Source organism: Aquamicrobium sp. LC103, from assembly GCF_001014615.2.
Lineage (GTDB): Bacteria > Pseudomonadota > Alphaproteobacteria > Rhizobiales > Rhizobiaceae > LBCQ02.
In genome coordinates this window covers 228,101-284,107 of the sequence record NZ_LBCQ02000002.1, presented here as the reverse complement: position 1 = coordinate 284,107, position 56,007 = coordinate 228,101, and the positions used below count along the sequence as shown (strand labels likewise).

General features: G+C 63.7%; 53 protein-coding genes and 1 tRNA gene (2 of these 54 only partly in view). 23 read left to right on the top strand and 31 right to left on the bottom strand.

Annotated features, from left to right (window positions below):
* Window positions 1-96, top strand: partial view of a carbohydrate kinase gene (locus XW59_RS04755; protein WP_047143605.1) — the 3' end only. Its footprint begins 828 nt before the window's first position; the window shows 96 of its 924 coding nt (coding positions 829-924); its start codon lies beyond the left edge, outside the window; it ends in the stop codon at window positions 94-96.
* Window positions 97-105: 9 nt separating this feature from the next.
* Here the strand turns inward: XW59_RS04755 and cysQ are convergent, their stop codons facing one another.
* The 3 genes from cysQ to cysD are packed head-to-tail and all read right to left on the bottom strand — an operon-like array spanning window position 106 to window position 3,763.
* The gene (gene cysQ / locus XW59_RS04750) at window positions 106-948 is read right to left on the bottom strand and encodes a 3'(2'),5'-bisphosphate nucleotidase CysQ (protein WP_246665999.1); all 843 of its coding nucleotides are present in this window, start codon (window positions 946-948) and stop codon (window positions 106-108) included.
* A 2-nt stretch (window positions 949-950) separates the two neighbouring features.
* On the bottom strand, window positions 951-2,858 hold the full coding sequence (cysN, locus tag XW59_RS04745) for a sulfate adenylyltransferase subunit CysN (RefSeq protein ID WP_047143604.1): 1,908 nt from the start codon (window positions 2,856-2,858) through the stop codon (window positions 951-953).
* The gene (gene cysD / locus XW59_RS04740; protein ID WP_047143603.1) at window positions 2,858-3,763 is read right to left on the bottom strand and encodes a sulfate adenylyltransferase subunit CysD; all 906 of its coding nucleotides are present in this window, start codon (window positions 3,761-3,763) and stop codon (window positions 2,858-2,860) included. The genes cysN and cysD overlap by 1 nt, the downstream gene beginning before the upstream one ends.
* A 262-nt stretch (window positions 3,764-4,025) precedes the next feature.
* Between cysD and XW59_RS04735 the strand changes: the two genes are divergently transcribed.
* The 3 genes from XW59_RS04735 (at window position 4,026) to XW59_RS04725 (ending at window position 6,422) form a co-directional block, all read left to right on the top strand.
* Window positions 4,026-4,100 (top strand) — tRNA-Gln (locus XW59_RS04735).
* Between the two features lie 123 nt (window positions 4,101-4,223).
* The gene (locus XW59_RS04730; protein ID WP_047143602.1) at window positions 4,224-5,342 is read left to right on the top strand and encodes a DegT/DnrJ/EryC1/StrS aminotransferase family protein; all 1,119 of its coding nucleotides are present in this window, start codon (window positions 4,224-4,226) and stop codon (window positions 5,340-5,342) included.
* A gap of 84 nt (window positions 5,343-5,426) precedes the next feature.
* The gene (locus tag XW59_RS04725; RefSeq protein WP_052957979.1) at window positions 5,427-6,422 is read left to right on the top strand and encodes a hypothetical protein; all 996 of its coding nucleotides are present in this window, start codon (window positions 5,427-5,429) and stop codon (window positions 6,420-6,422) included.
* 16 nt (window positions 6,423-6,438) lie between these two features.
* On the opposite strand, the gene XW59_RS04720 is transcribed toward XW59_RS04725, so the two are convergent.
* From XW59_RS04720 to XW59_RS04705, 4 genes are all read right to left on the bottom strand, one after another.
* On the bottom strand, window positions 6,439-8,316 hold the full coding sequence (locus XW59_RS04720) for a nucleoside-diphosphate sugar epimerase/dehydratase (RefSeq protein WP_047143888.1): 1,878 nt from the start codon (window positions 8,314-8,316) through the stop codon (window positions 6,439-6,441).
* A 345-nt stretch (window positions 8,317-8,661) separates the two neighbouring features.
* Window positions 8,662-9,996 (bottom strand): UDP-N-acetyl-D-mannosamine dehydrogenase, encoded by a 1,335-nt coding sequence (gene wecC, locus XW59_RS04715; protein WP_281406219.1) that lies wholly within the window; start codon window positions 9,994-9,996, stop codon window positions 8,662-8,664.
* A gap of 316 nt (window positions 9,997-10,312) precedes the next feature.
* Window positions 10,313-11,644 carry a UDP-glucose/GDP-mannose dehydrogenase family protein gene (locus tag XW59_RS04710; protein ID WP_047143886.1) on the bottom strand — a complete coding sequence of 444 codons (1,332 nt, stop codon included), beginning with the start codon at window positions 11,642-11,644 and terminating at the stop codon, window positions 10,313-10,315.
* Window positions 11,645-11,851: 207 nt separating this feature from the next.
* Entirely contained in the window at window positions 11,852-12,442 is a 591-nt protein-coding gene (locus XW59_RS04705; RefSeq protein WP_047143601.1) for a biotin transporter BioY, read from the bottom strand.
* 123 nt (window positions 12,443-12,565) lie between these two features.
* Here XW59_RS04705 and XW59_RS04700 point away from each other — a divergent pair, with 123 nt between their 5' ends.
* Window positions 12,566-13,471 (top strand): MBL fold metallo-hydrolase, encoded by a 906-nt coding sequence (locus tag XW59_RS04700; RefSeq protein ID WP_047143600.1) that lies wholly within the window; start codon window positions 12,566-12,568, stop codon window positions 13,469-13,471.
* On the opposite strand, the gene XW59_RS04695 is transcribed toward XW59_RS04700, so the two are convergent.
* Together XW59_RS04695 and XW59_RS04690 are read right to left on the bottom strand one after the other, a co-directional pair.
* Window positions 13,442-14,281 (bottom strand): DUF1499 domain-containing protein, encoded by an 840-nt coding sequence (locus XW59_RS04695; RefSeq protein ID WP_137326983.1) that lies wholly within the window; start codon window positions 14,279-14,281, stop codon window positions 13,442-13,444. The two genes, XW59_RS04700 and XW59_RS04695, sit on opposite strands and share 30 nt — an antisense overlap.
* 82 nt (window positions 14,282-14,363) lie before the next feature.
* A complete protein-coding gene (locus XW59_RS04690; RefSeq protein WP_047143598.1) occupies window positions 14,364-15,992 on the bottom strand; it encodes a fatty-acid--CoA ligase in 1,629 nt (542 codons plus the stop codon).
* Window positions 15,993-16,152: 160 nt separating this feature from the next.
* On the opposite strand from XW59_RS04690, the gene XW59_RS04685 reads away from it, so the two are divergent.
* The 4 genes from XW59_RS04685 to XW59_RS04670 all read left to right on the top strand — a co-directional run bounded on the left by XW59_RS04685 (window position 16,153) and on the right by XW59_RS04670 (window position 19,570).
* Window positions 16,153-16,527, top strand: coding sequence for a hypothetical protein (locus XW59_RS04685; protein WP_052957978.1), 375 nt, complete (start codon window positions 16,153-16,155; stop codon window positions 16,525-16,527).
* A 111-nt stretch (window positions 16,528-16,638) separates the two neighbouring features.
* Window positions 16,639-18,033 (top strand): aminotransferase, encoded by a 1,395-nt coding sequence (locus XW59_RS04680; protein ID WP_047143597.1) that lies wholly within the window; start codon window positions 16,639-16,641, stop codon window positions 18,031-18,033.
* Between the two features lie 70 nt (window positions 18,034-18,103).
* Window positions 18,104-18,478 carry a DUF427 domain-containing protein gene (locus tag XW59_RS04675; RefSeq protein ID WP_047143596.1) on the top strand — a complete coding sequence of 125 codons (375 nt, stop codon included), beginning with the start codon at window positions 18,104-18,106 and terminating at the stop codon, window positions 18,476-18,478.
* A 123-nt stretch (window positions 18,479-18,601) separates the two neighbouring features.
* Complete coding sequence (locus tag XW59_RS04670) at window positions 18,602-19,570, top strand: GSU2403 family nucleotidyltransferase fold protein (RefSeq protein ID WP_246665998.1); 969 nt, start codon at window positions 18,602-18,604, stop codon at window positions 19,568-19,570.
* A 125-nt stretch (window positions 19,571-19,695) separates the two neighbouring features.
* On the opposite strand, the gene ppdK is transcribed toward XW59_RS04670, so the two are convergent.
* Entirely contained in the window at window positions 19,696-22,359 is a 2,664-nt protein-coding gene (gene ppdK / locus XW59_RS04665; protein WP_137326982.1) for a pyruvate, phosphate dikinase, read from the bottom strand.
* 200 nt (window positions 22,360-22,559) lie between these two features.
* On the opposite strand from ppdK, the gene XW59_RS04660 reads away from it, so the two are divergent.
* The gene (locus XW59_RS04660; protein ID WP_047143594.1) at window positions 22,560-22,901 is read left to right on the top strand and encodes a VOC family protein; all 342 of its coding nucleotides are present in this window, start codon (window positions 22,560-22,562) and stop codon (window positions 22,899-22,901) included.
* Here the strand turns inward: XW59_RS04660 and XW59_RS04655 are convergent, their stop codons facing one another.
* The 4 genes from XW59_RS04655 to XW59_RS04640 all read right to left on the bottom strand — a co-directional run bounded on the left by XW59_RS04655 (window position 22,902) and on the right by XW59_RS04640 (window position 28,177).
* Entirely contained in the window at window positions 22,902-23,303 is a 402-nt protein-coding gene (locus XW59_RS04655; RefSeq protein ID WP_047143593.1) for a hypothetical protein, read from the bottom strand.
* Between the two features lie 37 nt (window positions 23,304-23,340).
* Complete coding sequence (gene smc / locus XW59_RS04650) at window positions 23,341-26,799, bottom strand: chromosome segregation protein SMC (RefSeq protein ID WP_047143592.1); 3,459 nt, start codon at window positions 26,797-26,799, stop codon at window positions 23,341-23,343.
* Between the two features lie 57 nt (window positions 26,800-26,856).
* Window positions 26,857-27,540, bottom strand: a complete 684-nt coding sequence (locus XW59_RS04645; protein ID WP_136067942.1) for a DsbA family protein — start codon at window positions 27,538-27,540, stop codon at window positions 26,857-26,859.
* Window positions 27,541-27,682: 142 nt separating this feature from the next.
* Entirely contained in the window at window positions 27,683-28,177 is a 495-nt protein-coding gene (locus tag XW59_RS04640; protein WP_047143590.1) for a DUF721 domain-containing protein, read from the bottom strand.
* A gap of 53 nt (window positions 28,178-28,230) precedes the next feature.
* Here XW59_RS04640 and mutY point away from each other — a divergent pair, with 53 nt between their 5' ends.
* Window positions 28,231-29,361 carry an A/G-specific adenine glycosylase gene (gene mutY / locus XW59_RS04635; RefSeq protein ID WP_047143589.1) on the top strand — a complete coding sequence of 377 codons (1,131 nt, stop codon included), beginning with the start codon at window positions 28,231-28,233 and terminating at the stop codon, window positions 29,359-29,361.
* Complete coding sequence (locus tag XW59_RS04630; RefSeq protein WP_047143588.1) at window positions 29,358-29,969, top strand: HAD family phosphatase; 612 nt, start codon at window positions 29,358-29,360, stop codon at window positions 29,967-29,969. The genes mutY and XW59_RS04630 overlap by 4 nt, the downstream gene beginning before the upstream one ends.
* 28 nt (window positions 29,970-29,997) lie before the next feature.
* On the opposite strand, the gene XW59_RS04625 is transcribed toward XW59_RS04630, so the two are convergent.
* Window positions 29,998-31,131 carry a site-specific DNA-methyltransferase gene (locus XW59_RS04625; protein ID WP_047143587.1) on the bottom strand — a complete coding sequence of 378 codons (1,134 nt, stop codon included), beginning with the start codon at window positions 31,129-31,131 and terminating at the stop codon, window positions 29,998-30,000.
* Window positions 31,132-31,305: 174 nt separating this feature from the next.
* On the opposite strand from XW59_RS04625, the gene XW59_RS04620 reads away from it, so the two are divergent.
* The gene (locus tag XW59_RS04620; RefSeq protein WP_047143586.1) at window positions 31,306-31,995 is read left to right on the top strand and encodes an HAD family hydrolase; all 690 of its coding nucleotides are present in this window, start codon (window positions 31,306-31,308) and stop codon (window positions 31,993-31,995) included.
* Window positions 31,996-31,997: 2 nt separating this feature from the next.
* Here XW59_RS04620 and XW59_RS04615 read toward each other — a convergent pair whose 3' ends face one another.
* Window positions 31,998-32,567 carry a hypothetical protein gene (locus tag XW59_RS04615; protein ID WP_047143585.1) on the bottom strand — a complete coding sequence of 190 codons (570 nt, stop codon included), beginning with the start codon at window positions 32,565-32,567 and terminating at the stop codon, window positions 31,998-32,000.
* Between the two features lie 119 nt (window positions 32,568-32,686).
* Here XW59_RS04615 and thrC point away from each other — a divergent pair, with 119 nt between their 5' ends.
* From thrC to XW59_RS04595, 4 genes are read left to right on the top strand one after another with little or no spacing between them, the layout of a single operon-like run.
* The gene (gene thrC / locus XW59_RS04610) at window positions 32,687-34,099 is read left to right on the top strand and encodes a threonine synthase (RefSeq protein ID WP_047143884.1); all 1,413 of its coding nucleotides are present in this window, start codon (window positions 32,687-32,689) and stop codon (window positions 34,097-34,099) included.
* A 6-nt stretch (window positions 34,100-34,105) separates the two neighbouring features.
* Window positions 34,106-35,398 (top strand): pitrilysin family protein, encoded by a 1,293-nt coding sequence (locus XW59_RS04605; protein WP_047143584.1) that lies wholly within the window; start codon window positions 34,106-34,108, stop codon window positions 35,396-35,398.
* 19 nt (window positions 35,399-35,417) lie between these two features.
* A complete protein-coding gene (locus XW59_RS04600; protein ID WP_047143583.1) occupies window positions 35,418-36,011 on the top strand; it encodes a GNAT family protein in 594 nt (197 codons plus the stop codon).
* Window positions 35,980-38,901 carry an EAL domain-containing protein gene (locus XW59_RS04595; protein WP_082137401.1) on the top strand — a complete coding sequence of 974 codons (2,922 nt, stop codon included), beginning with the start codon at window positions 35,980-35,982 and terminating at the stop codon, window positions 38,899-38,901. The genes XW59_RS04600 and XW59_RS04595 overlap by 32 nt, the downstream gene beginning before the upstream one ends.
* On the opposite strand, the gene XW59_RS04590 is transcribed toward XW59_RS04595, so the two are convergent.
* Window positions 38,892-39,500 carry a YqgE/AlgH family protein gene (locus XW59_RS04590; RefSeq protein ID WP_047143582.1) on the bottom strand — a complete coding sequence of 203 codons (609 nt, stop codon included), beginning with the start codon at window positions 39,498-39,500 and terminating at the stop codon, window positions 38,892-38,894. The genes XW59_RS04595 and XW59_RS04590 overlap by 10 nt on opposite strands.
* Before the next feature lie 144 nt (window positions 39,501-39,644).
* Between XW59_RS04590 and XW59_RS04585 the strand changes: the two genes are divergently transcribed.
* Together XW59_RS04585 and XW59_RS04580 are read left to right on the top strand one after the other, a co-directional pair.
* Window positions 39,645-40,442 carry a protein-disulfide reductase DsbD domain-containing protein gene (locus XW59_RS04585; protein WP_047143882.1) on the top strand — a complete coding sequence of 266 codons (798 nt, stop codon included), beginning with the start codon at window positions 39,645-39,647 and terminating at the stop codon, window positions 40,440-40,442.
* A gap of 81 nt (window positions 40,443-40,523) precedes the next feature.
* Complete coding sequence (locus XW59_RS04580; RefSeq protein WP_047143581.1) at window positions 40,524-41,009, top strand: peroxiredoxin; 486 nt, start codon at window positions 40,524-40,526, stop codon at window positions 41,007-41,009.
* Between the two features lie 7 nt (window positions 41,010-41,016).
* Here the strand turns inward: XW59_RS04580 and rnhA are convergent, their stop codons facing one another.
* The 12 genes from rnhA to coxB form a co-directional block, all read right to left on the bottom strand.
* Window positions 41,017-41,490, bottom strand: a complete 474-nt coding sequence (gene rnhA, locus XW59_RS04575) for a ribonuclease HI (RefSeq protein ID WP_047143580.1) — start codon at window positions 41,488-41,490, stop codon at window positions 41,017-41,019.
* Window positions 41,487-42,455, bottom strand: coding sequence for a homoserine kinase (locus XW59_RS04570; RefSeq protein ID WP_047143579.1), 969 nt, complete (start codon window positions 42,453-42,455; stop codon window positions 41,487-41,489). The genes rnhA and XW59_RS04570 overlap by 4 nt, the downstream gene beginning before the upstream one ends.
* Window positions 42,456-42,459: 4 nt before the next feature.
* Entirely contained in the window at window positions 42,460-43,455 is a 996-nt protein-coding gene (gene ispH / locus XW59_RS04565; protein ID WP_047143881.1) for a 4-hydroxy-3-methylbut-2-enyl diphosphate reductase, read from the bottom strand.
* 83 nt (window positions 43,456-43,538) lie between these two features.
* Window positions 43,539-44,288 carry an SURF1 family protein gene (locus XW59_RS04560; RefSeq protein WP_047143578.1) on the bottom strand — a complete coding sequence of 250 codons (750 nt, stop codon included), beginning with the start codon at window positions 44,286-44,288 and terminating at the stop codon, window positions 43,539-43,541.
* Window positions 44,285-44,686 (bottom strand): DUF983 domain-containing protein, encoded by a 402-nt coding sequence (locus XW59_RS04555; RefSeq protein WP_047143577.1) that lies wholly within the window; start codon window positions 44,684-44,686, stop codon window positions 44,285-44,287. Before XW59_RS04555 ends, XW59_RS04560 begins: the two co-directional genes overlap by 4 nt.
* Complete coding sequence (locus XW59_RS04550) at window positions 44,683-45,177, bottom strand: L,D-transpeptidase family protein (RefSeq protein ID WP_047143576.1); 495 nt, start codon at window positions 45,175-45,177, stop codon at window positions 44,683-44,685. The genes XW59_RS04555 and XW59_RS04550 overlap by 4 nt, the downstream gene beginning before the upstream one ends.
* An 88-nt stretch (window positions 45,178-45,265) precedes the next feature.
* Complete coding sequence (locus tag XW59_RS04545; RefSeq protein ID WP_047143575.1) at window positions 45,266-46,141, bottom strand: cytochrome c oxidase subunit 3; 876 nt, start codon at window positions 46,139-46,141, stop codon at window positions 45,266-45,268.
* Window position 46,142: 1 nt separating this feature from the next.
* Complete coding sequence (locus tag XW59_RS04540) at window positions 46,143-46,772, bottom strand: cytochrome c oxidase assembly protein (RefSeq protein ID WP_047143574.1); 630 nt, start codon at window positions 46,770-46,772, stop codon at window positions 46,143-46,145.
* Between the two features lie 6 nt (window positions 46,773-46,778).
* The gene (locus XW59_RS29260) at window positions 46,779-46,934 is read right to left on the bottom strand and encodes a hypothetical protein (protein ID WP_047143880.1); all 156 of its coding nucleotides are present in this window, start codon (window positions 46,932-46,934) and stop codon (window positions 46,779-46,781) included.
* Window positions 46,935-46,939: 5 nt separating this feature from the next.
* Window positions 46,940-47,878, bottom strand: a complete 939-nt coding sequence (locus XW59_RS04535) for a heme o synthase (protein ID WP_047143573.1) — start codon at window positions 47,876-47,878, stop codon at window positions 46,940-46,942.
* Window positions 47,879-47,954: 76 nt separating this feature from the next.
* On the bottom strand, window positions 47,955-49,604 hold the full coding sequence (gene ctaD / locus XW59_RS04530) for a cytochrome c oxidase subunit I (RefSeq protein ID WP_047143572.1): 1,650 nt from the start codon (window positions 49,602-49,604) through the stop codon (window positions 47,955-47,957).
* A 37-nt stretch (window positions 49,605-49,641) separates the two neighbouring features.
* Window positions 49,642-50,505 (bottom strand): cytochrome c oxidase subunit II, encoded by an 864-nt coding sequence (coxB, locus tag XW59_RS04525; protein WP_137326981.1) that lies wholly within the window; start codon window positions 50,503-50,505, stop codon window positions 49,642-49,644.
* A gap of 361 nt (window positions 50,506-50,866) precedes the next feature.
* Here coxB and XW59_RS04520 point away from each other — a divergent pair, with 361 nt between their 5' ends.
* The 3 genes from XW59_RS04520 to XW59_RS04510 all read left to right on the top strand — a co-directional run bounded on the left by XW59_RS04520 (window position 50,867) and on the right by XW59_RS04510 (window position 53,770).
* Window positions 50,867-51,388, top strand: coding sequence for an invasion associated locus B family protein (locus tag XW59_RS04520; RefSeq protein WP_082137398.1), 522 nt, complete (start codon window positions 50,867-50,869; stop codon window positions 51,386-51,388).
* A gap of 247 nt (window positions 51,389-51,635) precedes the next feature.
* Window positions 51,636-53,048, top strand: coding sequence for a metalloprotease TldD (tldD, locus tag XW59_RS04515; RefSeq protein WP_047143571.1), 1,413 nt, complete (start codon window positions 51,636-51,638; stop codon window positions 53,046-53,048).
* A 5-nt stretch (window positions 53,049-53,053) separates the two neighbouring features.
* Complete coding sequence (locus XW59_RS04510; RefSeq protein ID WP_047143877.1) at window positions 53,054-53,770, top strand: NAD-dependent deacylase; 717 nt, start codon at window positions 53,054-53,056, stop codon at window positions 53,768-53,770.
* 1 nt (window position 53,771) lies between these two features.
* On the opposite strand, the gene XW59_RS04505 is transcribed toward XW59_RS04510, so the two are convergent.
* Together XW59_RS04505 and XW59_RS04500 are read right to left on the bottom strand one after the other, a co-directional pair.
* Window positions 53,772-55,013, bottom strand: a complete 1,242-nt coding sequence (locus tag XW59_RS04505; protein WP_047143570.1) for a class I SAM-dependent RNA methyltransferase — start codon at window positions 55,011-55,013, stop codon at window positions 53,772-53,774.
* Entirely contained in the window at window positions 55,010-55,774 is a 765-nt protein-coding gene (locus XW59_RS04500) for a TlyA family RNA methyltransferase (RefSeq protein ID WP_047143569.1), read from the bottom strand. The genes XW59_RS04505 and XW59_RS04500 overlap by 4 nt, the downstream gene beginning before the upstream one ends.
* 141 nt (window positions 55,775-55,915) lie before the next feature.
* On the opposite strand from XW59_RS04500, the gene XW59_RS04495 reads away from it, so the two are divergent.
* A protein-coding gene (locus XW59_RS04495; protein ID WP_246666014.1) for a DUF1772 domain-containing protein crosses the window boundary here: on the top strand, window positions 55,916-56,007 show its start. Its footprint extends 313 nt past the window's final position; only the first 92 of its 405 coding nucleotides appear in the window; its start codon is at window positions 55,916-55,918; its stop codon lies beyond the right edge, outside the window.

Sequence of the window (56,007 nt, the reverse complement as noted above, 5' to 3'; positions counted from 1 at the left end):
GATCTGCGCACGGCGCTGGAATTCGCGGTGAGGGTCGCCGCCGTCACCGTCTCGCGCGCCGGCGCCAATCCTCCTTGGAAGCACGAGCTCGGCTGAGCGGCGCAACTATCTGCCGCCGAGCCTGCCCTCCGCGATGAAATTCGGATTGGCGAAGGGGGCGTCGCCCTCCACCACGCCGCTGCCGTAGCGGAAGATTTCGCCGTCGACCGTGCGCATCGCGCCGCCGGCCGCACGCAGCACCGCGTCGCCCGCCGCCGTATCCCACTGCATGGTGCGCCCGAACCTCGGATAGAGATCGGCGGCGCCCGCGGCCAGCATGCAGAATTTGAGCGACGAGCCCACGGAAACGATATCGGCGGCGCCGTAGCGCGCGATGTAGTCGTCGGTCTCCGGCGTCCGGTGCGAGCGACTCGCAACGATCGTCAGCGTCTCGCCGCACTCGCGTACGGCGATGCGGCGGCGCGCGGACGCCTCGTGCGATGCAGTGGTCGCGATTTCCTCGGCAAAGCCCGGCCGTCCGGCATAGAGAAGATTTCGTGCCGGCGCATAAACGATGCCGACCACCGGAACACAGTCTCGCACCAGTGCGATATTCACGGTGAAATCGCTGTTCCCCCTCACGAATTCGCGGGTGCCGTCGAGCGGATCGACAAGGAAGAAGCTGCGCCCGACATCGGTCGGAAGCCGCCCTTCCGCCGCCTCTTCCTCGGCGATGATCGGAATGTCCGGAAAATTCTCCCTCAGGCCTTTCAGGATGATCGCTTCAGCATCGCGATCGGCTTGCGTCACCGGCGAGAAGTCAGGCTTCGCCTCCACGACGACGCCTGCGTTGAAAATCTCCATGATGCGCCGACCGGCCGCGAGCGCGAGCGGCTCCAGCACCGCGAGCATCGCGGCGTCCCGGGCTTGCGTCTCTTCTGCGATCGGCGGCGTTTCGCCGTCAGTCATTCTCAGATATAGCCTCGCTCGTGCAGCCAGCCTTCCAGGAGGTCCGCCAATTCCTCGGCCGATCTGCCGGCAGTCTCCAGGTGCACGTCGGCATTCTCGGGCGCTTCATAGGGCGAGTCGACCCCGGTGAAGTTCCTTATCTCGCCCTTGAGCGCGCGTTCGTAAAGCCCTTTCGGGTCGCGCCGCGCACATTCCTCGAAAGGCGTGTCGACGAAGATCTCGACGAATTCGCCCTCGCCCAGAAGCTCGCGGGCCATCTGCCGCTCGGCCCGGAACGGCGAGATGAATGAGACGAGCACGATCAGGCCGGCATCGACCATCAGACGCGCCACCTCGCCGACGCGGCGGATGTTCTCCACGCGATCCTCTTCGGTGAAGCCGAGATCGCGATTGAGGCCGTGACGCACGTTGTCGCCATCGAGGATATAGGTGTGGCGGCCTACCGCGTGCAGCTTCCTTTCGAGAAGATTCGCGATGGTGGATTTGCCCGATCCCGACAGCCCGGTGAACCAGAGCACCGCCGGCTTCTGATGCTTCAGCTCGGCGCGCGCGCCCTTGTTCACGTCGAGCGCCTGCCAGTGGATGTTGGCGGCGCGGCGCAGCGGATGAAGGATCATGCCCGCGCCAACGGTCGCGTTGGTCACCCGGTCGATGAGGACGAAGGCGCCGGTCTGGCGATTGTCGGCGAAATTGTCGAAGGCGACGGGCGATTGCACCGAGATGTTGCAGACGCCGACCTCGTTGAGCTCCAGCGACTTGGCGGCCTCATGCGCGAAATTGTTGATGTTGACGCGGTGCTTCAGTTCCGTGACCCTCGCGTGCGCCTGGTCCGTTTCGGTGCGCAGGATGTAGGAGCGCCCAGGCATCAACGGATGCTCGTCGAACCACACGAGATTGGCGGCGAACTGATCGGCGACCTGCGGGCGGGCATCCGGCGCTACCAGAATATTGCCGCGCGATACCTCGATCTCATCCTCCAGCACCACGGTGACGGCTTGTCCTTCGCGAGCGGACGGGATGTCGCCATTGGCCGTGACGATGCGCTTGACCCGCGACGACCTTCCCGATTTCGCCGCCACCACCTCGTCGCCGACCGCGACGCGGCCGGCCGCGATCGTGCCGGCGAAGCCGCGAAAGTCGAGATTGGGGCGGTTCACATACTGCACCGGAAGCCGAAAGGGTTTGTGAAGAACGTCCGTATCGACCGGCACCGTCTCCAGATGCTCGATCATCGTCGGGCCCGCATACCATGGCATGTTTTCCGACAGCGTGATCACATTCTCGCCGTAGCGCGCCGAAACCGGGATCGGAACCACCGTGGCGAAGCCGAGAGAACCGGCGAAGGAAAGGAAATCCCGCGCGATGCTCTCGAATACCGTCTGATCGTAGTCCACCAGGTCGATCTTGTTGACGGCCAGCAGGATGTGCCTGATGCCGAGCAGCGAGGCGATGAAGGAATGCCGGCGCGTCTGCGGCAGAATCCCCTTGCGCGCGTCGACCAGCACGATCGCGAGATCGGCGGTGGAAGCCCCGGTCGCCATGTTGCGCGTGTATTGCTCGTGGCCCGGCGTGTCGGCGACGATGAACTTGCGCTTCGGCGTGGCGAAGAAGCGGTAGGCGACGTCGATGGTGATGCCCTGCTCGCGTTCCGCCTCGAGCCCGTCCACCAGCAGCGCGAAGTCGATGTCGCTGCCGTTCGTGCCGTGCTTTCGCGAATCGCGCTCCAAAGCGGCGAGTTGATCCTCGAAGATCAGCTTGGTGTCGTAGAGGAGCCGGCCGATTAACGTGGATTTCCCGTCGTCCACGGAGCCGCACGTCAGAAAGCGGAGCATCGATTTCTGCTCCTGTTCCAGAAGGTAGCTGCTGATGTCGGTCGAGGAGGCGCGGACCGCCTTCAAATCGTGCAGCATCAGAAATACCCTTCCCGCTTCTTCTTCTCCATCGATCCGGACTCGTCCTTGTCGATGAGGCGACCCTGTCGTTCGGAGGTCCTCGCGGTCAGCATTTCGGCGACGATCGCCTCCAGCGTGTCCGCGCCGGATTCGATGGCGCCGGTGAGCGGATAGCAGCCGAGCGTGCGGAAACGGACGAGGCGATCCTCGATCTCCTCGTCCTCTCGAAGCTGCATGCGCTCGTCATCGACCATGATGAGCATGCCGTCGCGCTCCACCACAGGACGGCGCTTGGCAAAGTAAAGCGGCACGATGGGTATGTTTTCCTGCATGATGTATTGCCAGATGTCGAGCTCGGTCCAGTTCGACAGCGGAAACACGCGGATCGATTCACCCTGGCTGACCCTCGTATTGTAGATCTTCCACATCTCCGGGCGCTGGTTCTTCGGATCCCAGGCATGTCGCGCGTTGCGGAAGGAGAAAATGCGTTCCTTGGCCCGCGACTTCTCCTCGTCGCGCCGCGCGCCGCCGAAGGCTGCGTCGAAGCCATATTTGTCGAGCGCCTGACGCAGCGCTTCCGTCTTCATGATGCTGGTATGGACGTTCGAGCCGTGGTCGAACGGATTGATGTCGCGTTCCACGCCGTCCTGATTGACGTGAACGAGCAGGTCGAAACCGAGCTTCGCGGCCATGCGATCGCGAAATTCGATCATCTCGCGGAACTTCCAGGTCGTGTCGACGTGCAGGAACGGAAAAGGCGGCTTGGCCGGATAGAAGGCCTTCATCGCCAGGTGCATCAGGACGGATGAATCCTTGCCGACCGAATAGAGCATGGCCGGTCTGGAGAAAGTCGCCGCCACTTCCCGGAAGATGTGGATAGCCTCAGCCTCGAGACGATCGAGGTGAGAGAGCTTCGCAAGCATTGAAGTTTACCTTCGAATTCGACGGACAGCCGGTCCGGCGGTTGGAAACGGCCCCTGCGCAAGCATGAATCCCATATGGAGCGATGCATCGCGAGTTGAGGAAAACCAAATATCTCCCCGCGGGCGGACCGGCTTTTCGCCTCGACAAGGCTGGAGCGAATTTTGTTCCACGCCGCGCATTTTCCGTCGCCCGGCAGCAATTGCAGGCAAGTTGGCTCTGGACGGCAGCGACGTCACGTTATATGCACTGCACCGCTCATATTGGGGCGTAGCCAAGCGGTAAGGCAGCGGTTTTTGGTACCGCCATTCCCTGGTTCGAATCCAGGCGCCCCAGCCAGACCCATGGAAAAGTTGCGCCAGTCGATGGACTGTCCTAGGACCTAGCCGCTTTCGATCCGCAAGCGTATCTGCTACAGCGTGACCCACACGCGCAGCCTCTGGCCAACGACAAAAGGTAACCATGCAATTCATCGATCTGGGCGCACAACGCGAGCGCATTCGTGACCGGCTGAAGGCCGCGATGGACAAGGTCTTCGAGGAAGGCCGCTACATTCTCGGGCCCGAGGTCGGGGAATTCGAGCAGGCGCTCGCCCGCTATGTCGGCGTCAAGCATGTCATCGGCTGCGCAAACGGCACCGACGCGCTGCTGCTGCCGCTGATGGCTCACGGCATCGGCCCCGGAGACGCCGTCTTCTGCCCGAGCTTCACCTTCGCCGCGACAGCCGAAGTGGTCGCCCTCACCAAGGCGGAGCCCGTGTTCATCGACGTCGATGCCGACACCTACAATATCGACATCGCCCAGCTCGAAGCCGCGATCGAGATGGTCAAGCGCGAAGGCAGGCTGACGCCGAAGGCGATCATCCCGGTCGACCTGTTCGGTCTCGCAGCCGACTATCCGAAGGTCATGGAGATCGCCGAGCGTCACGGCCTGATCGTGATCGAGGACGCCGCTCAGGCGATCGGCGGCACGCTTGGCAACCGCATGTGCGGCGCGCTCGGCCATATCGGCTCGACCAGCTTCTACCCGGCGAAGCCGCTCGGATGCTACGGCGACGGCGGCGCGATGTTCACCAATGACGACGAACTGGCCGAGAAGCTGCGCTCCTTCGCCTTCCACGGCAAGGGCGAGACCCAGTACGACAACATCCATGTCGGCCTGAACTCCAGGCTCGACACGCTGCAGGCAGCAATCCTGATCGAGAAGCTCGCCATCCTCGAAGACGAGATGGAGAAGCGGCAGGCGGTGGCCAAGCGCTACAGCGAAGGGCTTCGCGAATGGGTCAAGGTCCCGCAGATCCCCGCCGGCAGCCGTTCGGCCTGGGCGCAATACGCGATCGAGACGCCGCGTCGCGACGAGTTGAAGGCCCATCTGCAGGCGGCCGGCATTCCGACGGTGATCTACTATGTGAAGCCGCTGCATCAGCAGGTCGCCTATCGCGACTACCAGGTCGCGCCCGGCGGGTTGCCGGTGTCCGAAACCCTGCCGTCGCGAATCCTCTGCCTGCCGATGCATCCCTATCTGTCGAACGAGGACCAGGACCGCATCATTGCAACGATAGGCGCCTTCTTCTCGTCCTGAGCGGCACGTCGTTTCAGGGCGTCCGCAGGAACGATCCGGCAAGGGATGTCGCGCAGGGAACCGTAAGCATGCGGAGCTTCTACAGTGCTGTCGGCTCTTTCCTTTCTTAGCGCGTTCGTCGGCGGGCTTGCGGCGCTCCATGCAGCGCTCAGGCTGCTTTCGGGCTTCGGCGCAGCGGCGCCGGACGCCCGTTCCAATCACGCACGGCCGACACCGCAGCTCGGCGGCATCGCGCTCGTGCCGGTCTGGCTGGCGGTGGTGCTCGCGGCTTCCGCCCTCGCCGGGTCGATTCCGGTCTTCTCCGACCCCTTTTTCATCGTTGCCGTGCTGGTGCTTTTCCTCACCGGCATCATGGACGACCGCAATTCACTCGGACCGGTCGGCAAGCTCGTCGCGCAATTCCTTGCCTGCGGGCTGGCGACCGTCGCACTCGTCGGAGTGCTGGAGGAGTGGCCGGTGCCGATGCTGCTTCTCGCGCCCGCCACCCTGCTTGCCCTCGTCGCGGTCGTCAACCTGACCAATTTCATCGACGGCCTCGACCTGATGGCCGTATCGACGGTCGGCGTTCCCTCGCTGGTCTTCGTCGCTCTCGCGGCGGCGATACCGGCGCTGGCCGGGTTCGGGCCCGCAGCGGCGGCATGCGCCGGCGCCTTCGCGGCTTTCGCAACCATCAATCGCCCACCCGCCCGCGCCTTTCTCGGCGACAGCGGGAGCCTGCCGTTCGGCCTGATATTGGGAACGTTGGCGGTCGTCCTGGCGATACGCTGCGGGCCGTTCGCGGCTGCCCTGCTGCCCGCCTACATCCTGCTCGACGGCTTCTATACGTTCTTCAAGCGCGCGAGGAACGGAGAAAGCCTGATGACGGCGCATTCGAGCCATGTCTATCAGCGCGCCTATCGTGGGGGGCGAAGCGCGCTCGAGGTCACCGGCACGGTCGCCGGCTTCGGAATGGTCGCCGGCCTCGTCTGCCTCGCGATCGCGCAAATCGCGTGGCCGTTTCAGCTTTTGGCCGTGATGGCGATCGTGGCGCTTTGGTGCTTCGCCGCCAAATGGCTAACCGGCATGGGCAAGGCCCCATAGGGCAACCCTTTTCGGCTCAATGCTGCCGAATGTATTCGAACAGAAAGGCGCGCACGGCCGCCTCGTCCTGAGCATCCAGAAGCGCGGTGAGCTTTTCCAGTGCCTGGGGAACGCCGTTCCCCTTGCCGTTCTGACGCTTGCCACGCAGGATCTTCGGATGGGAGGTCTTGGCCACGCCGTCCGGGTCATAGAAAAGCTCCTCGAAAAGCTTCTCGCCATCGCGCGTGCCGATGGTGACGATCTCGATATCGCCGTCCGGATTGAGGCCGTCCCGTACGCTCAGCCCCGCCAGCAGGACCATGTCCTCGGCGAGATCGCGGATGTTCACCGGCTCGCCCATTTCAAGCAGGAGTATGTCTCCGGTTTCCGAAAGACCGCCGGCCTGGATGATAAGCTCCGTCGCCTCACGGATCGACATGAAATAGCGCTTCATGTCGGGATGGGTCACGGTCACCGGGCCGCCATTGGCGATCTGCTCCTTGAAGAGCGGAACCACGGAGCCGCTCGAGCCGAGTACGTTGCCGAAGCGGACCGACGCGAAGTTGCAGCTCGCAGGGGCATCCGCCGCCAGCAGGCCGTAATAGCGCACGATCAGCTCCGACCAGCGCTTCGTGGCGCCCATGACGCTCGTCGGGCGCACCGCCTTGTCGGAGGAGATCATGATGAAGTTATCCACCCCGTGCTGGACGGCAGCCTCCACCAGGACCCAGGTTCCCAGCACGTTGTTGCGCACGCCTTCCAGCGCGTTTTCCTCGACCAGGGGCACGTGCTTGTAGGCGGCGCAGTGATAGACCGTTCGGACCTGATGCTCCTCCAGCACGCGATTGACAAATTTGCTGTCGGTGATGGAGCCGAGCGCGGCCACGATCTTCACGTTGCAGTTCTTCTTCAGCTCGCGGTGGATTTCGTAGAGGCCGCGCTCGTCGAAATCCAGAAGAACCAGCTTCGCCGGCGAGAGCCCGACGATCGTGCGGCACAGCTCGGAGCCTATCGACCCCGCTGCGCCCGTCACCAGGATCGTGTTGTCCTTGACCATGGCATGCAAAAGAGCCGTGTCGGCCGGCACCGGCGAACGTCCCAGCAGATCGTCGATATCGATGTCGCGAACCAGGCTGACCAGATATTTTCCGGCGGCGAGATCGGCGATCGACGGCAGGATGCGGAAACGGGCAGCGGTCGAGCTCAGCTTGGCGATGAGTTCGCGCCTCTTCGCGTCGCTGGCGGTGGAGCCCGTGACGATGACCTCGTCCACGCCGAAATCCTTGACCAGACGTTCCAGATCGCCGGCGTCGAAGACCCGCGCGCCGAGAAGCTCCATGCCCTGCAGCCCCGGATCGTCGCTGACGAAGCCCGCCACATAGTGGTAATCGCTTGCCCTCAGCGCATGCGCAAGCTGCAGCGCGGCCTCGTCGGTGCCATAGATCAGCGCCTGCGTCGTCGACTTCCTCGGGCGGCGAAAGCGCCGCATCAACAACCACTTTGCCCCGAAGCGGCTGCCTGTGATGATCAGTATCGCCAGAACCCAGAACACGACCGGGATGGAGCGCGGAACGCCGCTCGAGCCGGTCATGCGCGTCAGGAAGGCCACCGCCACCCAGACCAGCGTCGCGATGGTCACCGCCTGGAAGATCGTCCATATGGCGCGCTCGGGGAGATATCTAATGACGGCTCGATAAAGCCCCATCCGAATGAAGATCGGAATGGCAATGACCGGCAACGTCAGCATTACCAGCATTTGTCCTCTCGACGGTTCGAACAACCGGTCGAACCGCAAAGAATAACTGATCCATACTGCCGCAAGCAGCGCCATCGTGTCGAAGGCAATAAGCAGAAACTGCTTGCCGTATCTGGGTATACCCCCTTCGAGTCGCCGAGCGATACTGAAAGCTTTCATACTGCGCATATGCACATTATTCTACATTGATCCCATTAGGGAAAGAAGAAAGCATTCCAGATTCATGGACGTCCATTAAATCAACATTATATTTTATTCTTCTAAATAACACTTCGAAGATCGCGCTATTAGATTTGTCTACGTTTATTTCCTCTCGCACGTGAATGCAGAGGCTGCGTCGACATGAGGATCGGCCTTCCCAATTCCGATTCATAGATCAGGCAGATACCGTCTATCTCGTCAAAATACAAACCTAATGATATGTCCGCTATTCCCGGACCGTCGGCACTGGCTTGGCAGCGACATCGGGAGGGGTTTTTCCGCTAACCGGGAAAAATCGAGGCTCTACGTCGCGACGGCTGCGACGAGACGCTGCCGCGGCCGCAGGCGAGACGCGATTCCCTCGAATTGCCTGTGAGCGACGGCAAGGACGAACACGTCTCCCACCGCAAGCGCCTCGTCGAGCGGCGCCAGGCGGACGCCCGGAAGGGATGGCGGGAGCTTGCCAATGTTCGGTTCCGCGGCGATCATCGTGCCACCGAAGCTTCGGCGGAGGCGATCGGCGATTTCCAGCGCCGGGCTCCCGCGCAAATCGTCGATATTGGCCTTGAAGGTCAGGCCCAGCATGACGACCGTCTGTTCCCGCTCCGGCTTTCCCCTGTCGGCGAGAGCGGCGATTTCCCGCCGCGCCTTGTCGACGATCCATTTCGGCTTGGAATCGTTGACCTCCCGGGCAGTCCGGATCATCCGCGCCTCGCGCGGCCACTGGCTGGCAATGAACCACGGATCGACCGCGATGCAGTGCCCGCCCACGCCGGGACCCGGTTGGAGAATGTTGACGCGTGGATGCCGGTTCGCGAGCGATATCAGCTCCCAGACGTCGACGCCCGCCTCATCGCAGATGGTGGAAAGCTCGTTGGCGAAGGCGATATTCACATCGCGGAACGAATTCTCGGTCAACTTGCACATCTCGGCGGTGCGCGCATTCGTCACGACGCAGGCTCCCTGCACGAATGTCCGGTAGAGCGCGACCGCGGCTTCAGCGCATTTTGGCGTCATGCCGCCGATCACGCGGTCGTTCTCCACGAGCTCGCGTATGACCTGCCCGGGCAGCACGCGCTCGGGGCAATGCGCCACGCGGATGTCGGACGCCTCGCCGTGCGTGTGCGGAAAGGTCAGGTCGGGCCGCGCCCCGGCAAGCCATTCGGCTACCTTTTCCGTTGCGCCGACGGGCGAGGTGGATTCGAGCACGACCAGATTCCCGGGCCTCAGCATCGGCGCGATGGTTTTGGCCGCGCATTCCACATAGCTGAGATCCGGCTGATGGTCCCTGCCCTTGAAGGGCGTGGGAACGGCGATCAGGAAGGCGTCGGCCGGTTCGGGCGTCGATGTCGCGTGAAGGTAACCCTGCTGCACCGCCGCCCGCACGATCATGTCCAGCGCCGGTTCGACGATATGTATCTCGCCGCGGTTGATCGTATCGATCACCCGCGGCGTGACGTCAACGCCGATGACGGTCTTCCTGCGCGAGGCGAACATTGCCGCCGTCGGCAGACCGATATAACCGAGCCCGACAATCGAGATACGCTCGAACCGGGCGCCGGCGGGGCTCGGCTCGGCCACCGGGCGCGACGTCGCCGGATTCTCATAGGGGTTCACCGCGACCCCCATGGTCCTCATGGCGTGCTCGCTCCCGAGCTCGCCTGTCGGTACGGAAGCGGCCGTTGTCCCCGCTCCGTCCAAGTCGAGCGTATCAAGCCGGAGCGCTTCGATGCGGGTTTCGTCTGTATGGAGTGTTCTCATCGCCAGCCACCAAATAACGGAACTGTATTCGGTGACGGCGGCGGACCGGCATATGCCTCTTCGACTGTGTTCGAGGCATGGCGCCTACCTCCCCTAGACCCTTTCGGCTAGGGGATGGTGCGGCTGGATAGCTCTATGGATGGGCGACGTACCCACGCACGCCGCGCTGCACCGGACAAGTTCCCGGTCTTTTTCAGACAGCCGGCCGGCCGATGCTGCGATATTGCACGCCGTAGCGGGCGACAACGTCGGGCTCGTAGAGATTGCGGCCGTCGAAGATGATGGGGGTCGCGAGCGTTTCGCGGATAAGCTCGAACGGGGGAGCGCGGAAGCTCTTCCATTCGGTGGCGATGAGGAGCGCGTCGGCGCCCTTCAACGCGGCCTCCTTGGTGCCGCACAGCATCAGATCGTCACGCTGGCCATAGGCGTTCTGGCACTCCTGCATGGCCTCGGGGTCGAAGGCCTGCACCTTCGCGCCGGCCGCCCACAGCGCCTCCATGAGAACGCGCGCCGGCGCCTCGCGCATATCGTCGGTGTTGGGCTTGAATGCCAGGCCCCACAGCGCGAACACCTTGCCCGCGACATCGCCGCCGAAATAGTCGAGCACCTTCTCGAACAGCACCGACTTCTGGGCGTTGTTGCGCTCGTCGACCGCCTTCAGCACCGCCGGCTCGAAGCCTACTTCCTCCGCCGTGTGGATCAGCGCCCGCACGTCCTTCGGGAAGCACGAACCGCCATAGCCCAGGCCCGGATAGATGAAATGGTAGCCGATGCGTGGATCGCTGCCGATGCCGAGACGAACGCGTTCGATATCAGCGCCAAGGCGATCGGCCAGGTTCGCCATCTCGTTCATGAAGCTGATCTTGGTGGCGAGCAGGCAGTTGGCCGCGTATTTCGTCAGCTCGGCGCTGCGCACGTCCATCACGATCATCTTCTCGTGATTTCGATTGAAGGGGTCGTAGAGTTCGCGCATCACCCGTTCCGCGGTCGCGCTGTCGGTACCGACGACGATGCGGTCCGGCTTCATGCAGTCCGAGACCGCCGCGCCCTCCTTCAGGAATTCGGGATTGGAGACCACGTGGAAGGGCATGTCGCCGCGACCACGCTCGGCAAGCGTCGCCGCGATCGTGGCCCGCACCTTGTCGCACGTGCCCACCGGCACGGTCGATTTGCTGACGACGATCTTCTCGTTCTCCATCTCGCCGCCGATCGTTGCGGCAACGGCGAGCACATATTTGAGATCGGCCGAACCATCCTCGTTAGGCGGCGTGCCGACCGCGATGATCAGAACCGAGCCGTGCTTGACGGCCGCCGCGGCGTCGGTGGTGAACTGCAGCCTGCCGGCTGCGTGGTTCTCCTTCACGAGCGTTTCCAGCCCGGGCTCGTATATCGGAATAATCCCGTCGTTCAGGCGCTCCACCTTCTGCCGGTCGACGTCGACGCAGACCACGTCATGGCCCACCTCAGCCAACACGGCTGCCTGAACCAGGCCAACATAGCCGATGCCGAATACTGTGATCTTCATGTTCTCTTCGACCTTTGATTGCCGGAACGGGGCCAGCGCCAAAAACGAAAGGCAACGCAGGTTTCATGCTGCGTTGCCGAAGACTAATGAGCGATCTTACTTAACAACTCGGCCAATAGGGCGGCGTCAAGGAAAACCATCGAGGAAGCTTGCGGATATTTCCGCAGGTAAGGTGAACGCCACCTAACCGGCGGAAAAACCGTTCGATCAACGCCGGGAAATCAGTGCCCAAACGGCGGGCACGATCGACGCGGCCAGCGCAGCCTTGATGAGATCGGGAAGCACGAACGGAACGACGCCGAACTGCCAGGCCTGCTGGCTGCCGATCAGGAGGGCGAGCCAGGCGAAGCCCATGGCGAGCATCACCGCATCGGCAATCAGCATCGTGCCGAACAGCTTGAACGGATTGCGGCCCCAGCCACGGTCGGCCGCCCAACCGACGATCGCCGTCATGACGACGAAGCCTGCAAGATATCCGCCCGTCGTGCCGAGCATGTAGGCAAGGCCGATGCCCTTTTCCGGCGAGCTCTGAAAGACAGGCAGACCCATCGCGCCCTGAGCCAGGTAGAAGAGCAGCGTCGCGAGACCGAGACGCATGCCGAAGGTGGCGGCGATGCCGAGAACGGCCAGTGTCTGGAGCGACATGTCGACCGGACCGAAAACGACCTTCGTCTTGGCGGAAAGCGTAAGCAGCAGGCTGCCCGCGATCACCAGGAAGAGCTGCGCGGCCAGGCGCGCGGCGCCCTTTTGCGGCAATGCCAGGGATACGAGCGGGCGGGAAGCGATAGCGGTGGACATTCAGGTCTCCCTTGAATTCTGTCTCGGCGGCCAAGCCGAATGCGATGGTTTCCCCTATATGATCTTCCGTGCTAAGCGGCAACTCGTTTCGCCGAACGCTGTCCACACATCCGGGATTTCCTCATGGCCCTCGATTTCGATACAAGCTTCGATCCAAGGCATGGCGAGGCGATCGAAGTCGCGCCCGGCGTGCTGCGCGTCACCGTCAACAATCCCAGTGCCTTCACATTCCACGGCACCAACAGCTATATCGTCGGCAAAGACACGCTGGCGGTGATAGATCCCGGCCCCCAGGACGAAACGCATCTCGAGGCGCTGCTCCAGGCCATAGCCGGCCGGCCCGTCAGCCATATCTTCGTCAGCCACACCCATTCCGACCATTCGCCGCTGACCGCCGCCCTGAAACAGGCCACGGGCGCGCTCGTATTGGCCGAGGGGCCTCATCGTTCGGCAAGGCCGCTGCGAATCGGCGAGACGAACCCGCTGGATGCCAGCGCCGACACCTCCTTTTCGCCCGACCGGAGGCTCGCCGATGGCGAACTCGTCGCGGGCGATGGCTGGGCGATCCGCGCGATCCACACGCCGGGTCACGCCGCAAACCACATGGCCTTCGCGCTGGAAGACACCGGGACGCTCTTCTCGGCCGATCACGTAATGGCCTGGGCAACCTCGATCGTCGCGCCGCCGGATGGGGCGATGTCGGACTACATGGCCTCGCTCGACAAGCTCCTGCGGCGCGACGACCGTATTTTCCTGCCCGGCCATGGCGGCCCGGTGACCAGCCCCGCCGCTTTCATGCGCGGGCTCAAGGCACATCGCAAGATGCGCGAACGGGCGATAGTCGAGAGGCTGAAGGCCGGCGACCGGACGGTCGCCGATCTCGTGGCCACGATCTACCGCGATACCGATCCACGCCTTCACGGCGCGGCCGGGCTCTCGGTCCTGGCGCATCTGGAGGATCTTACCGCGCGCGGCGTCGTCCGCTCCGAAACAGCGCCCTCAATCGACGCCGTCTTCTTCCCCGCCTGACGACGGCGGGATATCTACGATCGCCTTGGCCTGGCGTGTCACCTCGGCGTCGAGGTCGGACATGAAGCGGGCAACCCGACGAGCTCCGTCACCGAGATCGTGCCTGCCATAGCGCGAGTTCATGCGCATATCGACGAATGTCGTTCCGCCCTCGTCCGTCACGCGAAAAACGGCGTCGACCGGAAAACCGAGCACGAGCGTCGGCGCATAGGCTTCGATCACGAATTCCGGCATGCCGGCCTGGTAGAGCGAACCGGAAAGCGCCCAGCCTCGGCTTCGGATCACGGTTTCCAACGCCTGGACGATCTGGTCCGCCGATATGTCGTAGCGGCGGCCACGCACTTCCGGATAGCGCTCCATCTGCAGCCTGGCGTTTTCCGGAGTGATCGGCACGATCGGGTTCATCCGAGCGGTGCGCAGCGAGGCGGCGCGCTCGAACTGCGGAGGATCGACCGGGTCGGTGGCGACGTCGTAGAACATCGGATAGCGCAGCGCGCAGAACGCACCGATCAGGAAAGGCGCGAGCACGGCCGCCGACATCAGGCTTGCCGCCAGCGACGCCTTGCCGGCCTTGTCTCCGTAGCGCCAGAGCCGGCTGAACCCGCTGATAGCGAGCAGCAAGCCCAGAAGCGCCAGCATGCCGACAATGCCGAGCACGCTCAGAAAGGCGAGCGTGTCGACCACGCCGAAGCGATGGCCGAACCCGGCGACGACGAACAGCACGCCCGCAAAAAAGGAAAGCCTCTTCGCCCATTGGGCGCGCCGCGATGTCCGCCGTTCAGGAAATACCGCCATATCCGATGCCGTCACGCGCCCGCTCGAAAACCAACAGCGTCTTAATCGTTGTTCTTCGGGCGGTCAAAGGCCGGGCCTCACCGGCCGGCGACGATGGTCACGCCGTCGGCAGCTTGTAGTCCTTGAATTGCTGACGCAGCGTCGTCTTCTGGATCTTGCCGGTCGCGGTATGGGGAATGGCATCGACGAAGGCGACGTCGTCCGGCATCCACCATTTGGCGACCTTGCCTTCCATGAAGCCGAGCAGGTCGGTCTTGGTCGGTTCCTTGCCGGCCTTTCTCACCACCACGAGCAAGGGCCTCTCGTCCCATTTGGGGTGGGCGATGCCGATCACGGCGGCTTCGGCGACGTCGGGGTGGCCGACGGCGAGATTCTCCAGATCGATCGTGGAAATCCACTCGCCGCCCGATTTGATCACGTCCTTGGCGCGATCGGTGATCTGCATGTAACCGTTGGGATCGATATGCGCGACGTCGCCCGTATCGAACCAGCCTTCCTCGTCGAACTGCTCCACGCCGGCGCCGCCATAGTAGGCCCCCGCGACGGCCGGGCCACGGACCTTGAGCCGCCCGAAGGTCTTGCCGTCCCACGGATGTTCCCTGTTCTCGTCGTCGGTGACCTTCATTTCGACACCGAAGGGCGGGTGACCCTGCGTCTGCTTCACGTTCAAGAGCGCATCGCCGGTCAAGCCGGCATATTCGGGCTTGATGGTTGCCAGGGTTCCCAACGGCGACATTTCCGTCATGCCCCAGGCGTGGATGACCTCGACGTCGTAGTTGCGCTCGAATTTCTCGGTCATGGCGCGCGGGCAGGCCGAGCCGCCGATCACCACCTTATTCAGATATGGCAGTTTCTTGCCCGTTTCCTCCAGATATTGGAGCAGCATCAGCCATACGGTGGGAACGGCCGCGGTAAAGGATACCTTTTCCGAATCGAGCAGGTGGTAGATGGATTCGCCGTCCATCTTCCCGCCCGGCATGACGAGCTTCGCGCCCACCATCGGCACGCTCTGCGCGAGCCCCCATGCATTTGCGTGGAACATCGGCACGACCGGCATGATCACGTCTCGGGAGGAGATGCCCATCGCGTCCGGCATGCAGGCGATCATCGCATGGAGCACATTGGAGCGGTGGCTGTAGACGACGCCTTTCGGGTCGCCGGTGGTGCCGGAAGTGTAGCACATGCCGCAGGCGGTATGCTCGTCGACCTCCCTCCATTGGAAGTCGCCGTCGGCCTGCGCGAGCCATTCCTCATAGGTCACCACGTTGGGAAGCGCGGTCTGCGGCATATGCGCGGCATCGGTGAACACGATCACCTTCTGCAGCGACGGCACCAGCGGCGCGATCTTCTCGACCAGGGGCATGAAGGTGAGGTCGACGAACAGGCATTTGTCCTCGGCATGGTTCATGATCCACACCAATTGCTCGGGGAAGAGCCTGGGATTGAGCGTGTGGTAGACGGCGCCGATCCCCATGATGCCATACCAGGCCTCGAGGTGGCGGGCCGTGTTCCAGGCAAGCGTCGCGATACGGTCGCCGAGCTTGTATCCGTCCCGCTCGAGCAGTTGCGCGACCTTCAATGCCCGCACGCGCGCGTCGGCATAAGTGGTTCGCACGATCGGCCCCTCGACTGTGCGCGACACGATCTCCCGATTGCCGTGCTGCCGCGCGGCATGGTCGAGAATCTTGTGGCACAGCAGCGGCCATTCCTGCATCAATCCCAGCATGTTGCTCCTCCCTGAAAGTTCTGGTGGCTTAATCTTGGGCGGATCGCTGGACTTGTCCAGAGGCTAGCTGACGTCCTCGCTGCCGCCAACGCTTGACCCCGATGTCACAAAGCCGCCATCTTCGCCTGAAATTGGCATTCTGGGCGGTCGGGGCGACAGTATGAGGCGCAGTATCGACATGCCGGTTCTCGAAAACGAAGAACTTCAGCAGATTTCAGCGGAAAATCCGCAATCCGAAAACAATGAGAAAATCGAGGATTTCTCGAACGACGAGTTCGAGACGATCATCCGCGAGACCGCGAAGGCGATGGGCGGACAGGTCCTGTTCCAGATGAAGCTCGACGAGGAAGAGAAGAGCCATTGGGTCGCCGCGGTCATGGTGGCTTCCGACGATGCGCGCAAGATCTCGATCATAGACCTGCCGTGCGACGGTGGAGAGGCGAGCATCAAGCCTGCGGAAGAGAGCACGCTTCCCATCGCGACCATCGCATCGGCCTATGCCGGGCTCGTCGATCAGTGGAAACGCGCTGCCTGAGCGATACGTCTGCTGGTCCAATCGCGAGCGAGGTGTGAACCAGCGCCGGTCGGGTCTTACGTCGGCGGCCGCTAGCGGTTAGATTCCAGGCTTCCCAATCGGAGGCCACAGATGCTCGACAAACCCCCGCTCTCGAATCTGCAGGCACGCGACGTCGCATCCGTTCTGCATCCCTATACGCCGCTCCACAAGCTGGAAACGATGGGCCCGCTCGTCATCGAGCGCGGCGAAGGCGTCTATGTCTACGACACCCAGGGCAAGGCCTATATCGAAGGCATGTCCGGTCTCTGGTGCGCAGGCCTCGGCTTCGGCGACGAGGAGATGATCGATGCGGCGACCGAGCAGCTACGCACCCTGCCCTATTACCATCTCTTCGGAGCCAAGGGCACCGAGTCGGCCATCGAACTGGCCGAGAAGCTGAAGGAGATAGCGCCCGTACCCATCTCCAAGGTCTTCTTCACCTCCTCCGGCTCGGAAGCGAACGACACGCAGGTCAAGCTCGCCTGGTATCTGAACAACGCGCTCGGCCGGCCGAACAAGAAGAAGATCATATCGCGCCAGAAGGCCTATCACGGCGTGACGATCATGTCGGCCTCGCTCACCGGCCTGCCCTACAACCACATCGGCTGGGACCTGCCGGTCGACCGCGTGCTCCACACCGACTGCCCGCACTACTATCGTTTCGGCCAGGAAGGGGAAAGCGAGGCCGAGTTCGTGAACCGGATGGTGAAGTCGCTGCGTGATCTGATCGAGCGCGAGGGTCCGGACACGATCGCGGCGATGATCGCCGAGCCGGTCATGGGCGCCGGCGGGGTGATCGTCCCACCCGAAGGCTACTATCCGGCCATCCAGGCCGTGCTCGACGAGCACGACATCATCATGATCAGCGACGAGGTCATCAACGGCTTCGGCCGCACCGGCAACTGGTGGGGCAGCCAGACGCTCGGCATGACGCCGAAGACGATCTCGGCGGCCAAGCAGATGACCTCGGCTTACGCCCCTCTCGGCGCGGTGATGGTGCCGGAAGACATCTACCAGGCCTATGTCTCGCATTCGGAGAAGATCGGCACCTTTGGCCACGGCTTCACCTATGGCGGCCACCCGCTCGGCTGCGCGCTCGGCGTCAAGGCGATCGAGATCTACCAGAAACGCGACATCCTCGGCCATGTCCGCTCGCTTTCGCCGCAGTTCGAAAGGCGCATGAGGAAGCTCACCGAACATCCGCTGGTCGGCGAGGCGCGCTATTGCGGCCTCGTCGGCGGCGTCGAGATCGTCGCCGACAAGAAGACGAAGCGGCCCTTCGATCCGAAGGTGGGGGTCGGCCCGCAATGCGCGAAGTTCGTCGAGGAGCGCGGCGCGATCCTCCGCGCGATCGGCGACACGATCGCTCTCTGCCCGCCGATGATCATCAAGGAAGACGAGCTGGACGAGCTGTTCGACCGGCTCGAAAAGGCGCTGGACGACACCGAGGCATGGGTGGCCAAGGAAGGTTTGCGCGCGCTCTAGCAGGGTTGCAGTGGTCGACCGATTTCCTAAGTGAGGGAAGAACCGGAACCGATCTCGAAGGAGGATCGCCATGGCAAATCCCTCGCCCGGCTTTCGCAGCAACCCGACCCACAAGATCACGGTCGAGCCTTATCCCGGCAAGGTCACGGTGCGCCTCGGCGATGCCGTGATCGCCTCTTCGAGCGAAGCGCTCGAGCTGCGCGAGGCCGATTACCCGCCCGTCCTCTACATTCCCTTCAAGGATATCCGTTTCGATCAATTGACGAAGACGGAGACGTCCACGACCTGCCCCTTCAAGGGCAAGGCGTCATATTGGAGCGCGGAGGCCGACGGCAAGGCCGCGAAAGACGCCATGTGGGCTTATGAAGCGCCCTATGACGAGATGATCCGGATCAAGGATCACGGCGCGTTCTATCTGAACAAGGTGGTTATCCGGAGCGAGTGACGGTCAGGAGGAATTACCCCACAAGAATTGCTTGTGTGGGGTAAATGATTTATCCTACAAAAGTAACTCTTGTGGGGTAACATGAACCGCTTAACGCTCGCCGCTCACACCGCCTATCAGGATTTGCTCGAAGCCCATGGGAATCGTGCAGTGTCGGACCTGCGCGGCAAGCCATTCACCAAGAAAATCTCCGGCAAGACCTATTGGTACAGTCGGCGGCGCGTTGGCGCGGAGAAAGTCGAGCGTTACATCGGACCGGACAGCGACGAGCTGCGCAACCGGATCGAGAAGATGCGGGACGACCTCGAAGAAGAAAAAGATTTCGAACGCCGCTGCGCCGTTCTCGTCGCGCAGCTTCGAGCCGCCGGAATGCCTACCCTTGATCGCCAGACCGGCAGCATTCTCAACGCCATGGCCCGCGTCGGTGTCTTCCGCCTCGGCGGAACCCTGATCGGCACCCACGCTTTCCGGCTCTACGGCGCGGAGTTGGGCTGCAAGTTCCCAGGCTTTGTGGCCGTGACCGAAGACGTCGACGTGGCCGCATTCGAGAATTTGAAGCTGGCGATACACGATCAGGTCGACCCGTCGCTGGCCGAGACCTTCGGGGAATTGTCCCTTCAACCCGCTCCAGGCCTCGACCCCAAGGGACGGCCGACCCGCTGGACCATGAAAGGCGGTGGGACGATGGTCGAGTTTCTCGCGCCTCGCATGCAAAGCAAGCGCGATATCGTCAAGCTGGAACCGCTGAGCGTCTATGCACAGACGCTGCCTTTTCTGAATTTCCTTATCGCCGACCCCATTCCTGCGGTCGCGCTCTACCGGAGCGGCGTGCTCGTCCAGATACCGAGACCCGAGCGATATGCCATCCACAAGCTCATCGTGGCTCAACGCCGATCGGGAAGCGGGCTTGCAAAGGTAGCCAAGGATCTCGCACAGGCGGAAGCATTGATTGAAATCCTCTTGCAAGACAGGCCGGGCGAGCTCGCGCTGGCCTATGAAGCGGCACGTGACAATGGTGCCAAGTGGCGCGAGGCCGTCGCCGCGTCGATGAAGCAGCGGCCCGGGATCGCGAAGCTTCTGGACCAGCTCTGATCCCGGCGAACGAGGGAGCCGGTCCCCCCCGGCCGGGTTAGTCCTGCCGTTATGCCCAATTTGCAAGATGGGCATAACTTCACCGAAGCACCCGCAACGGCCGCGGGAAACCGACGAAAGACCGGCTAGCCTTTCTTCACCGCCGCCTGGGCGGCGGCGAGCCGGGCGATCGGCACGCGGAAGGGCGAGCAGGAGACGTAGTCGAGCCCCACCTCCTCGCAAAAGCGGATCGAGGCCGGATCGCCGCCATGCTCGCCGCAGATGCCGAGCTTGATCTCAGGGCGGGTGTGCCGTCCCTTCTTCGCGGCAATGCGCACCAGCTCGCCCACGCCTTCGATGTCGAGTGAAACGAACGGGTCCTGCTCGATGATGCCCTTCTGCCGATAGGCCTCGAGAAACGAAGAGGCGTCGTCGCGGGAGATGCCGAACGTGGTCTGGGTCAGGTCGTTGGTGCCGAAGGAGAAGAACTCGGCGGCTTCCGCGATCACATGGGCGCGGATCGCCGCGCGCGGAAGCTCGATCATCGTGCCGACGAGATAGTCGATCTTCGTGCCGCTCTCCTCGATCACGTTCCTGGCCACCTCGTCTATGCGCGCCTTGACGAAATCGAGCTCCTTGGCAACGCCGACGAGGGGCACCATCACTTCCGGCACCACCGGGCTGCCGGTCTTCTTGCCAGCTTCCACGGCCGCCTCGAAGATGGCGCGCGCCTGCATCTCGGCGATCTCCGGATAGGAGACGGCAAGCCGGCAGCCGCGATGACCGAGCATCGGATTGAATTCGTGCAGGCTCTCGGTGCGCTGCCTCAGCTTGTCGGCCGACACGTTCATCGCCTTGGCGACCTCGGCGATCTCCTCCTCGGTCTTCGGCAGGAATTCGTGCAGCGGCGGGTCGAGCAGGCGGATCGTCACCGGCAGGCCGGCCATGATCTCGAAGAGCTCGGCAAAGTCGGAGCGCTGCATCGGCAGGAGCTTGGCGAGCGCGGCGCGGCGATCCTTCTCCGTGTCGGAAAGGATCATCTCGCGCATCGCGACGATGCGGTCGTCGTCGAAGAACATGTGCTCGGTGCGGCAGAGGCCGATGCCCTCCGCGCCGAAAGAGCGCGCCATGCGCGCGTCGGCCGGCGTTTCCGCATTGGTGCGCACCTTCATGCGGCGGATACGGTCGGCCCATTCCATGATCGAGGCGAAATCACCCGACAGTTCCGGCTGCAGCATCGGCACCGCGCCGTCGAGCACCTGGCCGGTCGACCCGTCGATGGTGACGACGTCGCCCTTCTTGAAAGTCCTGCCCATGGCGAGCAGATGACCGGCCCGGTAGTCCACCCGCAGCGTTCCCGCCCCCGAAACGCAGGGCTTGCCCATGCCGCGCGCCACCACCGCCGCGTGGCTGGTCATGCCGCCGCGCGTGGTAAGAATGCCTTCGGCCGCGTGCATGCCGTGGATGTCCTCGGGACTGGTCTCGACGCGCACCAGAATGACCTTGCGGCCCTGCGTCTTCAACTCCTCCGCGTCGTCGGAGGAAAATACGATCTCGCCCGTCGCCGCGCCCGGCGAGGCCGGCAGGCCGAGGCCGATTACCTTGCGCTCCGCCTTCGGGTCGATCGTCGGATGCAGGAGCTGGTCGAGCGAGGCCGGGTCGATGCGCGACACCGCCTCCTCCTGGGTGATCAGCCCCTCGCCCGCCATCTCGACGGCGATGCGCAGCGCGGCCTTCGCCGTGCGCTTGCCGGAGCGCGTCTGCAGCATCCACAACTTGCCGCGCTCGATGGTGAATTCGAGATCCTGCATGTCGCGATAGTGCTTCTCGAGCTTGTCGGAAATCTCGACGAAGGCCTTGAACGCCTCGGGCATCACCTTTTCCAGCGACGGCTTGTCGGAACCGGCATCGAGGCGCGCAGCCTCGGTGATGTTCTGCGGCGTGCGGATGCCGGCAACGACATCTTCGCCCTGCGCGTTCACCAGGAACTCGCCATAGAGCTTGTTCTCACCGGTCGAGGGATTGCGGGTGAAGGCGACGCCCGTGGCCGAGGTGTCGCCCATATTGCCGAACACCATCGCCTGCACGTTCACCGCCGTGCCCCAGCTTTCCGGGATATCGTGCAGCCGGCGATAGGTGATCGCGCGATGGTTCATCCAGCTCGAAAACACCGCGCCGATCGCGCCCCAGAGCTGTTCCTGGGGATCCTGCGGAAAGGGCTTGCCCAGCTCCTCCTCCACCTTGGCCTTGTAAAGCCCGATGACGTGCTGCCAGTCCTTGGCCGAAAGCTCGGTATCCAGTTCGACGCCGCGACTGGCCTTCTCGTCCTCCAGGATTTCCTCGAACATTTCATGGTCGAGGTCCAGCACGACGTTCGAATACATCTGGATAAAGCGGCGGTAGCTGTCATAGGCGAAACGTTCGTCGCCGGATTCACGCGCCAGCGCCTCGACCGTCCCATCGTTGAGGCCGAGATTGAGCACCGTGTCCATCATGCCCGGCATGGAGGCGCGGGCCCCCGATCGTACCGACACCAGCAACAGATTCGCCGGGTCGCCAAACCGCTTGCCGGCGATCTTGCCGATCTCCTCGAGTGCCGCCAGCACCTGTTCCGTAAGGTCGGCGGGATAGGTATTGCCGTTGGCGTAGTACCAGTTGCAGGCCTCGGTGGTGATGGTGAATCCCGGCGGTACCGGCAGCCCGAGGCTGCACATCTCCGCCAGGTTCGCGCCCTTGCCGCCGAGCAGGTTCCTGTCGCCTGCCCGCCCCTCGGCCTTGCCGTCGCCAAAGCCGTAGACCCACTTCGCCATGCTGCTTTCCCTCGGTTCAAAGCCCTTGCGCGCCAATGTGTGCGACGCAGCAACAATTCGAGCGATACGACCCGATCGTGTCAAAGGCAAGCACAGGCAACCACCTCCGACCATCTGAATCGATTAAGGCCGAACACGGTTTCTTCTTGCGCGTGCGTTTCGCGTGATTTAGAACATAATGAGAACGAGGAGACCGAACCATGAAACAGGATGGAAAGCTCGATTACCTCGAGATGCAGGCTGGCGGCGGCACCCTCGACACCGTCAAATCCTTCTACAGCGCTGCTTTTGGCTGGACCTTCACCGATTACGGACCGAGCTACGCAGCCTATGCGGAAGGGCTCGACGGCGGCTTCGACGCTTCGGCCAATCGGGAGACGAAGCCTCTCCCCGTTCTCTATTCGGAGGATATTGAACGCTCGCTCGCGGCCGTGACCGATGCCGGCGGCGAGATCGTCAAGCCGATCTTCTCCTTTCCCGGAGGCCGCAGATTCCACTTCCGCGACCCGGCCGGCAACGAGCTGGCGGTCTGGAGCGAATAGTCAGCGCTTCGCCGAAGGAAGCTTCGAAACGGCTCTCCGCAGGGCGCCCGCCGCGAGCCCGACCTGCGGATCACGCTGCACCGCGATCAGGTAACGCAGCCTGAATTCCGCATGCCCGTCGGCGCCTTCGCCGAGGAATTGCGCCGCCGCCTCGCCGAAGGGCACCAGACTTTCCACGGTCGAAAGCCCGCCTTCCGCCTTCACTTCGTCCATGCGCACGATAAGCTGCGAAAGCGGCCCGAGCCACGAGAAGCGCGGATCGTTTATGACCGCGAACAGCAGCGTATAAGGATTTTGCAAATCCGGATCGTCGCCCGCCTCTGCGCGGATCAGCGCGCGATGGAATTCGGTGAGCGCCGAATGAAGCTCGGATGCGAGTTGCCCGACATCGTTCTCGGCCATGGCTAATCCTTTCACGCGAAGCAGTTCGCCTCGATCGTCAGCTCGCCTCGCGAAGCTGCTCGGCGGTCTGCAGATCGACGGAAACGAGCTGGCTCACTCCTTGTTCCGCCATCGTCACGCCGAAGAGGCGGTTCATGCGCGCCATGGTGATCGGATTGTGCGTGATGATGACGAAACGCGTCTCCGTGCTTGTCGCCATCTCGTCCATGAGATTGCAGAAGCGCTCGACATTGTGATCATCCAAAGGCGCATCCACCTCGTCGAGAACGCAGATCGGCGCCGGATTGGTCAGGAACACGGCGAAGATGAGCGCCATGGCCGTCAACGCCTGCTCGCCGCCCGAAAGCAGCGTCATCGTCTGCGGCTTCTTGCCCGGCGGGCGCGCGAGGATTTCGAGGCCGGCTTCGAGCGGATCCTCCGACTCGATCAGCTGCAATTCGGCGGTACCGCCGCCAAAAAGATGCGTGAACAGGCGCTGGAATTGCACATTCACCACATCGAACGCCGCAAGCAGCCTTTCGCGTCCCTCCCTGTTGAGATTCTGGATCGCCTGGCGCAGCTTGCGGATCGCCTCGATGATATCCTCACGTTCGCTGACGATGGTTTCAAGGCGCTCGGTCAGCTCCGCCTGTTCTTCCTCGGCACGCAAATTCACGGCGCCGAGCCGCTCGCGCTCGATCTTGAGCCGTTCGAGCCGACTTTCGACGTCGCTCATGTCGGGCATCGAGGCGTCGGCCTCCAGCCCGGTATGGCGAATGACGAGATGCGGCGGCACGTTCAGCGCTTCCTGGATGCGCGCTTCCGTTTCCTTGCGGCGGTCGTCGGCTGCCGTCAAACGCTCCTCGGCGCGGACGCGGCTTTCACGCGCCTCGGCCAGCGCCTGGATCGCACCGGTCGCCGACTTGTCGAATCCTGCCTGCAGCGTCTCCGCCTCCTGCAGCCTGTCGGCCGCGGCCTTTCGCAAGGTCTCGGCTTCGGAAAGCTGCGAGAGCAGCGCGCGCCTGCGCTGGTCGATCTCGTCGGGCGCCTCTTCGAGCGTCGCCAGTTCGGTGGCGGTTTCCTGCCGGCGCTCGCGCAACGAGGCGATCTGCGTGTCGGCGTTCTGGGCGCGTTGCGTCCACGATCTGCGCTCGTTCTCGATCGCGGCAAGCCTGCGCGTACGCGCGTCCGCCTCGCGCTTCAGCCCCTCATGCGAGGCGCGCGCATCGGCGAGTTTGGTGCGGTCCTGCGACACCTCGGCGGCAAGCCGCTCGACGCCTCGCTGCAATTCGCCGATATCGGGAGCCGCCGCGAGCGCCGCTTCCGCTTCCTCGAAGGCGGACGAGGTCTCGTCGAGCATCTCCGAGACGCGGCCGCGCGATTCATCGAGAACCGCCCGGCGGCTCGCGAGCTCGCCCGATGCCTTTTCTGCCTTGGCGAGCGCATCGCGCGCCTCGCTTACCTGTCTTTGGGCGGTGCGCCATTCCTCGCGCGCGACACGTTCGGCGTCCGCGGTCTGCTTCACCGCCGTTTCGGCAACGGCCAGCGCCTCTTCGGCGAGCCGCACCGCCTTCGTGGCACCCGTCGCCTCGGCTTCGAGCTCGCCAAGGCGGTTCTTTTGGGCGAGCCGCTGAGCGGCGGCCGTCGGCGCATCCGCGCTCGCCGTATAGCCGTCCCAGCGCCACAGCGCGCCTTCGCGGCTGACGAGCCGCTGGCCGGGCTTCAACTGCTTCTGAAGGCGCGGACCGTCGGCGGCATCGACTATGCCGATCTGCGCCAGTCTGCGTGCGAGCTGATGCGGTGCCTGCACCACGTCCGAGAGCTTCCGCGCGCCATCGGGCAAGGCGGGATCATCGGCGACGACGGCGATTTCGCCCCAATGGGCCGGGGCCGCACGGTCGAGCGGCACGTCGAGGTCTTCGCCGAGCGCAGCACCCAGCGCGGTCTCGAAGCCACGCTCGACCTTGATCTGTTCGAGAACGGCGGGAAACAGATCGCCGATCGCGGCGTTGAGGATCTTCGCAAGCGTTCGTGCTTCCGTTTCAATGCGTGCAAGTTCCGCGCGCGTCTCCTGCAGCGGCGGCCGCGCCGCGTTCTCGCGCGAACGGGCCTCGCCGACCACCTTTTCGGCCGCCAGCGTCCGGGTCTCCGCCGCACGAACCGCCTCTTCCGCCTCTTCCACGAGAATGCGTTTTTCGGCCGGGTCCGGCAGCCCGCCGATCCGTGTCGCGATTTCCGCGCTCTCGCGGTCGATCTCGGCAAGCTGGCGTTGCAAACGGTCGCGGCGCTCCGCCGTCTCGCGCAGGCTGCGCTCGATCTGGCTCCGTGCGGCGGACGCCTCGGCGCGCTCCGAGGTGATCTTGGCGAGCGCGGCCTCGCTCGCCGTCAGTCGCGCCGTGGCTTCCTCGAAGATTGCGCGTGTGTTCGCCTCGCGCTCGGCGGCCCCCGCATTCTCGGCGTCGAGCTGCGCTTCCTCCTCGCCAAGCCGGGCGAGCACATCCGCATTGTCGCGCACCATCTGCTCTTCGCGCACAATGTCGGCGTCAAGCTGCGCGACCCGCTTTTCGAGCTCCGCATTGCGGGCGCGCATGCGGTTCGCCTCTTCCTCGATCTGTGCCTTGGCGATCGTCAGGCGCTGGAGGACGGCGGCGGCCGCGGCCTCCGCCTCGCGCAGGTCGGGAAGCCGGTGAGCGCCGACCGCCTGGTCCTTCGCGGCCTGCATCTGCTGCGCGGCACGGTCGCCGACAAGCGCCGTCGCCGTGGCGAGAGCCGACTTCGCCTCCGCTTCCTGCGCCTTGGCCTGTGTCCAGCGCAGATGCAGCAGGATCGCCTCGGACTTGCGAATGTCGGCGGAGAGGTTCTTGAAGCGCGAGGCCTGTCGCGCCTGTCGCTTCAGGCTCTCGATCTGGCCCTGCAGCTCGCCGACCACGTCGTCGAGGCGTTCGAGGTTCTGCTCGGCGGCGCGCAGACGCAGCTCGGCCTCGTGGCGGCGCGAATGGAGCCCGGAAATGCCGGCAGCTTCCTCGAGAAGCGCTCGTCGAGCCTGCGGCTTCGCCTGGATGAGTTCGCCAATGCGGCCCTGTCCGACCATGGAGGGGGAGCGTGCGCCGGTGGACTGGTCGGCGAAGAGAAGCTGGACGTCCTTGGCGCGGGCTTCCTTGCCGTTGATGCGATAGACCGAGCCGGCTTCGCGCTCGATGCGGCGCGAAACCTGCAACTCGTCCGCGTCGTTGAAGGCGGCGGGCGCGGTGCGATCGCTATTGTCGAGAAACAGCGTGACTTCGGCGGTGTTGCGCGCCGGGCGCGTCGCCGAGCCCGAGAAGATGACGTCGTCCATGCCGGACGCGCGCATGTTCTTGTAGGAGCTCTCGCCCATCACCCAGCGCAGGGCCTCGACGAGATTCGACTTGCCGCAACCGTTCGGACCGACGATTCCCGTCAGTCCGCGCTCGATGACGAACTCACCGGGTTCGACAAAGGATTTGAAACCGAGCAGGCGGAGCCGCGAGAATCTCATCGCGCGTCACCGGCGCTGCCGGACGCGCGAAGGCTCCGCCGCTTCGCTCGAAGGGCGTCAGAGCATGCTGTCGATGATGGCCGACATCTCGTCAACCGACAAAGCCCCCGCATATTTATTGCCGTTGATGAAGAATGTCGGCGTGGCGTCCACACCGAATTCATTGGCTCCCCGGGTTCTTACCGCCCTCACATCGTCCAGAAGCTTCTGGTTCGTCAAGCAGGCCTCGAAGGACTCCTGTGAAAAACCGGCCAGCCGTGCGATCTGCAGCAGCGCGGTGCGCGCATCCTCGACGGGCGCCCAATTCTGCTGCTGGTCGAAAAGCACGTCGGTCATGGCGAAATACTTGTCCTCTGCGCAGCGCGCCAGCATGAAGCCGGCCTCGGCGCGCGGATCGAACGGGAACTCGCGCAGGATCAGCCGCGCCTTGCCGGTATCGATGTATTTTTCCTTGATCGTCGGCAGCGTGTTCTTGTGGAAGCTGGCGCAATGGCCGCAGGTCATCGAGGCATATTCGACGATTGTGACCGGCGCATCGGCCTCGCCGAGAACCTGGTCCGGCAGGGCGCCCGCCTCGAGCAGCTTCGCCATGTCGACGGTGCCCGCGGGCGAGGGCGCGGCGGCCGACGACTTGCCGGCGTCCTGGGCTCCACTGTCGCTGCATGCCGACAGAAGCGCAGTCATCGCCGGAAGCGCGACGAGCGACGTAAGAACATTCCTGCGCGTAATAGTGCGGATCATGCGAATCACCTGTTTCCTTTTGAATAGTGCAGCGTCAGGCCGCCAAAAAGCGAGTGTTGGAGGCGAATTAAGGCAAATCTGTCCCCATTCCAATCACCTGACGGAAACACAGCGTTCACGAAAACGAGATTTGGAGTGCTAATCAGCGCCGTTCGCCCAAAACCGACTGGCCGAGCCTTTCCAATGACTGCCGCAGCCCCTCGTCCTCTATTTCCTGGACAAGCCCCTTGAGCTTGGTTTTCTCGATATCCGAAAGCGCCCGCATCCGCGGCTTCTTGCGCTGCGCGGCGGCTACCGGTTTCTGGACGATCTTGACGCGGCCGACGGCGCCAAAGCCCAGAAAGCCGTTCACCCGCGAGATGATCTCCCCGGTCTCGTGCTGGAGGTGCAGCGCCGCCAGCCCCTCGCAGGCGATCACCAGCGTCGCGGGCTCGAACGGGTCGTCCTCGTGCAGCCGGCGTGGCCAGGCGATCTTTTCGGGCCGCGAGCTTGCCGCGAGCCTTTCGCCGACGATCTCCTCCCAGGACTGCACCAGCCCGACCGATATGCCGGCGCGCTTCCTCAGCACCGGATCGAGTATCTCGTTCGCCAGGTCGCTGACCGGCACCGCATTGCCGCCCTTCCATTTTCCTGCCATGAGCGGTCTTCCCTATTCCCGTGAGCCGCGCGGGATACGATTCGGTTTGGTCGATGGATTTGGCACAGCATAGCAGCAACCAGCGCAAGTTACAGCGCCACCCGATCGCCGCTGCATTGCTCGACTGGTACGACGCCCATCATCGGGAACTGCCGTGGCGCGTTTCGCCACGGGCGCTGAGGGCCGGCGTCCGCCCCGATCCCTACCGCGTCTGGCTTTCGGAAATCATGCTGCAGCAGACGACCGTGGAGGCGGTGAAGTCCTATTTCGCCCGCTTCGTCGAAAAATGGCCCACCGTCGACGCGCTGGCCCACTCCGACCCCGACGATGTGATGAAAGCATGGGCCGGGCTCGGCTATTATTCGCGGGCACGCAACCTGAAAAAATGCGCGGAAAAGATCGCCTTCGAGTTCGGCGGCGCCTTTCCCTCGAAGGCCAGTGACCTGGAGAAGCTGCCCGGCATCGGGCCCTACACCGCTGCCGCGATCGCCGCCATCGCCTTCGGTCGCCCGGCGCCGGTCGTCGACGGCAATGTCGAGCGCGTCGCGACGCGGCTGGAAGCGGTCTCCACGCCGCTGCCGCAGGCCAAAGCGCAAATCAGGGCGCTCGTCGAAGCGATCCTCCCCCCGGACCGACCCGGTGATTTCGCGCAGGCGATGATGGATCTCGGCGCCAGGATCTGCTCGCCGAAACGACCGAAATGCATACTCTGCCCGGTGCGCGAGCCCTGCCGCGCGATACGCATTGGCGATCCGGAACTCTACCCCGTGAAGGCGCCGAAGCCCGAAAAGCCGCTGCGGCGCGGCGCGGCCTTCGTCGCGATCAACGGCGAAGGCGCGGTGCTTTTGCGCAAGCGCGCCGAAACCGGACTGCTTGGCGGCATGGCCGAGGTGCCGACGACGCAATGGGACTCGCGTCGCGACGGCCACACCGGCATCGAAGGAGCCCCCTTCCCCGCGGAATGGAGGCATGCAGGGCGCATTTCGCATGTCTTCACCCATTTCGCGCTGGAACTGGAAGTCTTTCGCGCCGACGAGATCGCGGCCGAAGCGCCGGCAGGCCATTGGTGGTCACCTTCCGCCGAAATCAACGGCGAGGCGTTGCCGACCGTCATGAAAAAAGCACTCGAAGCCGCGATACCCGGCGCGACCAGGCGCAGCGCAAAGCGACAGGAGGCCAAATGAGCGAAATCCGCCACATCGTGTTCGATATCGGCAGGGTGCTGATCCACTACGATCCGGAACTGCCCTTCCGGCGCATCATTCCCGAGGAGGATCGCCGCAGATGGTTCCTCGACAGCGTCTGCACCCCTGACTGGAACGTCGAGCAGGACCGGGGTCGCTCATGGGAGGAGGCGGAAGCGCTGCTGATCGAGAACCATCCCGACGAAGCGGAGAACATCCGCGCCTTCCGGCGCAACTGGCACGAGATGGTGCCGCACGCCTATGACGGTTCGGTCGTCATCCTGGAGCGGTTGATAGATGCCGGCCACGACGTCACCATGCTGACGAATTTCGCGTCGGACACGTTCGTCGAGGCTCGCGAGCGCTACGCCTTTCTCCAGCGCCCGCGCGGCGTGACCGTTTCCGGCGACGTCAGGCTCATCAAGCCGGACCGGCGCATCTACGAACTGCATGCCGAGACGTTCGGCCTGCGGCCCGAGGCGACGCTCTTCATCGACGACAGCGCGAAGAACGTCGACGGAGCCAGGGAAGCGGGCTGGCGTTCGGTGCTGTTCCAGAACGCGGAAACGCTCGAGGCGGACCTCGAGCGTTTCGGGATCAGACCGTGACTGGAGAGCCGGCCGATCGGGTAAGGCTTCAGGCGCCGGCGCGTTCCATGCCGACGCGCGCGATGCGGCGCAATTCGTCGATCGGCGTCAGGCCTCCATTGCGTTCATAGTGCCAGAAGGCCCAGCCGTTGCAGGCTTCCAGCCCCTGCAGCTGGGCGCCGACGCGATGGATCGACCCTGACGTCTCCCCGGCGGCCAGCGTACCGTCGGCGCGGACCTTCGCCGACCAGCGGCGCTTGGCGTCATAGAGGGTCGTGCCGGGCTTGAGCAGGCCGGTATCGAGCAGGCTGACGAAGGCGACACGCGGCTCCGACCTCTTGCTCGTCATAAGAAGCAGTTCCGCCGCGTCTAGCGGCTTCACATCCGCGATCCGGTCGAGCGCGGCATCGATATAGCTCTGTTCGCGCTCCACGCCGACGAAGTGCCGGCCGAGACGCTTGGCGACCGCGCCGGTCGTGCCGGAGCCGAAAAACGGATCGAGCACGACGTCGCCCGGCTTGCTCGACGAAAGCAGCACGCGCGCCAGCAGCGCTTCGGGCTTCTGCGTCGGGTGGACCTTGTCGCCGTTCTCGTCCTTCAACCGTTCTGAGCCGGTGCAGATCGGGAAAAGCCAGTCGGAGCGCATCTGCACATCGTCATTGGCCGCCTTCATCGATTCATAATTGAAGGTGTAGCCCTTGGCCTTCTGGTCGCGCGAGGCCCAGATCATCGTCTCATGCGCGTTCTGGAAACGGCGGCCGCGGAAATTCGGCATCGGATTGGTCTTGCGCCACACAATGTCGTTCAAAATCCAGAAGCCGAGGTCCTGCATGATCGCGCCGACGCGAAAAATGTTGTGATAGGAGCCGATCACCCAGATCGTGCCGTTCGGCTTCAGGACGCGGCGCGCGGCGAGCAGCCAGGCGCGGGTGAATGCGTCGTAGGCGGCGAAGCTGTCGAACTGGTCCCACGCGTCGTCGACGGCGTCGACGAGCGACTGGTCGGGCCGATGCAGGTTCCCCTCGAGCTGCAGGTTATAAGGAGGGTCGGCGAACACCACGTCGACGGAATTTTCCGGGAGCCTGTTCAAGGCGGCAACGCAGTCGCCTTTCAGGATGGTGTTGAGCCACTGGGCAGAGGCGGCGGCATGGGGAAGGTCGGCGAGGAGACGCACGGCTGACATGGGTACACCAGAAACGCTGTTACTGTTTACTCGACGTTATGGTTACCGATCGTCGTAAACATTTGGTGAAACATATCGCGTGATTTGCCGTTCGGATGGCGATGTTGTATGCCGCCGGCTTCCAGCGCCCACGGCCTTCGCCGTTTCACTCCTCACCAAAACGATTGGAGCATCATGTCAGGGACCGATCTTGTCATATTCGACTGCGACGGGGTTCTGGTCGATTCGGAAATCGTGGCGGCACGCGTCGAATCGGAAATGCTGACGGCGGCCGGCTTTCCGATCGATGCCGAAGAGCTGGCACGCGCCTATGCGGGCCTCACCTTCAAGGACATCATGCTCCGCATCGAGAAGGAGAGCCAATTGCTCTTCCAGGCGACGATGATCGAGGAGGTGGAGGAACTGGTCGACCGGCGGCTTCGCGCCGAGGTGCGTGCGATCGACGGCGTGCACGAGGCGGTGGCGGCGATCAGGACCAAGCGCTGCATCTGCTCCAATTCGAGGACGGAACGCCTCAACGCGATGCTCGAGCGCACGCGGCTCCTGCCCTTCTTCCAAGGTCACATCTACTCTTCGCTCGAGACGCCGACGAAGAAGCCGAAGCCCGCGCCGGACGTGTTCCTCTACGCCGCCGAGCAGTTCGGCGCCGATCCGCGCAAAACATTCGTCGTCGAGGACTCGATCCACGGCATTGCGGGAGCCAAGGCCGCGGGCATGCGGGTGATCGGCTTCACCGGTGGGTCGCACACCCATCCGGGCCACGCCGATGCGCTGACCGAGGCCGGCGCCGAGACGGTTATCCGGCGCATGGCCGATCTGGACGGCGTTCTCTCGGCGCTCGCGGAATGGTCCGAGGACGCGTGAGCTCAGAAGCTGTCGTCGCCCTTGTCGAACCCGCCGAACACCTGGACGTTCGGGCGGGACGGCATCGGGAAGGTGACGTTGGCGTCGTTGAATACGAACTGGGTCGCGCCGACGGTGTCGGCGACGTTGACCTCGAAATTATGAGTCTGCGAGTAGAGCACCTCTCCGGTCCTCGCCGCCACAACCCTGATCGGCAGGCGTATCGTGCCGGCTTTCCCCACCGGTCCCGGAATGATCCGGCCCGCGATGGCAACGTTCATCCGCAACGTGTTGCCTTCATAAGTGCAGCTTCGAGTGATGTCGGTGATCGTCGCCTGGTAGATCAGCTTCGACGCGTCGCCCTCCGCGTTGCCCTGATAGGAGCGGTGGAAGGACATGCCCTCGCGCAAGCCGGTCGCCGGGCAGTAGGCGCGCAGCTCCTCGACGGTTATGCGCTCGTCGCTCGCCGCGGTCTGCGTCGCGTCGCCGCCAATTCCCAACACGTTTCCGGACTGGCAGCCGGCGGTCGCAAGCATCAAGCCGGCCGCGGCAACTCCAGCGATTTTCCTGAGATCGTCGGTCCAAAAAGCCATAAACTGCACTTCCCTCAAGCAAAGCTGCTGTTCTATATCAACCGCGCAATGAAATTGCGACCGACGGATTGCGCTTTTTCGACGGCTTTCTCGTCAGCCGCCGCCACGGACAGGTAAACATGCGTTACATAAGCACCAGGGGAAATGCGCCCGATCTCGGCTTCTGCGATGCGTTGCTCGCCGGGCTTGCACGCGACGGCGGTCTCTACGTTCCGAAGGAATGGCCAAGCTTCACCCCGGAAGAGATCCGTGCCATGCGCGGCCTGTCCTATCCCGACCTCGCCATCCGCCTGCTGACGCCCTTCCTCGGCGGCGAGATCGATGAAAAGACCTTCGCCGCCATCGTGCGCGAGGCCTACGCCACCTTCCGCCACGACGCTGTCTGTCCCATCGTGCAGACCGGAGCGAACGAGTTCACGCTGGAGCTTTTCCACGGCCCGACGCTCGCCTTCAAGGACGTCGCCATGCAATTGCTGGCACGGTTGATGGACCATGTGCTCGCCGAGCGCGGCGAGCGCGCGACGATAGCGGGCGCCACCTCCGGCGACACGGGCGGCGCGGCGGTCGACGCGTTCGCCGGGCGCGAGCGTACAGACATCTTCATTCTCTTCCCGCACGGCAAGGTCTCGCCGGTGCAGCAACGGCAGATGACAACCTCGACGGCGGCAAACGTCCATGCGCTCGCCATCGAGGGGAATTTCGACGATTGCCAGTCGCTGGTGAAAAGCATGTTCAACAACCATGCCTTCCGCGACCGCGTATCGCTTTCCGGCGTCAACTCGATCAATTGGGCGCGGATCATGGCCCAGATCGTCTACTATTTTTCGTCGGCGATGTCGCTGGGCGCGCCGGATCGGAAGGTTTCCTTCACCGTTCCGACCGGCAATTTCGGCGACATCTTCGCGGGCTACGCGGCAAAGCGCATGGGCCTTCCGATCGAGCGCCTGGTGATCGCGACGAACGACAACGACATTCTGGCCCGCACGCTCGCGTCCGGCGAATACGAGACGCGCGGCGTCGTCGCCACCACCTCGCCCTCGATGGACATCCAGATCTCGTCCAATTTCGAGCGGCTGCTCTTCGAGGCGGCGGGCCGCGATGCCATCGCCGTGCGGCGTTACATGGACAGCCTCAAGCAGTCCGGCGCCTTCACCATCGAGCAAAATACGCTGGCCGTCATCCGCGAGGAATTCGACGCGGGCCGCTCCTCTATGGAAGAGACCGCCGAGACGATCCGCGCGGTGCTAGCCGGAACCGGCTATCTCCTCGATCCCCATACCGCGACGGCGACTCATGTCGCGCGCAGGCGCGGCAAATCCGAAACACCGATGATCGTGCTCGCGACGGCGCATCCGGCGAAATTCCCGGCAGCGGTGAAGGCCGCCTGCGGAACCGAGCCGGCACTGCCCACATGGCTCGGAGATTTGATGGAAAGGCCGGAGAGATTTACGGTGCTTCCATCCGACCCGAAAATGTTGGAAGATCACATCGGCCGTCTCACCAGGGCGACCCAACAGAGTGCAGGGAGTTGAGCCTATATGGGTGTTGAGGTAAGCCGTCTGTCGAACGGCCTGACAGTCGCCACCGAAACCCTTCCCCACATCGAATCCGTCGCTCTCGGCGTCTGGGTGAAATCCGGATCTCGGGACGAGCGTGACGACGAGCACGGCATGGCCCATCTCTTGGAGCATATGGCCTTCAAGGGAACCGGGCGGCGCAGTGCCTGGAAGATCGCCTCGGAGATCGAGGATGTGGGCGGGGAGATCAATGCGGCAACCAGCGTGGAGACCACGTCCTTCTACGCCCGCGTCCTGAAAGACGACGTTCCGCTCGCCATAGACATCCTCGCCGACATACTGACCGACTCCCAATTCGACCCGGACGAACTGCAGCGCGAAAAACACGTCATCCTTCAGGAAATCGGCGCTGCTCACGACACTCCGGACGACATCGTCTTCGACCGTTTCACCGAGACCGCATTCCGGCACCAGACCCTCGGACGCTCCATCCTCGGAACACCGGAGACGGTCCGTTCCTTCACCTCCGAGCAATTGCACACGTTCATGCAACGCCAGTACGCAGCCGACCGCATGGTGGTGGTCGCCGCCGGCGGCGTGAACCATGACGATTTCGTGCGCGAGGTCGAGAAGCGTCTCGGCCAGTTCCGCGCCAGGGCCGAGAGCGTGCCGCCGCCTTATGCCAACTATGTCGGCGGCGACTATCGCGAGCAGCGCGACCTCATGGACGCGCAGATCGTGCTCGGCTTCGAGGGCCGCGCCTATCACGTACGCGACTTCTATGCCTCGCAGGTCCTGTCCATGATCCTCGGCGGCGGAATGTCGTCGCGTCTCTTCCAGGAAGTCCGCGAAAAGCGCGGCCTCTGCTATTCGGTCTATGCTTTCCATTGGGGTTTTTCGGACACCGGGATATTCGGCGTCCACGCGGCGACGGGCAAGGAAGACATCGCCGGACTGGTGCCGGTGATCGTCCAGGAACTGCAGCGCGCCGGCGAGAGCATCAGCCAGGAAGAGCTCAACCGCGCCCGCGCGCAATACCGTGCCGGCCTGATGATGTCGCACGAAAGCGCGGCGAGCCGTGCCTCCCAAATCGCCAGGCAGCTCCTGCTCTTCGGCCGTCCGATCGGCACGGAAGAGCTGGTCGACCGTCTGTCGAAGCTCACGGTGGAACGGCTGACGGACCTCTCCTCGCGATTGTTCTCGACAAAGCCGACGCTCGCAGCCGTGGGCCCGATCGGCGCGCTTCCGCCCTTCCAGGCGATCGGCGATACGCTGACGGGCGACCTTCCAGGCGCCCGCAAGCTGGCCGTCTGAAGCATTCGAGAGCGGCAAGATGGCCCTGCCCTTCCTCCGCAGGCCGCAGTTTCAGATCAAGGGCCGGCGAGCGCTGTTGCGCCTGCCGGAATTCTCCGACTACCATGAATGGGCGACGCTGCGCGGCGAAAGCCGGGCGTTTCTGGAGCCATGGGAGCCTCGCTGGTCACCCGACGAGCTCGAACGCTCCGCCTGGCGGCATCGGGTCCATCGCTATCGTGAGGAATACGCACGCGGCACCGCCATCGCGTTCCTGATCTTCGAACTCGAGAAAAACAGGCTGATCGGCGGCATAACCATCGGCAACATCCGTCACGGCGTCTCGCAATCGGCGCAGATCGGCTACTGGATGGGCGAGCGCTATGCCGGACAGGGCTACATGCAGGATGCGATCGCCGCCCTGCTCGACTACGCTTTCAATACCTTGAGGTTGCACCGGGTGGAGGCAGCCTGTATCCCCGACAATGCACGGTCCATACGTGTGCTTGAAAAAGCCGGATTCCGGCGCGAAGGACTTCTGCGTTCCTATCTGCGGATCAACGGTATCTGGCAGAATCACTTTCTCTACGCCCTGATTGCCGATGAGCATCGGACCAGCGCAAGACGAGGCTGAAGCATTGGCGGTAACGACCCGATCCGGCTGGCTGATCATAGCCGCATTTTTTGCGCTCCTGGCGGCGTGGACGGCGCCGGCGCAAGCGATCGAACCCATCAAGATCTCGCGCGAGGACATAGCGCTCAACCTCTCCGGGGCGGTGGAAATCTACCGCAACCAGGGCCAGAACTTCCAGGTTTCCACGGCTCCCGGCATAGACGGCATCGTCAGGCGCATCGAGGTCGAGGCCAAGGACGAGCGCTCCACCGGCGACTGGGCCGTCTTCGCGCTGGCCAACTCGACCGATCAGCAGATCGATCGACTGATCGTGGCGCCGCACTTCCGCCTGGTCGGCTCCGGCATGATCTGGCCCGATCTGGGTTCCAGCCGCATAGCGGCAATTACCCCGAGCGAAGGCTTCGCGCTGGACCGCCTGGCGAGCAACGAGGCCGACGTCTTCCTCGTCACGCTCAATCCGGGATCGGTCGTCACTTTCGTCGCCGAGCTTTCGGCGCAGAAGCTTCCGCAGGTCTATCTCTGGGAGCCCGAAGCCTACAAGGACACCATCAATTCCTACACTCTCTTCCGGGGAATCGTCATCGGCATCGCCGGCCTGCTGGCGCTCTTCCTGACGATCCTCTTCGTCGTCAAGGGAACCTCCATGTTCCCGGCGACCGCCGCGCTGGCCTGGGCGATCCTCGCCTATATCTCCATCGATTTCGGTTTCCTGAACAAGATACTCGAGATCACACCGGGCAACGAGCAGATATGGCGCGCGGGAACGGAGGTGGCGCTGGCGGCGACCTTCGTCGTCTTCCTGTTCACCTATCTCAACCTCAATCGCTGGCACTGGCATTTCAGCTACGGCGTGCTCGCCTGGGTGTTCACCCTGTTCATGATTGCCGGCGTCGCCGTCTTCGACCCGGCGATCGCGTCGGGCATCGCCCGCATCTCGTTCGCGATGACCGCCGTCGTCGGCATCGGCCTCATCGCCTATATGGCCTTCAAGGGCTACGACCGCGCGATCATGCTGGTACCGAGTTGGATGATGATCCTGCTGTGGCTCGTCGGCGCATGGATGGCGGTGACTGGCCTTCTCGACAACGACATCGTCCAGCCGGCGCTCGGCGGCGGCCTCATCCTCATCATCCTGCTGATCGGCTTCACGGTCATGCAGCACGCCTTCGCCGGCGGCGCGCTTCATCAGGGCTTGTTCAGCGACATGGAGCGCCAGGCGCTCGCCGTCACCGGCGCCGGCGACATCGTCTGGGACTGGGACGTGCTTCGCGACCGCGTCATCACCAAGCCCGACATCAGCCGTCAGCTCGGCCTGCCGCTGAACAGCCTCCATGGCCCCGCCCGCAACTGGTTGCCGGCCCTCCACGCCGAGGATCGCGACAGCTTCCGAACGACGCTCGACGTCATTCTCGAACACCGCCGCGGCCGTGTCGGACAGATGTTCCGCCTGCGCGGCGCCGACGGCCACTATCACTGGTTCGCGCTGCGCGCCCGGCCTGTGATCGGCTCCGACGGCGAGGTCATCCGCTGCGTCGGAACCCTGGTCGACGTAACCGAGCACAAGAAGGCCGAAGAGCGCCTGCTGCACGACGCCGTGCACGACAACCTCACCGGCCTGCCCAACCGGGAACTCTTCCTCAACGGGCTCGAGGCGGTCATCTCGATAGCGAGAACCGAGGAGAGCATAAGGCCGACCGTCTTCGTCATCGACATCGACCGCTTCAAGCAGGTCAATGACGGGCTTGGCATATCGGCGGGTGACACCATCCTGCTGACGATCGCAAGGCGCTTGCACCGCCTGCTGAAGCCGCGCGATTCGCTTTCGCGCTTTGCCGGCGACCAGTTCGCGATGATGCTGCTTTCCGAGCAGGACCCGGTGCGCATCGCCGCGGTCGCCGACGCGATCAAGCAGGCGATCAGCGCGCCGATCACCTTCGCCAAGCGCGAGATCGTGCTGACCGCCTCCGTCGGCCTCGTCTCCTGGACCTCATCCCAGACTTCCGCCGACGACATGGTGAAGGACGCCGAGCTCGCCATGCACCAGGCCAAGCGCTTCGGCGGCGACCGCATCGAGCCGTTCCGGCCTGCCTTCCGCTCGGTCGGAACCGACCGCCTGCAGCTCGAATCGGACCTGCGCCGCGCCATCGAGCGCTCCGAGTTCACGCTCGCCTATCAGCCGATCGTGCGGCTCGAGGACCGGTCGATCGCCGGCTTCGAGGCACTGCTGCGCTGGGAGCATCCGCGCCGCGGAACCATACCGCCGACGGATTTCATTCCGGTTGCAGAAAGCTGCGGCGTGATCGTGCAACTGGGGCTCTTCGCCATGCAGCGGGCGGCCGACGACCTGCATGAATGGCAGAAGCAGATAGGCAATGTGCCGCTTTCGGTCTCGGTCAATCTGTCGAGCAGGCAGCTCATCCGGCGCGACCTCGTCAGCGACGTCCGTTCGGTGATCGCGCGGGCCAATCTCAAGCCGCGCTGCTTCCGGCTGGAGCTGACGGAATCGCTGGTAATGGACAATCCCGAACAATCGGCGCATGTGCTTGCCAAGCTCAAGCAGCTCGGCATCGGCCTTTCGCTCGACGATTTCGGAACCGGCTATTCCTCGCTTTCCTACCTGACGCGCTTCCCCTTCGACACGATCAAGATCGACAAGAGCTTCGTCGACGATCAGAGCCCCAAACGCACCGTCCTCCTGCGCTCCATGGTCAACATGGCGCACGAACTCGGCCTCTCGGTGGTCGCCGAGGGCGTCGCGGACGAGAACGACGCGTTGCAGCTGCGCCAGATGGGCTGCGAATACGTTCAGAGCTTCATGTTCGGCCAGCCGATGAACGCGGAGGCGGCCGCCCGCCTACTGAAGGAGCAATATCCGCTCGCTCAGGCGTGACCGGCAGAAGTGCTGAGGTGCGCCGGGTTGATCCCGATGGAGGCGAGAATACGGTCGTATTTGCGCTCAATGTCGGGATCGAAGAGCAGTTCCGGGCTTGCCGGACAGGTCAGCCAGCCATTCTCGGCGATCTCGTATTCGAGCTGTCCCGCACCCCAGCCGGAATAGCCGAGCGCCATGATGGCGTGGCGGGGACCGGTGCCGATGGAGATCGCGCGCAGGATGTCCACGGTCGCCGTCAGGCAGACGTCCTCCGAGACCGGCATGGAGGATTCCACCATATAGTCGTCGGTGTGCAGGACGAAGCCACGGCTGCGGTCCACCGGCCCACCGTGGCGCACCAGGAAATCGCGGGCCCGGGGCGGCAGGCGGATCGCCTCCTCCTCGTCCAGGAGCCCTAGCTGTACCAGGAGATCGGGAAACTGCATCTGCTGGACCTGATTGATGATCAGTCCCATCGCGCCCTCCTCGCTGTGGGCGCAGACATAGATGACGGAACGCGCGAAGCGATCGTCCTTCATGCCCGGCATGGCGATGAGGAACTGATTGTCCAGGAAGCCGCGCTGCTCGCCGCTTTTCTTTCGATCCAGCAGATCCATGCTTGCAGCGTACCTTCTTTCAGCGTTTCTTGAAAGGCGTCAGAGATGCGCAGGTTCGCGGAGAGTTCCCACTCACATAAAAATGATACCGTGCGCGCTTCCCGGCGATTGCGAAACCTCGGCGAAACGAAGATGTTCCGGCTCATGAAAATCACCATCCTACTGGCAGCCGCGACCGTTGCCGCCATCCCTTTCCTTGCCCACGCCGCCTCCAGCGACTGGCACGAGACCGAGGGAATGAGGATCAGGCTGGTGACCGAGCAGGCACCGGAAGGCGCCAGGGAAATGCGCGCCGCGCTGGAAATCCAGCTCGAGCCGGGATGGAAGACCTATTGGCGCGATCCGGGCGATTCAGGCGTGCCGCCTTCCATTTCCTTCGATCATGGCAGCGGCATTGAACATGCCGAGATCGAGTTTCCCGTACCCGAGCATTTCGACGACGGTTATTCCGTCTGGGCGGGATACGGCCGGCCGGTCTCCTTCGCGGTCACGCTGGAACGGGATGAGGCGCGTGATCCCGGGACGATCGAGGCGGACGTGTTCCTGGGCGTCTGCCAGGATATCTGCATTCCGGTCCAGGCGCGGCTCAGCGTCGAAGTCCACACCGGGCAGTCCGATCCCGAGAGTGCGGCGATCGTCGAGGCGGCCTTCGCCGCCCTTCCCGCCAAGGCGGGCGAACTGCGCGCCGAAACGGTGAAAACCAGCCCCTCGCATATCGTCGTCGAGGCAAAGGTGCCGGAAGGCGTCGAGGTGACGGATCTGTTCATCGCCGGGACCGACGCCTATGTGCTCGGCAGCCCGAAGCGGGCGAAGGGCGACGGGGGGACGTTGTTCGAGGTGCCGGTCGAGGTCGCGCCGAAGGATCTGCATGGCGACACCGCCCACTATACGCTGGCGACGAGCAAGGGCGCGGTCTCCGGCACTCTGGCCATCGGCAACTGATCCTCTATCTTCCATTGCCTTCGGGCTTTCGACCGGATAGCCCTTTCAACCATCTCAACCGTAGATACACAGAGGTTTCTGATGACCATTTCCGTTGGCGACAAACTGCCCGAAGCGAAGTTCAAGGCCGCAACCACGGACGGCCCGAAGGAGCTTTCCAGCTCGGAGATATTCAGCGGGAAGAAGGTCGTCCTCTTCGGCGTCCCCGGCGCATTCACGCCGACCTGCAGCAACAATCACCTGCCCGGCTATCTGGAGAACCACGACGCGATCCTCGCCAAGGGCGTCGACACGATCGCGGTCGTCGCGGTCAACGACGTGCATGTGATGAACGCCTGGGCGCGCTTCACCGGCGGCGAAGGCAAGCTCCTGTTCCTCGCGGACGGCAGCGGTGATTTCGTGAAGGCGGCCGGCCTCGACATCGACCTTTCGGCCGCCGGCATGGGCACGCGCTCCAAGCGCTTCTCGATGATCGTCGACGACGGCAAGGTCACCGCCCTCAACATCGAGGACTCCCCGGGACAGGCGGTCGAATCCTCGGCCGCCAGGATCATCGAGCAGCTCTAAAGTCGAATCATACCTTCGGCGAGGCTGGAACCGGCCTCGCCGGACGCTTCTTGAACGGCGCCATGCCGAGCCGGGCCAGTTCGTCGGCGCGCTCGTTCTCCGGGTGGCCGGCGTGGCCCTTCACCCAATGCCAGGTGACCTTGTGGCGCTTGCGCGCCTCGTCGAGCGCCTGCCAGAGCTCCGCATTCTTCACCGGCTTCTTGGCAGCCGTCTTCCAGCCGTTCCTCTTCCAGCCCTCGATCCAGCCGGAAATGCCGTCGCGGACATAGTTGCTGTCGGTGTAGAGATCGACCTTGCACGGCTCGCGCAGCGCCTCGAGCGCCGAGATCGCCGCCAGCAGCTCCATGCGGTTGTTGGTCGTGTCGGCCTCGCCGCCGGAAAGCTCCTTGACGACGCCGTTGTAGCGCAGGATGGCGCCCCAGCCGCCCGGCCCCGGATTGCCGGAGCACGCGCCGTCCGTGAAAATCTCAACCGACTTCATGGCGTTGCCGCGCCGTACTCGGAGGCGGAGGCGATCTGCCGGTGGAAACGCAGCTTGCGGATATACTCGATCGGGTCGCGCTTCTGCACCAGGGCACCGTCGGGAACGGTCAGCCAGTCATAGAGCCTGGTCAGCATGAAGCGCAGCGCCGAGCCGCGGCAAAGCAGCGGCAGCGCCGCTATCTCGGCGGGAGACAGCGGCCGCACGGCCTGGTAGCCCGCGAGCAGCGCGGTTCCCTTGGTGAGGTTGAAGGAATGATCCTTCTCGAAGCACCAGGCATTCAGGCATGTCGCGACGTCATAGGCGAAGAAATCGTTGCAGGCGAAATAGAAGTCGATCAGCCCCGAGAGCTTCTCGCCGAGGAAGAAGACATTGTCGGGGAAAAGATCGGCATGGATGACGCCCTTCGGCAGATCCGTGGGCCATTCGCGCTCGATGAGCGCGAAATCGGCGGTGATCTCGCTCGCCAGCGCCGGCTCTACCTCACCGGCGCGCTCGCGCGACATTTCCCACAGTTGCCGCCATCCGGGCAGCGAAAGGGCATTCGGCCGGGTAAGCGGGAAATCCGCCCCGGCGACGTGCATCGCGGCCAGCGCGACGCCCACCTCGTGGCAATGCATGGCGGTTGGGCGGCGTGGCCACATGCCCTCGAGAAAGGTGATGATCGCGCACGGCCTTCCGGCAAGCTCGCCGATGACCTCGCCGTCGCTGCGGTGGACAGGCAGCGGGCAGGAAATGCCGCGCTTGGCCAGATGCTCCATCAGCCCGAGAAAGAACGGCAGTTCCGAACGCTCGACCCGCTTTTCGTAGAGCGTGAGGATGAAGAACCCGGCGGTGGTGTGAAGGATGTAGTTCGAGTTCTCCGTGCCTTCGGCGATGCCCTTGTAGGACAGCAGGTCGCCGATCGCATAGTCCTTGAGATAGGTGCCGAGCTCGACCTCGGTGATGTCGGTGTAGACGGCCATGCGCTCAGGCGCTTCCGTTGACGAAGGCCATGTCGGCCGAAGTGAGCTCCACGTCGCGCAGCACGCGGTTGACCGGGAAATTCTCGGTTTCCACCGCCGTTATCGCGAGTTCCACCGTCACGTCGAAGCGTTCGCGGAACGCGTCGACGATCTCGTCGACGATGATCTCCGGCGCGGAAGCGCCCGCTGACAGGCCGAGCGTGGAGATATCGCCGATCTCGTCCCAGGGAATCTCGCTCGACCGCTGCACCAGCAGTCCGCGATGCGCGCCGGCGCGTTCGGCGACCTCGACGAGCCGCTTGGAGTTTGACGAGTTCGGCGCGCCGACGATGAGGAAGAGGTCGGAACCGGGCGCGGCTTCCTTGACCGCGTCCTGCCGGTTGGTGGTCGCATAGCAGATGGACTCCGCGGCCGGCGCCTTGATGTCGGGAAATCGCTTTTCCAGCGCGCGGATGATGCCCGCCGTATCGTCCACCGAAAGCGTGGTCTGCGTGACGAAGCCGAGTTCCTCGCCTTCGGGCCGGGCAAGGCGCATCGCGTCCTCTTCCGTCTCCACGAGCGTCACCGCACCCACGGGAAGCTGGCCCATCGTGCCGATGACCTCGGGATGGCCGGCATGGCCGATCAGAAGGACGTGGCGGCCGAGCCGCTGGTGGCGCATGGCCTGCTTGTGCACTTTCGAGACGAGCGGACAGGTTGCGTCGAGATAGAAGAGACTGCGTGCTTCGGCATCGGCGGGAACCGATTTCGGAACACCGTGGGCGGAAAAGACCACCGGGCAGTCGCGATGTTCCGGCGGTATCTCGTCAAGCTCCTCGATGAAGACCGCGCCCCGCGCCTGCAGGCCTTCGACCACATAGCGGTTGTGCACGATCTCGTGGCGTACATAGACCGGCGCGCCATATTTCTTCAGCGCCAGGACGACGATCTGGATCGCGCGGTCCACCCCTGCGCAGAAGCCGCGCGGGCCGCAAAGCCTGATCGTAAGTGGTCTCTTCATGTCTTCTCCGGGCAGGTTCGCCGCTTTCCTGTGCATGGCGCAGATGGCGTTTGGCAACCCGCCATGTCAAGCCCCGGCCGGGCTCACGTTACCTTCCTCATTCGCCACAGCCAGACACCGACGACGCCGCACAGCGCCGCCGCCAGCCCGTACCAGGTGACGACATATTGCAGGTGATTGTTCGGAAGGTCGATCATCGTGACACCGCCGACCGGCAGTCCGCCTGGATTCGGTGCGTCATCGGCATCGATGAAGAAGCCGACATAGTCGTCCGGCGCGCCGACCCCGGAGGTGGCCGCCATCGCCCGCGAATCTTTCCAGTAGAAGATGTTCTTCGCGGGGTCGTTGTCCGGGACGATGAAGGAGGGCTTCTCCGTGATCGCCGCCCGCGCCAGGCCGAGTATCTCCACGCGACCCTGCACCTGACCTTCGGGCCTCGTCGCCGGGTCCTTGCGGTCGAAGGGCACAAAACCGCGATTGACGAAGATCAGGCGGCCGTCGTCGAGCTCGAGCGGCGTATGGACGAAATAACCGCTGGCGCCTTTCCAGGTGGCGAAGAAATGCCGCTCGCCCTCGTGATGGAACACGCCGCCGACCCGCACCGGCCAATAGTCGACGTCTCCCGTCGTCGTCAGCCGGGTTTCAACGTCCTGGAGGGAGTGCGGCTGCGATGTCGTCCGCTCCTGGATCGTCGCCAGCAATCCTTCCTTCCAGTGCAGGCGCTGCACCTGCCAGGTGCCGAGCGCCAGAAGCACGGCAAGCGCCAGTGCGGAGACGGCGAGCACCACGATGGCCGTCGCGCGGCGCATCCCCGGTTGCGTGGCTTCGTTCATTCCTGGCCGTCCAAACGGCCTTCCGCCGCCTTGTTCTGATATTGCAGCACGATCAGGAGGCCCTTGATGAGGCGCAGCGCGACGAGGCTCAAAACGATCGTCAGCGGTATCCAGAGCAGGAAATGAACCCACAGCGGCGGATTGACTGACACCTCCATCCAGAGCGCAAGCCCGACCACGATGAAGCCGATGATCAGGATCACGAAGGCGGCCGGACCGTCGCCCGCATCGGCGAAGGAATAGTCGAGCCCGCAATTGCGGCAGCCCTTCGCCACAGTGAGAAAGCCGGAGAAAAGCCTGCCCTCGCCGCAGCGCGGACAGCGGCCGGAAAGCCCCGCCTTGAAGGGATCGACCGGCGACCAGAGTGCCTGGTCGCGATGATCTTCGTGTTCGCTCATGGCCTGATCTCTATCGGAGTGCCGTTCTCCACCATGTCCCAAACCTCGTTCATGTCCTCGTCTCTGAGCGCGATGCAGCCATTCGTCCAATCGAAATATTGCACGAGCCACGCCCACCAGCCGTAGCCCTTGGACTGACCGTGGACCATGATGTCGCCGCCGGGATCCACTCCTGCTTTCCTTGCCCGCGCCTTATCGTCGGCATTTGGGTAGGAAATATGGATCGACTTCGTGAAGGCGCTCTTCGGATTGCGCCAGTCGAGTATGTAACGGCCTTCCGGCGTGCGCTCATCGCCTTGGCGCTCCTTGTGCCCTATCGGGTTGCCCCCGAGGGCGATGTCGAAACTGCGGACGATCATTTCGCCGGACATCAGGTCCATGCGCCGTTCCGCCTTCTCCACCAGCACCAGATCCACCTTCGGTTCGGCCGAGGCCGCACCAAGTGTCGACAAGGCGAGGAAGGCGGCGGCGATATGGGCGCGTCGGAACATCACCGCGCTATTTCGCACCATCGCGCGAAAAAAAGAAAGGCGGCTGTGCGTCACAGCCGCCTCCCCGAGCGAGAGTTCCTCGCTGAATTCAGTGCGCGATCGGCGCTCCGACCGAACCCCAGACATAGATCGAGGCGAAGAGGAACAGCCACACCACGTCGACGAAATGCCAGTACCAGGCGGCCGCCTCGAAGCCGAAATGCTTCTGCGGGGTGAACTGCCCGGCCATCGCGCGCAGCAGGCAGACCAGCAGGAAGATCGTGCCGATGATGACGTGGAAGCCATGGAAGCCGGTCGCCATGAAGAACGTCGCTCCGTAGATCGAGTTGGAGAACTCGAACGGCGCGGTCATGTACTCATAGGCCTGCACGAAGGAGAACAGGACACCGAGCGCGACCGTGATCGCCAGACCCCAGACGAGGCCCTTGCGGTCGTTGTGCAGGAGCGCGTGGTGCGCCCAGGTCACCGTTGTACCCGAAAGCAGCAGGATGACGGTATTGTAGAGCGGCAGGTGGAAGGGGTCGAGCACCTCGACGCCCGCCGGCGGCCACTGGCCTCCGAGGAACTCCGAGCGCGCGACCTGCGCGGCCTCGTTCGGGAACAGGCTGGCGTCGAAGAAGGCCCAGAACCAGGCGACGAAGAACATCACCTCGGAGGCGATGAACATGATCATGCCGTAGCGCAGGTGCAGCGACACGACGCGCGTGTGATGACCCTGCAGGGACTCCTTGATCGTATCGGCCCACCATCCATACATAGTGTAGAGCACGACGGCGAGGCCGATGAAGAAAATCCACGGCGTGGCGAGATTCACGCCGAAAATCGGAAACTCATTGCCTTTCAGATCCTGCATCCAGCAGACGCCGCCGAACGCCATGATGAAGGCGCCGACGGACCCGAGGAACGGCCAGGGGCTAGGGTCGATAATGTGATAGTCGTGATGTTTTGCGTGAGCGTCTGCCATTTCAACCCCCGAGTTCAGTATCGGCAACAGGTTCGCTGGTCCCCCCATTCTTCTTGACCGCGGCGACCGGCTCCGAACCGGCGAGCGGGAAGAAGGTATAGGAAAGAGTGATCGTCTTGATGTTCTTCAGTTCCGGAACGTTCAGGATTTCCGGATCCACGTAGAAGACCACCGGCATGTCCATGGACTCGCCGGGTTTCAGTTCGGTGTCGGTGAAGCAGAAGCACTCCACCTTCATGAAGTAGGCGCCCGCCAGGTCCGGCGTGACGTTGAAGCTTGCCCGGCCGGAAGTCGGACGCGAGAAGGTGTTCTTGGCCTGGTAATTGGCCTGCACCGTTTCGCCGATCTTGATCGTCATCTCGCGGGCTTGCGGCTTGAAGTCCCAGGGCAGACCGCCGGAAGTGTTCGCGTCGAAGCGGATGGTGATGTCGCGGTCGAGAATCGTCTCCGAATATTGCTCGACACGCTGGGTCGTACCGCCGTAGCCGGTGACCTGGCAGAAGATCTGGTAGAGCGGAACCGCCGCGTAAGCCATGCCGATCATGCCGACGAAAAACGCGCCGCATGCAAGGGCGACCGTCCTGTTCGAGCGCTGTTTGTGGCTGTCGGTGTCTTTCGGCGTGCTGGTCATGACGATCTACATAGGCCTTTCGAGGATTCCAGGCCCCAGCTTTATGATGGTGATCAGATAGAAGATCACCACCATCGCGGCGAGAGCCAACCCGATCGCGATGTTGCGATTTCTGCGCGCCTTCTTCTGCGCGTCCGTGAGATTCACGCGATCATCGTCCATTGCGTTCACCATGCCGATGCGCCAAAGCGTCCCACGAGGCTGTCCGCCAAAAGAACGGCGAAGAGAGCCGAAAGATAGAGCAGCGAATAGCCGAACAAAGCCTTGGCCGGCTTCATCGACCGATCGCCTTCGGGCATGCGCAGAACCTTCCACGAATACCAGACGAAGCCGGCGCCGAGCACGACGGCGACCGCGGCGTAGACGAGGCTCGCCTCGCTGAAGACCGCCGGCAGGACACCGACGACGGCGACCAGGAGCGAATAGGCGAAGATCTGGCGCTTCGTCGATTCCTCGCCCGCGACGTTCGGCATCATCGGGACGCCCGCCCGCTCATAATCGCCCGATTTGAACAGCGCCAGCGCCCAGAAATGCGGCGGCGTCCACAGGAAGATGATCAGGAACAGGATCACGCTCTCCAGGCTGATCGTGCCGGTGACCGCGGCCCATCCGATCATCGGTGGAAACGCGCCCGCGGCTCCGCCAATCACGATGTTCTGCGGCGTCCAGCGCTTCAGCCACATCGTATAGATGACGACGTAGAAGAAGATCGTGAAGGCGAGCAGGCCGGCGGCGAGCCAGTTTGTGACGAGGCCGAGCGTCATCACCGAGAAGGAGGAAAGGAACAGGCCGAAGATCAGCGCTTCGCCCGGAAGGATCCGGCCGGACGGCACCGGGCGCGAAACCGTGCGCGACATGACCGCGTCGATATCGGCGTCGTACCACATGTTGAGCGCGCCCGAGGCGCCTGCCCCGACGGCTATCGCGAGTATAGCGATCAGCGCAATGAACGGATTGATCGCAGCCGGCGCGGTCGCCAGCCCGACGAAGGCCGTGAAGACGACGAGCGACATCACCCGAGGCTTCAAAAGCTCGATGTAGTCGCCGGCGACGGCCTCCGAAATACGGAGGTCCTGCTCCAATCCATTCTTTCCAACGATGGCCATGCGTAAGGAATCCATACTTTCCGTTTGGCCGAAACCGCCGGCGAACCGGCGGTTTCATTATTCTTGCAGCCCTGCCTTACTTGATCTTCGGCAGTTGCTCCCACTGGTGGTAGGGCGGCGGCGAGGAAAGCTGCCACTCGAGCGTCGTCGCGCCCTCGCCCCACGGATTGGCACCGGCTTCGCGCTTCTTGGCGAAGGCTTCGAAGACGCCGTAGAGGAAGATCAGCACGCCGACGGCCGCGATGTAGGAGCCGTAGGACGAAACCAGGTTCCAGCCCGCGAACGCATCCGGATAGTCGATGTAGCGGCGCGGCATGCCGGCAAGACCCAGGAAGTGCTGCGGGAAGAAGATCAGGTTGACGCCGATGAAGGTGACCCAGAAGTGCAGGCGCGCGATGAACGAGTTGTACATGTAGCCGAACATCTTCGGGAACCAGTAGTACCAGCCGGCGAAGATCGCGAACACCGCGCCGAGCGACAGCACGTAGTGGAAGTGCGCCACCACATAGTAGGTGTCGTGCATCGCGCGGTCGAGGCCGGCATTGGCGAGCTGGACGCCCGTCACGCCGCCGACGGTGAAGAGGAAGATGAAACCGATCGCCCACAGCATCGGCGTGCGGAAGGAGATCGAACCACCCCACATCGTCGCGATCCACGAGAAGATCTTCACGCCCGTCGGCACCGCGATGACCATCGTCGCGAAGACGAAGTAGCGCTGAGTGTCGAGCGACAGGCCGGTCGTGTACATGTGGTGCGCCCACACCACGAAGCCCACCGCGCCGATCGCGACCATCGCGTAGGCCATGCCGAGATAGCCGAAGATGGGCTTGCGCGAGAAGGTCGACACGATGTGGCTGACGATGCCGAAGCCCGGCAGGATCAGGATGTACACTTCCGGATGACCGAAGAACCAGAACAGGTGCTGGAACAGGATCGGATCACCGCCGCCTTCCGGCGTGAAGAAGGTCGTGCCGAAATTGCGGTCGGTCAGAAGCATGGTGATGGCGCCCGCCAGAACCGGCAGCGAGAGCAGCAGCAGGAAGGCGGTGATCAGCACGGACCAGGCGAAGAGCGGCATCTTGTGCAGCGTCATGCCGGGCGCGCGCATGTTGAAGATCGTGGTGATGAAGTTGATCGCGCCGAGGATGGAGGAAGCGCCCGCGATGTGCAGCGACAGGATCACCAGATCCATCGCCGGTCCGGGCTGGCCGGAGGTGGAGAACGGCGGATAGATCGTCCAGCCGCCGCCGGACCCGTAGGCGCCCGCGGGACCGGGAACGAACAGCGAGATCAGCAGCAGGAGGAACGCCGGCGGCAGCAGCCAGAACGAGATGTTGTTCATGCGCGGGAACGCCATGTCCGGCGCACCGATCATGATCGGCACCATCCAGTTGGCGAACCCGCCGATCAGCGCCGGCATCACCATGAAGAAGATCATGATGAGCGCGTGAGCGGTGGTGAACACATTGTACATGTGCTTGCCGCCGTCGATGGCCGCATCGCCTTCGTAGCCATAGACCATCTGGGCAAGGCCGGTGAAGATCTGGATGCCCGGCTCGGCGAGCTCCCAGCGCATCATGACGGACAGGAAGAAGCCGATCAGGCCCGTCATGATCGCGAAGATCAGATAGAGCGTGCCGATATCCTTGTGGTTGGTCGAATAAACCCACCGCGTCCAGCCAGAAGGCTTGTGGTCGTCGTGTTCGTGAGCTGCAGCGCCTGCCATTGTCCCGCTCCGTTCCTATTACTTCTCTTACGCAGGCTTAGTTGCCGGCGTCCGCTACATTCTTGTTGTCGACCGCCGCCATCAGCGCCCTGTTCGCGCCGTTGAGGTCGGACTGAGCCGCCGCGCGCCACGTGTCGTACTGATCCTGGCTGACGACGCGAATCGCGATCGGCATGAAGGCATGATCCTTGCCGCAAAGCTCGGAGCACTGTCCATAATAGACGCCTTCCTTCGTGGCGTTGAACCAGGTCTCGTTGATACGGCCCGGCACCGCGTCGACCTTCACGCCGAAGGCCGGCATGGCGAAGGCGTGGATCACGTCGTTGGACGTCACCAGAACGCGAACGGTCGTGTCGACCGGAACGACGACCTCGTTGTCGACGGCCAGGAGACGGGGATACTGGGCCAGGTCTTCCTTGCCAGCCGCCTCACGGTCGCCTTCCTGAAGCATGAAGGCGGAGAAGGTCAGCGGCTCTTCGTCCTGGTATTCGTAGTCCCAGCTCCATTGCACGGCGGAGGCCTTGATGGTCATCGTCGGCTCTTCCGGCGGATTGTACTGCGCGGTCAGGAGCTGGAAGGACGGCACCGCCAGGAACAGGAGGATGACCACCGGTCCGACGGTCCAGATCACCTCGATCAGCGTGTTGTGGCTGGTGCGCGAAGGAACCGGGTTCGTGCTGGCGCGGTACCTGATGATGCACCATGCCAGAAGCGCCAGCACGAGCAGCGTGATCGGCACGATGAAAACGAGCGTGTACTGCTCGAACCACCGGATGTCTTCCATGATCGCCGACGCCGCCGGCTGGAATCCCATCTGCCAAGGCTGCGGCTGGGCCGCAAAGGCGCTCGAGGCGGCAAGAACCGGCAATAAGGCGCCAACGCCCGCTAGGAACTTCTTCATCACCCTCTTCATCTCCCGGATCGATACGTCTCGGCGATAAACTGCATTCGAACGGCCGCGGATGCAGTCGCGGCCTTTATCGCGCGTTCAAACCATACTCTCATATCAACCGCAAGGAACGCATGGATCAATATGTGCGGCATTTTTGCGCGCGCGGCGGCTCCCCGTCGCTCCACGCCTTGATTTCGCTCAACTTGTAGCAAATGCGTCGGCTTAGGGCATCCCGCGCGGATGTTTCGCCCACATTTATCCGCTTGGCCCACGACAGTTGTGGATCGCCACGACGCGGGGCAAAGAATGGCGGTTGTATTTGAAAGGGCGTCCCCGCAAGTTAGATTGCGCTGATTCGCAGGAAACAGAGATGAATTCAATGCCGCTCCGCTCATTGCTTGGGATCGCCTTCGCCGCGGCCGCATTTTCGTTCAGCCTGCCGGCGGCGGCCCAGCAGCAGCAGACCGGAAACGTGCGCTCGACCCACGGCGCCTGGTCCATCATCTGCGACACGCCCGCCGGCGCCACGTCCGAGCAATGCGCGATGATGCAGAACGTCGTCGCCGAGGACAGGCCGGAGGTCGGCCTTTCCGTGGTGGTGCTGAAGACGGCCGACAACAAGGCCGAGATCCTGCGCGTTCTCGCCCCTCTCGGCGTGCTCTTGCCGAACGGGCTCGGGCTCAACGTCGACGGCAAGGACATCGGACGGGCCTATTTCGTGCGCTGCTTCCAGGACGGCTGCTACGCCGAGGTGATTCTCGAGCAGCCATTGCTCGACACGCTGAAAAACGGGCAGTCGGCAACTTTCATCGTCTTCCAGACGCCCGAGGAAGGCATCGGCATTCCGGTCGAGCTGGACGGCTTCGACGAGGGCTTTACCGCGCTTCCCTAAGGCGAGCTACTTCATCGTCAGATAGGCCGCTATCCCGCCGGCAATTCCCATGCCTGTGCCGGCGATGGCGTAGTTGATGCCGAAGACGGCATCGCAGGCGAGGCGCGCCGACGGCTATCCAGTAGACGTTCCTCACCGCCGTCCTCCGTTTCAGCTTGTTCCATCAACGCTTCAGGGGACGCAAAGGGTGCAACTCGGCAAGCCCCCGACTATATATGATCCGACAACGAAAGACCGGAGCACGAAGTTGGCCGCATTGCTGGAACAGTTCGACATTTCCGAAGACAAGGTCCGCGAGATCGTTTCCCACACGATCGCCGGCAGTGACGATGGGGAGCTTTATCTCGAATATCGCGAGGGCGAGGCCCTGCTGTTCGACAACGGTCGCCTGAAGACCGCCAATTTCAGCACCGATCAAGGCTTCGGCCTGCGTGCCGTGGCCGGCGAGGCGACCGGCTACGCCCATTCGAGCGAGATGTCGGAGGCCGCGCTGCTGCGGGCGGCAGACGCGGTCTCGACGGTCAAGAACGGCTATTCCGGCACACTCGCGGCGGCGCCGGCCGGCACCAACCGCAAGCTCTACGGCGACGAGAACCCGATCGCCGCGCCCGGCTTCGAGGAAAAGGCGCGCCTGCTTCAGGAAATCGATTCGTGGCTGCGCGACAGAGACCCGCGCGTGCGCCAGGTGACTGCATCGCTCGCCGCCTCCTGGCAGCACGTCGAAATTCTGCGCGCCGACGGCCATCTCGCGCGCGACATCCGCCCGCTGGTACGCTTCAACGTCGCCGTGGTCGTCGGAGACGGCGACCGGCAGGAAACAGGGTCCCATGGCATGGGCGGGCGCAAGGCCTTCGGCGAATTCCTCGCGGAGGATTCATGGCAATTCGCCGCCGAGGAAGCGCTGCGCCAGGCGCTCGTCAACCTCGAGGCCGTTCCCGCGCCTGCCGGCACGTTCGACATCGTGCTTTCGAGCGGCTGGCCGGGCGTCATGCTGCATGAAGCGGTGGGCCACGGGCTCGAAGGCGACTTCAACCGCAAGAAGACATCGGCCTTCGCCGGCCTTATGGGCAGCCAGGTGGCGGCCAAGGGCGTGACCGTCGTCGACGACGGCACCATCGCCGAACGCCGCGGATCACTGACGATCGACGATGAGGGCACGCCTTCGGCCCGCAACGTCCTCATCGACGACGGCAAGCTGGTCAGCTACATGCAGGACCGCCAGAACGCTCGCCTGATGGGCATGAAGGCCACCGGCAATGGTCGCCGCGAGAGCTATGCGCACCAGCCGATGCCGCGCATGACCAACACCTATATGACCGGCGGCGACAAGACGCCGGAAGAGATCATCGCCTCGGTCAGGAAAGGCATCTATGCCGTTTCCTTCGGCGGCGGGCAGGTCGACATCACCTCCGGCAAGTTCGTCTTCGGCTGCACCGAGGCTTACATGATCGAGGACGGCAAGGTGACGCAACCGATCAAGGGCGCGATGCTGATCGGCAACGGCCCGGACGCCATGCATCGCGTCACCATGATCGGCAACGATATGAAGCTGGACAACGGCATCGGCATGTGCGGCAAGGCCGGCCAGGGCGTGCCGGTCGGCGTCGGCCAGCCGCATCTGCGGATGAACCAGATGACGGTGGGTGGCACGAGGACGTGACGACGTTGACGTCATCGTCGCCCTCCCCTTCCCTCGTCATCCTCACCGGGGCCGGAATTTCCGCCGAATCAGGCATCGACACCTTCCGCGACAAGGACGGGATCTGGTCGAAGATCGACTACCGCGACGTCGCCACGCCCGAGGGCTTCATGCGCAATCCGGCCAGGGTGCATGATTTCTACAACCGCCGCCGACGGCGGATGAAGGGCATCCGGCCCAATGCAGCGCATCACGCGCTGGCACGGCTGGAAGCGGAATGGAAGGGCGAGTTCCTGCTGGTCACGCAGAATATCGACGACCTGCACGAATCGGCCGGCTCGAAAAAGCTCATCCACATGCATGGCGAGCTTGGCGGGGCGCTCTGCCAGGCCTGCGGCGCGCGGCGGCGCTGGCCCGACGACATGTCGATCAATTCGCAATGCCCGTCCTGCGAGGCGACCGGGTTCATGCGGCCGGACGTCGTCTGGTTCGGCGAGATGCCCTACCATATGGACCGCATCTACCGCGCGCTCGGCGCGGCCGGCACCTTCATCTCGATCGGCACCTCTGGAAACGTCTATCCAGCGGCCGATTTCGTGGTGGAAGCCCGCCACGCCGACGCTCGCACGATCGAGCTCAATCTCGAGCCTTCCGAAGGCGTCGACGTTTTCCACCAGGCGATCCACGGCCGCGCGACCGAGATCGTACCGGCCTTCGTCGAGCGCCTGCTCGCGCAGGCGTGAGCTATCTGCGCTTCCTGGGTTTTTCCAGCAACGCCACCGCCTCGACATGCGGCGACCAGAGGAATTGGTCGAGCGGCGTCACGCTCTTGAGCTGATAGCCGCCGTCGATGAGGATCCGAAGGTCGCGGGCAAGCGTCACCGGATTGCACGAGACGGCCGCGACTTTGGGGATATCGGATCGCGCGATCTGCTTCGACTGCTCTTCCGCGCCGGCGCGCGGCGGGTCGAAGACCAGCCCGTCATAGAGGTTCAGCTCCTTGAAGGTCAGCGGCCGACGGAAGAGATCGCGTCGTTCCGTGGTCACCCGCTTCAGCCCTTCCCCGAAACGGAAGCCGCGCTCCAGGCTGGCAAGCGCCGCCGCATCGCCTTCCACGGCATGGACTTCCGAGCGTCGGGCCAGGCGAAGCGCGAACGCACCGGAGCCCGAGAACAAATCCACCACCTTCTTCGACTTGGCGACGTGCGCGGCGGCTATCTCCGCCATCGCAGCCTCGGCCGCTTCTACCGCCTGCAGAAACCCGCCAGGCGGAGGGGAAACGGCCACATCGCCCATCATGACGACGGGCTTCTTCGGCTCGACGATGATCTCGCCGTCGATGCTGAGCCGCGCAAGCCCTCGGGCAATCGCAAGATCGACGGCCCGCCTTCTTTCGGCGTCCTCCAGCCGGCCGCTTTCCTCGGCGGCGATGTCCAGCCCGGAAGCCGTGTGCGTGACGGTCATCCTGAATGGTTTCGCCGTCGTGCAGATGGCCGCGGCCACTTCCCGCAAATCGTCGAGCCGGTCGACGATCGCCGGCAGCGTGATCGGGCATTCCTCGATCGCGACGATGTTGTGCGAAAAAGCCTGATTGTAGCCGAGCAGCATCGCCCTCTCGGTGCGGCGCGCGGTGAATACCACTCGACGCCGGGTCTCCGGCGCGCATGGGACGAGTTCACCGACGTCGGCTTCAATATGCTTTGAAGCGAGCGTCTGCATCACCTTGGAGCGTTTCCATGCGCGATAGGCGCCATCTTCCATGTGCTGCAGGGCGCAGCCGCCGCAAATACCGAAATGCCGGCAGGGCGGCTCGACACGCTCCGGCGAAGCCTCCAGCACGGCGATCAGGTCGGCGCGATCCTTGTGGACGGAAGCCGTCACCTTCTCGCCCGGCAACGTGAACGGCACGAAAACCTGTCCCTTCGGCGTATCGGCGATACCGTCGCCCTGGGCCCCGAGGCGTGAAATCTCAAGCGCGCCGCTCATCGGTCCTTTACTCCGGCGAGGAGATATTCGCGATTGCCGTCACCGCCCTCGATGGGGGACGGGACGAGCCCCGTCGCACGCCAGCCGGGAAAGGTGTCGAGCCAGTCGCGCAGCGACGAGGCGATCCGCTCCGCTTCACCGGGATCGCGCAGGATACCGCCCTTGCCGATCGCCTCGCGGCCGGCCTCGAATTGCGGCTTGACGAGAAAGACGCCACGCGCCCCGGGAGCCGCCAGATCGAGCGCCGGCGGCAGTGCGAGCTTCATCGAGATGAAGGAAACGTCGGAGACGAGGAAATCCGGGACGATGCCGTCGAGATGAACGGCCGTCAGATCGCGGGCGTTGAGCTTTTCGAGCGAGGTCACGCGCGGATCGGCCGCGAGAGCGCCATCGAACTGGCCGTGACCGACATCGATGGCGGTCACGCGCCCTGCGCCGCGCTCCAGAAGCACCTGGGTGAAGCCGCCGGTCGAGGCGCCGATATCGAGCGCGTTCGCACCCTTCGGATCGAGCCCGAAGGCGTCGAGCGCGTGGACGAGTTTGAGGGCCGCGCGTGACACATAGGCGCCGGCGGGATCGGCTATGGCGATCGGCGCATCGGCGGCAACCGCGTAGCCGGGCTTGGCGACGATCCTGGAATCGACGGAAACGGTCCCGCGCAGGATCGCGTCGCGCGCACGCGAGCGGCTGGGCGCAAGTCCCCGTGCCACCAATGCCTCGTCAAGCCGCAGCTTTTCGTTTCGATGGGTCTCGGCGTTCATGCCCCTCTCTGCGGCAAGGCCATCGCCAAGGCAAGCCCCGCCGGCCGATATCGACGCTGGCGCCGCGATCATGTAGGTTCGCTGGCAGGCTCGTCCCCCACAATGGAGGCTACCGTGCTCGCCGGTCAGCTCGCCCTCGTCATGGCAGCACTGTTTGCCGGTGCCGCCTTCTACATCAACATCGCCGAACAGCCCGCGCGACTGCAGTTGCAAGAACAGCCGTTGCTCGTCCA

What these genes read in the sequence shown, in the direction of transcription:
- cysQ (WP_246665999.1), bottom strand. Translation starts at nt 948, where the DNA reads ATGACTGACGGCGAAACGCCGCCGATCGCAGAAGAGACGCAAGCCCGG.
- cysN (WP_047143604.1), bottom strand. Translation starts at nt 2,858, where the DNA reads ATGCTGCACGATTTGAAGGCGGTCCGCGCCTCCTCGACCGACATCAGC.
- cysD (WP_047143603.1), bottom strand. Translation starts at nt 3,763, where the DNA reads ATGCTTGCGAAGCTCTCTCACCTCGATCGTCTCGAGGCTGAGGCTATC.
- XW59_RS04730 (WP_047143602.1), top strand. Translation starts at nt 4,224, where the DNA reads ATGCAATTCATCGATCTGGGCGCACAACGCGAGCGCATTCGTGACCGG.
- XW59_RS04720 (WP_047143888.1), bottom strand. Translation starts at nt 8,316, where the DNA reads ATGAAAGCTTTCAGTATCGCTCGGCGACTCGAAGGGGGTATACCCAGA.
- wecC (WP_281406219.1), bottom strand. Translation starts at nt 9,996, where the DNA reads ATGAGGACCATGGGGGTCGCGGTGAACCCCTATGAGAATCCGGCGACG.
- XW59_RS04710 (WP_047143886.1), bottom strand. Translation starts at nt 11,644, where the DNA reads ATGAAGATCACAGTATTCGGCATCGGCTATGTTGGCCTGGTTCAGGCA.
- XW59_RS04705 (WP_047143601.1), bottom strand. Translation starts at nt 12,442, where the DNA reads ATGTCCACCGCTATCGCTTCCCGCCCGCTCGTATCCCTGGCATTGCCG.
- XW59_RS04700 (WP_047143600.1), top strand. Translation starts at nt 12,566, where the DNA reads ATGGCCCTCGATTTCGATACAAGCTTCGATCCAAGGCATGGCGAGGCG.
- XW59_RS04690 (WP_047143598.1), bottom strand. Translation starts at nt 15,992, where the DNA reads ATGCTGGGATTGATGCAGGAATGGCCGCTGCTGTGCCACAAGATTCTC.
- XW59_RS04685 (WP_052957978.1), top strand. Translation starts at nt 16,153, where the DNA reads ATGAGGCGCAGTATCGACATGCCGGTTCTCGAAAACGAAGAACTTCAG.
- XW59_RS04680 (WP_047143597.1), top strand. Translation starts at nt 16,639, where the DNA reads ATGCTCGACAAACCCCCGCTCTCGAATCTGCAGGCACGCGACGTCGCA.
- XW59_RS04675 (WP_047143596.1), top strand. Translation starts at nt 18,104, where the DNA reads ATGGCAAATCCCTCGCCCGGCTTTCGCAGCAACCCGACCCACAAGATC.
- ppdK (WP_137326982.1), bottom strand. Translation starts at nt 22,359, where the DNA reads ATGGCGAAGTGGGTCTACGGCTTTGGCGACGGCAAGGCCGAGGGGCGG.
- XW59_RS04660 (WP_047143594.1), top strand. Translation starts at nt 22,560, where the DNA reads ATGAAACAGGATGGAAAGCTCGATTACCTCGAGATGCAGGCTGGCGGC.
- XW59_RS04655 (WP_047143593.1), bottom strand. Translation starts at nt 23,303, where the DNA reads ATGGCCGAGAACGATGTCGGGCAACTCGCATCCGAGCTTCATTCGGCG.
- smc (WP_047143592.1), bottom strand. Translation starts at nt 26,799, where the DNA reads ATGAGATTCTCGCGGCTCCGCCTGCTCGGTTTCAAATCCTTTGTCGAA.
- XW59_RS04645 (WP_136067942.1), bottom strand. Translation starts at nt 27,540, where the DNA reads ATGATCCGCACTATTACGCGCAGGAATGTTCTTACGTCGCTCGTCGCG.
- XW59_RS04640 (WP_047143590.1), bottom strand. Translation starts at nt 28,177, where the DNA reads ATGGCAGGAAAATGGAAGGGCGGCAATGCGGTGCCGGTCAGCGACCTG.
- mutY (WP_047143589.1), top strand. Translation starts at nt 28,231, where the DNA reads ATGGATTTGGCACAGCATAGCAGCAACCAGCGCAAGTTACAGCGCCAC.
- XW59_RS04630 (WP_047143588.1), top strand. Translation starts at nt 29,358, where the DNA reads ATGAGCGAAATCCGCCACATCGTGTTCGATATCGGCAGGGTGCTGATC.
- XW59_RS04625 (WP_047143587.1), bottom strand. Translation starts at nt 31,131, where the DNA reads ATGTCAGCCGTGCGTCTCCTCGCCGACCTTCCCCATGCCGCCGCCTCT.
- XW59_RS04620 (WP_047143586.1), top strand. Translation starts at nt 31,306, where the DNA reads ATGTCAGGGACCGATCTTGTCATATTCGACTGCGACGGGGTTCTGGTC.
- XW59_RS04615 (WP_047143585.1), bottom strand. Translation starts at nt 32,567, where the DNA reads ATGGCTTTTTGGACCGACGATCTCAGGAAAATCGCTGGAGTTGCCGCG.
- thrC (WP_047143884.1), top strand. Translation starts at nt 32,687, where the DNA reads ATGCGTTACATAAGCACCAGGGGAAATGCGCCCGATCTCGGCTTCTGC.
- XW59_RS04605 (WP_047143584.1), top strand. Translation starts at nt 34,106, where the DNA reads ATGGGTGTTGAGGTAAGCCGTCTGTCGAACGGCCTGACAGTCGCCACC.
- XW59_RS04600 (WP_047143583.1), top strand. Translation starts at nt 35,418, where the DNA reads ATGGCCCTGCCCTTCCTCCGCAGGCCGCAGTTTCAGATCAAGGGCCGG.
- XW59_RS04595 (WP_082137401.1), top strand. Translation starts at nt 35,980, where the DNA reads ATGAGCATCGGACCAGCGCAAGACGAGGCTGAAGCATTGGCGGTAACG.
- XW59_RS04590 (WP_047143582.1), bottom strand. Translation starts at nt 39,500, where the DNA reads ATGGATCTGCTGGATCGAAAGAAAAGCGGCGAGCAGCGCGGCTTCCTG.
- XW59_RS04585 (WP_047143882.1), top strand. Translation starts at nt 39,645, where the DNA reads ATGAAAATCACCATCCTACTGGCAGCCGCGACCGTTGCCGCCATCCCT.
- XW59_RS04580 (WP_047143581.1), top strand. Translation starts at nt 40,524, where the DNA reads ATGACCATTTCCGTTGGCGACAAACTGCCCGAAGCGAAGTTCAAGGCC.
- rnhA (WP_047143580.1), bottom strand. Translation starts at nt 41,490, where the DNA reads ATGAAGTCGGTTGAGATTTTCACGGACGGCGCGTGCTCCGGCAATCCG.
- XW59_RS04570 (WP_047143579.1), bottom strand. Translation starts at nt 42,455, where the DNA reads ATGGCCGTCTACACCGACATCACCGAGGTCGAGCTCGGCACCTATCTC.
- ispH (WP_047143881.1), bottom strand. Translation starts at nt 43,455, where the DNA reads ATGAAGAGACCACTTACGATCAGGCTTTGCGGCCCGCGCGGCTTCTGC.
- XW59_RS04560 (WP_047143578.1), bottom strand. Translation starts at nt 44,288, where the DNA reads ATGAACGAAGCCACGCAACCGGGGATGCGCCGCGCGACGGCCATCGTG.
- XW59_RS04555 (WP_047143577.1), bottom strand. Translation starts at nt 44,686, where the DNA reads ATGAGCGAACACGAAGATCATCGCGACCAGGCACTCTGGTCGCCGGTC.
- XW59_RS04550 (WP_047143576.1), bottom strand. Translation starts at nt 45,177, where the DNA reads ATGTTCCGACGCGCCCATATCGCCGCCGCCTTCCTCGCCTTGTCGACA.
- XW59_RS04545 (WP_047143575.1), bottom strand. Translation starts at nt 46,141, where the DNA reads ATGGCAGACGCTCACGCAAAACATCACGACTATCACATTATCGACCCT.
- XW59_RS04540 (WP_047143574.1), bottom strand. Translation starts at nt 46,772, where the DNA reads ATGACCAGCACGCCGAAAGACACCGACAGCCACAAACAGCGCTCGAAC.
- XW59_RS29260 (WP_047143880.1), bottom strand. Translation starts at nt 46,934, where the DNA reads ATGGACGATGATCGCGTGAATCTCACGGACGCGCAGAAGAAGGCGCGC.
- XW59_RS04535 (WP_047143573.1), bottom strand. Translation starts at nt 47,878, where the DNA reads ATGGCCATCGTTGGAAAGAATGGATTGGAGCAGGACCTCCGTATTTCG.
- ctaD (WP_047143572.1), bottom strand. Translation starts at nt 49,604, where the DNA reads ATGGCAGGCGCTGCAGCTCACGAACACGACGACCACAAGCCTTCTGGC.
- coxB (WP_137326981.1), bottom strand. Translation starts at nt 50,505, where the DNA reads ATGAAGAAGTTCCTAGCGGGCGTTGGCGCCTTATTGCCGGTTCTTGCC.
- XW59_RS04520 (WP_082137398.1), top strand. Translation starts at nt 50,867, where the DNA reads ATGAATTCAATGCCGCTCCGCTCATTGCTTGGGATCGCCTTCGCCGCG.
- XW59_RS04505 (WP_047143570.1), bottom strand. Translation starts at nt 55,013, where the DNA reads ATGAGCGGCGCGCTTGAGATTTCACGCCTCGGGGCCCAGGGCGACGGT.
- XW59_RS04500 (WP_047143569.1), bottom strand. Translation starts at nt 55,774, where the DNA reads ATGAACGCCGAGACCCATCGAAACGAAAAGCTGCGGCTTGACGAGGCA.